The organism is uncultured Psychroserpens sp. (assembly GCF_947500255.1).
Classification (GTDB): domain Bacteria; phylum Bacteroidota; class Bacteroidia; order Flavobacteriales; family Flavobacteriaceae; genus Psychroserpens.
The window spans coordinates 173,015-230,685 of record NZ_CANMRL010000004.1 but is presented as its reverse complement, the minus strand read 5'-3'; the positions used below and the strand labels follow the sequence as shown (position 1 = coordinate 230,685).

Sequence of the window (57,671 nt, the reverse complement as noted above, 5' to 3'; positions counted from 1 at the left end):
ATGATCCTGCACTAGGCATACCATTTGGATCCATTTTTGATCTATGAAGATTGTTTATTATAATGTGAGCATAGCCACCGGTTTGTGCATATAGTTCGTCTTGAATTCGACGTATTAACACATCTGTATTGACATCCCTATCATTGTTGCCACAAGTTCTGTCTGGTAAATTAGAGTCATCGTCAGGATAGAATACGCCACCAATGGTTTCTCCAGATTGTAGTATGCCTCCATGAGGAACAGCGATTATAATCGGTAGATTTCCTGGGATATATTCTATGTATTGATTTGGATTTGAATACATTGGTACACCAGGAGTTTGAGCATAGACTACACAAGAGAGTAATGCAAAACATAGTAGGTAAGTAATTTTTTTCATCGTAAAAGTATTTTGAGATTTGGGGTAATCTTTAAATTACTGAGTCGTCAAAATACATTTTATATCGACAAAAATCCAAATTTAATCGACGAAATACACTAATGTTCAGATTTTTCTTTCAAAACTTCTGGCATTTTTGCTTTAAATCTATTTAATCTTGGAATAGATACATTTCTAATATAGCTTTGATTAGGATGTAATTTTTCATAGTTCTGGTGGTAATCTTCTCCCACCCAAAACTTTTGAAATGGATACACTTCAGCTGCGATTTTGGCATTTAATTGTTTTGCTAAAGCAGTTTTTTTATCTTCTATTATTTTCTTTTGAGCGTCATTTTGATAAAAAATAATGGAGCGGTATTGTGACCCTCTATCTGGTCCTTGTCCATTAACTTGAGTTGGATTTTGAGACGCAAAGTATACATCGACTAAGGTTTCAAAACTAACTATTTTTGGATCGTATATAATTTCTACGGCTTCTGCATGACCAGTTCTTCCTGTATTACTGAGCTCATAGGTTGGGTTTTCGGTAAAACCTCCAGAGTACCCGCTAATAGATTCTTCAACACCTTTTACGCTCTCATAAATGGCTTCGACACACCAAAAACATCCACTGGCAAAGTATGCTCTGGCTTTTCCATCTTTTATAGGAACCTCAATGGGTTTGGCATCGATAACTGCTTGTTGTTTTTTACTAACTTGAGCATTATTTTGACAGCTAAATAATACTACAACGGCTAAGGTACTTAATAGTCTTTTCATAATGGTTTCTTTCTTTTTCAATAGGTCGAATAAATATAAGAAACCTTAAAATTTAGTTTGTGAAAGTTTTATTAAAATGACAAAGCCTTTATCTTGATAGATAAAGGCTTTGTTTTAAAGTATTGTTAGGATTAAAGTTTAGCAAACATTTTCTCCATTTTTTCTTTTTCTTCTTGAGCCAATTGCGCATCAACTAGAATTCTACCACTATGTTCATCTGTAATTACTTTTTTACGAGATGCAATTTCTACTTGAATTTGTGGTGGAATAGTAAAGAAAGATCCTCCAGAAGCTCCTCTTTCGATTGGTACAACTGCTAATCCGTTCTTCACATTGTTTCTTATACGTAAGTAAGCATTGACTAAACGCTCATCTAATTTCTTTTGGAAATCAGCAGATTTTTTAATTAATGCTTCTTCTTCTTTTTGAGTTTCTGCTAGGATAGCATCTAACTCACCACGCTTATGCTTTAAGTGTGTTTTACGATCTTTAAGACGGTCTTTTGTCTCATCGATCACTTCTTTTTTCTGCTCTATTTGAACTTTAAATTCTTTGATGTGCTTTTCAGCTAGTTGAATTTCTAATTCTTGAAATTCTACTTCTTTAGTTAAAGAATTGTATTCTCTATTATTTCTAACGTTCTTTTGTTGCTCTGTGTACTTTTTGATAAGCGCTTTGGCTTCTTCAATTAAGTTCTTTTTTGATTTAATTTGATCGTCAATTAAATCAAGATTCGTCGCTAACTTTTCAAGTCTCGTATTTAAACCTTCAACTTCATCTTCTAGGTCTTGAACCTCAAGAGGTAGCTCACCTCTAACGTTTCTTATTTCATCTACTCTAGAATCGATTAATTGTAAATCATAGAGTGCTCTTAATCTATCTTCAACAGATGCTTCAGCTTTTTTTGCCATAATTATAAATACTTTACCGGATTTGTATTCGTCGTTGATAAAACGACTGCAAAATTAGTAATTTTTTTCGAGAGATAGTCTACTAAAAAGTTTTTTGTGAACTGTTCACTCTCATAATGTCCAATATCTGCCAAAATAATGTCACTTTCGGCCGAAAAGAAATCATGGTATTTTAGATCGGCTGTAATTAAAATATCTGCTCCAGCACGTTTAGCAGCAGAGATGGCAAAGCTTCCTGAGCCACCTAAAACAGCAATCTTTTTAACTGTATCTTTTGTGATTTCAGAATGCCTAATACAGGACACATTCATTTTTTCTTTTAGAAATTCAAAAAACGAAGTTGTCGATTGTGCATTTTTGAGCTCTCCAACCATTCCCATACCAATATTTTGGTCATAATTATCTAGAGTTGCTACTTCAAAGGCAACCTCTTCATAAGGATGCTGTTCAAATAGCGTCTGTAGTAGCTTTGATTCTATGTGTTTATTAAATGTTACTGAAATTTGAATTTCCTCTTCTTCATGTAATTCACCTTTTTTTCCTAATGTAGGATTTGAAGCTTCATTTCCTCGATATGTTCCTGTGCCTTGTGCATTAAAACTACAATTGTCATAATTGCCAATATTTCCAGCACCTGCTTTAAATAGTTGAGCTCTTAAATCATTTGCATTTCCGAGAGGAACGTAGGTAGTCAATTTTTTAATTGTTCCCTTTTGCGGAATTAATATTTGCTTGTTTTCTAATCCGAGTGTATTACAAATAATGTCATTAACACCTTTGAGAGCATTATCTAGTGCAGTATGGATGGCATAAATTGCGATATCATGTTTAATGGCTTTTAAGACTGTTCGCTCAACATAGGTTTTTCCGGTAAGTGATTTCAAACCTTTAAAAATAATAGGGTGAAAGCTCACAATAAGATTACAATTGTTTTCAATAGCCTCATCTACAACAGCTTCTAAGGTGTCTAAGGTGACCAAAACTCCTGAGACTTTAGCTTTTTTGTTGCCTACTAGGAGTCCGACATTATCAAAATCTTCTGCATAAGCTAAAGGTGCTAAATTTTCTAGATAGGTTATCACATCTTGAACAATCATATTATTTATGGTGTTAAGTTTAAAAACAAATATAAAATATTAACTTCGTTCTAATGAAGCTACTCAGAAAAATACTTTTTCCTTTTATTCCTATTTATTATTTGGTGACTTGGTTACGAAACAAGTTTTATGATTTAGGCTGGTTCTCTTCAAGATCTTATGATATCCCTGTAATTTGTGTAGGTAATTTAAGTACAGGAGGTACGGGAAAAACACCAACAACAGAATATATTATTGGTTTACTAAAAGAAAAGCAATATCAATTAGCCATTTTAAGCAGAGGTTATGGGCGTAAAACTAAAGGGTTTATTTTGGCAGGTAAAAAAGCCTCTGCCGAAACTATAGGAGATGAGCCTTTTCAGTTTTATAATAAATTTAAAGGTCATGTGTCTGTTGCTGTAGATGAAAATAGACAACATGGAATTGAGGCCTTACAATCGATGGAATCACCTGAAGTAATTGTATTGGATGATGCTTTTCAACACCGCAAAGTCAAGGCAGGTTTTTATGTATTGCTGACTGCCTATGGTAATTTATACAGTGATGATATTGTGTTGCCAACGGGTAATTTAAGAGAGTCTAGGGCAGGAGCTAAGCGAGCCAATTGTATTGTGGTGACCAAATGCCCTACGTCGCTATCATTTTCGGAGAAAGAACACATCACACAGCAGTTAAGACCACTATCGCATCAGAGCGTTTATTTTAGTACGATATCTTATTCAGAATATATTTATAACGGGTCTGATCGTTTTTCACTTCAAGATTTAGTAGGAAAGACTATTACATTAGTAACAGGAATAGCACATCCTCAACCATTATTAGATTACCTTAGGTCTAAATCAATAGATTTTGAGCATTTAAAATTTAAGGATCATCATATGTTTTCTACTTCAGAAATTGAAGTGTTGAGGCAAAAGGAAATTGTTTTAACCACCGAAAAGGATTATATGAGGCTTCAAGATAGTTTTGATGCTAATACCTCACAGTTGTATTATTTGCCTATCAGTTTTCAGATAGATAAAAGTGATGCGTTTGATACGGAAATCATATCATTTATAAACTCTTTTTAGAACGAAGAGGCCGTATTTTGATTGGCTGCAAGTACTTCATAAAGTTTCTTTTCAAAATCTTCTTGCTTGAATGGTTTAGAGATAATATCATCAAACCCTGCTTCGTCAAACTCATGCATTTTGTCTTCTAGTGTTACAGCAGTTAAGGCAAAAATGGTTAACTCTTTATCAAAAGTTCTAATGATTTTGGTGGCTTCTAACCCACTAATGCCAGGCATATGGATATCCATCAAGACCACGTTATAAGTGTTTTCCTTGACTTTTTCTACAGCTGCCTCTCCATTATCTACGATATCACATTCTAGATTCATTTTATTAAGAATCTTTTTTGTGATCATTTGGTTGATCTTATTGTCTTCAACAATCAAGATTTTAATGTTACTAATGTCCAATTTGCTAATGTTTTTAGAATAGTCTTCTTTTTCGATTTTAACAGTTTCTGGAGCGTAGGTTAATGGAATCTCGAAGAAGAATGTTGTTCCTTTTCCAAGTTCACTTTTTAAGTAGATTTTTCCTTTTAATATTTCAATAAGACCTTTTACGATTGACAAACCTAGACCTGTTCCACCATATTTCCTATTGATCTGTATTGAGCCTTGGGAGAAGCTCTCAAACATATTGTCTTGTTTTTCTTTAGAGATACCAATACCATTATCTTCGATTTCAAATCGTAAGGTATAATCGTTTCCTTTATTGGCAATACTATAAACTCTAACCCAAATATCTCCATCTTTTGTGAATTTGATGGAGTTACCAATAAGGTTTATTAGAATTTGAGAAATTTTAAGGTTATCACCAATAAACGTTTCTGGTAAGTCTTTTTGGTAATCATAATGCATGATTACGTTATTATCTAATGCCGAATTATTAAGAGCAGAGCATACGTTTTCAACTTTAGTTTTAAGATTGAATAATACCGGGTCTAGCTCTACTTTATTGGCTTCGATTTTATTAATTTGGAGGATGTCATTGATAAAAGTCAATAGATAATCTCCTGAGAATTTTAACGATTTTAAATGCGGAATTTGCTTTTCACTTGGTTCCTCCTCTAACAACATGTTTGTTAAGCCTGTAACAGCATAAAGTGGAGTTCTTAACTCGTGTGTTACAGTAGACAAGAAATTAGCTTTAGTTTTTGAAGCAAGCTCGGCTTTTTTCATGGCTTCAATTAAATCATCATTTTTTTCTTGAAGCATATTGTTTGACTTCAATCTAATATTATTGTTCTTATATAAGGACAATGTCAATAGCGATAGAATAGTAATTAAAGCAATACTTAAAATGGTTGTAATCTTAGCTAAGTTACTATCAGATTCTTGATCTTCGACTTGCTTTTTTAGTTTCTGAAATTCGGCTGCGTTGTATGTGCTTATGCGTTCTGCTCTTTTTTCAGGAGATAAATTTGCACGTTCTATATTTAAGATAGAATCTGAAAATCGTACATGTTTTTGAAGGTAATTATGCGCTTGTTCGAAGTTCTTATCATTTTCATAGATAGCGCTTAAAGTAAGATAACCTTCATTAATATTCTCTACTGATTTTTCGGCTTTAGCAATTTGTAAACCTTCATCAGCAAGGGCGATACCTTGTTTGTTGTTTCCTAATTTATCTAATGCTTTTCCATTGTATATTAAAGCATTGGAGAGAATAGTATTTTGATTGTTTTTCTTTGCAGAAACAATCGTATTCTCAAATAATGACTTTGCTGTTTTATAATCTTTTAAGCTTAAATGAATTTTAGCTTGAGTAAGAGTTACTTCTGGAATTTTATTTTCTAGATCTTCTTCTTCAAAAAGTGTTTTGGCAGATTTTAAATACTCTAAAGCATCTTTATATTCTTTCTTACTGGCATGAAGCGTACCTCTAATACTGTATGTAATGGCTAGATTGACATCATCATTTAATTCTCTTTGTATTCCAGCTGCCTTAGTAAGAGATACTAATGCTTTATTGTATTCGTTGACAGTGAATTGGAGTTTTCCAATTTTAGTGTGTATAATACCCTGGCTCTTTTTATCGTCTATACTAACGGCAATATCTAATGCGCTTTCTAGATTATCTTTGGCATTAAAATAATCGCCACGTTCTCTATCTAAATCTGATTGAGTAATGGTGTTTTTAATACGCATTTTTAACACATCAATATCCTCAATATCATTAGATTGAGCAAATAGTGCGCATGAAAAACTTATTAAAAAAGCAACTATGTAATACTTAGCTTGGGACATATTTGGCCACTTTCATTTGGACAAATATAAATATTTATTCGATAAAAGACACTATTTCATCGATAAATTGCAAATTAAATCTAAAATTCTACTTGAATACCCAGTTTCATTGTCATACCAGCCAACAATTTTTATCATATTTCCTATAACAGAAGTCATTTGGGCATCAAATATACAGGAGTGCGAATTACCAACAATATCAATTGATACAATTGGGTCCTCAGTATATTGAAGAATATGTTTCAGATATGTTTTAGATGCATTTTCAAAAGCCTTATTTATGTCTTCAATAGTCACTGTTTTTTCAACGTTAAAAGTGATATCTGTTAAAGAACCATTGGCTACAGGAACTCTAATTCCGCAACCACCAATTACATCAGATAAATCAGGAAAGATCTTAGTTAGCGCTTTAGCGGCTCCAGTTGTTGTGGGAACAATTGATTGGCCAGCGGCTCTTGCTCGACGTAAATCTTTATGCGGTTGATCGTGTAAACTTTGATCTGTAGTATAGGAGTGAACCGTTGTAATATAAGCTTGCTTTACACCACAAAGTTCATGTATTACAGAAATCATTGGCGCGGCATTGTTTGTCGTGCAAGAAGCATTAGAAAGGATGAGTTCATTACCATCTACTTCATTATCATTAACACCCAAAACAACTGTTTTAATATCATCTTCAATAGGAGGAACAGATAAAATCACTCGTTTAGCACCATTATTAATATGATGCATCAAGTCAGTAGAAGTTTTAAACTTTCCTGTGGATTCAATCACAAAATCAACATCAAAAGGAGACCAATTAATAAGTTTAGGATGATTACAGTTGAGTAGTTGGATGGATCTATCATTTAAGGTAATATGATTTTGAGTATAAGAAATGTCATGAGTTGAGACCCCATGAATACTATCATATTTTAATAAGTGACTAAGTGTTCGGGCATCTGCAAGATCATTGATAGCTACAACTTGAATGTCGTCTCTGTTTTCAATAAGTCTGAACACTCTACGACCAATGCGGCCAAATCCATTAATAGCGACACGAATCATTAATTAATATGTTTTTGAGCTTTGTAAGACGATCGAACTAAGGCACTACTTTCTACATGACGAAATCCTAATTTTAAACCAATGTCTTTGTATTCGTCAAATTGATCTGGTTGAATAAATTGTTTTACAGGCAAATGTTTTTTGCTTGGCTGTAAGTACTGTCCAATAGTCACAACATCCACATCGTTTTCTCTCAAATCGTGGAGTGTTTCAATTACCTCTTCACGTGTTTCTCCTAGACCTAACATGATGCCAGATTTAGTGCGACGTTGTCCTTGTTGTTTTAAATATTTGAGCACATGCATACTTCTATCGTATTTAGCCTGTATACGAACTTCTCTTGTAAGTCGTCTTACCGTTTCAATATTATGAGATACGACTTCGGGAGCAACGTCAATAATTCTGTCGATATGTTGTTCAATACCTTGGAAATCTGGGATTAGTGTTTCAAGTGTTGTTTCTGGGTTCATACGCCTTACAGCTTTTACCGTTTCACTCCACATGATACTTCCCATATCTTTGAGGTCATCTCTATCAACACTTGTTAAAACCGCATGCTTAATACCCATAATTTTGATTGAGCGTGCTACTTTTTCAGGTTCATCCCAATCCACAGTTTCTGGTCTACCGGTTTTCACACCACAAAACCCACAAGAACGTGTACATACGTTTCCTAAGATCATAAAAGTGGCAGTGCCTTCTCCCCAACATTCACCCATATTTGGACAGCTCCCAGAGGTGCAAATTGTATTGAGTTTGTACTTGTCTACCAGTCCTCTTAACTCGGTATATTTTTTTCCAGTTGGAAGTTTAACACGAAGCCATTTCGGTTTTGGTTGATGTGTTACTACTGGTTTTGATTCGGTATTTGTATCCATCTACATTAATTAGAGACAGCAAAGATACGAAGTATTCTATTAATTTTTCCCTTAAAGTAATTGAGTTAGCCAATCATAAAATTGAATAAACATATCTTTATTTAATGCGATATACCAAACGCTAAATCCCACCAAAAATAAAAGTCCTAACCAACTTAAAATATGGATACCTGTTGATGGTCGCCATTCTTTGGGTGTATGACGACTTGAGATTAACACGTAATTTGCAATAGCGTATAAAGGAGCAGTAATAAACGATAAAACCGTGGCAATAGTTATTAGCAACGCCATATCAGATTTGAATTTGAAGAAAATAAGAATGGTTCCAGAAATCAAAATCAAAATCCATACTAAGTAAGATCGCTTCATTTGATTACCAAATAACAGTTGAGTTGTTTTAGCCATAGCTCTTGGTGATGCATCTAGTGTTGTAAGGGTTGTGCTGAACATGGTCGTAAAAGCTGCAATGCCAATAATGAGATACGACCAATTTCCTAAGCTTTTAGTATACATTGAAATGAGCTGATTTGAAAATACATCAGCTTTTCCGCTAAAGTTTTCTCCACTATTAAACATGACCAAGGCGCCTAAAGCCAAAAAACCTAATCCAAGTATAATCGTAGCAAAATAACCAACGTTGAAATCAAAAAGTGATGATTTTACACTAAAATCAGTGTCTTCTTTTTTCTTTTCTATAGCCCAAAGTGAATGCCAGACGGAAATGTCTAAAGGTGCTGGCATCCAACCCATAAATGCAATTAGAAAGCCAAATTGCATAGCATTTGGAAACACTTGTGTTAGTGCTGTTGGTTGGGTAGAATTTTTAAATGCAAAACAGACAGCCACTATGGTACTTAGAGTTAGTGTAATAATGATAAACTTCATGAGTTTATCGAGAAAACTATATTTACCGATAATCAAGATAACAAAGCAAATACTAAGAATAATAACGGTCCATATTTTTGTAGAAATAAAATCTCCAAAAATTGATTCAGCTAAGCCAGCTGTGACTATAGTTACAGCAGTTTGAATAGTGAACATTGTAGCAATAGTCAAAATGAAATAGGCTATAAGTACACCTTTTCCCAATTTTTTGTAACCATCTAAAAGCGTTTCTCCTGTAGCCATTGCGTAGCGTGGACCAAATTGAAAAAACGGATATTTAAAAATATTGACTAGTAATAGAGCCCAAATTAATCCAAAACCAAAATCAGCACCAGCTCTTGTAGATTGTACAAGATGGGAGACACCAATTGCTGCGCCTGCAAATAATAATCCTGGACCTATTTTTTTAAGACTGAAAGACATTATTTTTTCTTAATAATTTCGGCAAGGAGCTTTTTAGCTCTTAACAATTTTACTTTTACATTGTTGATAGGTTCATCTAAATATTTTGAGATTTCTTTATAGGTCAACTCTTGAAAATATCTCAGATTAATGATCTCTTGATAATGCGGTTTTAGCTTCTTAATATCTCGTAGTAGCTTTGCTAAATTTTGTTCTGTTATTAGTTTATCTTCAGGTGTAGGAGATTCGTCAATAATTGTATAATAGTCATCGTCTTCATTAGCGTTTGATCGACTAGATATTGTAGATTTTTGCTTTCGTACCAAATCGATATGAATGTTCTTAGAAATGGTTACAAGCCATGTTTTAAATTCATATTTATCATTATAGGTATGAATTTTATCAAAAGCCTTAGAGAATGTTTGTATGGTAATATCTTCAGCATCGTTTTCATTTTCGGTACGCTTTAATTGAAATCCATAAATAGTGTTCCAAAAGGTGTCTAATAGAAAATTAAAAGCGATTTGATCATTTTCTTTAGCCTTTTCTATCGCGTCTTTTACTTCCAATGTTGAGGTTTTGATGAGAGATTTTTTATAAATATAAAGAATTGAAAAGTAATTAGAAATAATTCGAGAAAGGGAACGAATAAGATCAAATCTTTTTCTTTGAGTTTAGCAGCTGCAGAATAGAGTGTTGTATATTGAACAATAAATCTTAAAGAAATGAGTCCCACAACAATTTGCCATTGATGTAGCACAATTAATAATATAATGGAAAGGCCCCAAAATAGAAATTGCGAACAATAAAATAAGGCTAAAAGCACTTTGTGTTTTAGTTTATAATGAGAAGCCGTACTCACGTGTCTACGTTTTTGAAGAAACCATTCTGAAAATGTATGCTTTGGAACCGATTCTGTAAAACTTTGTTTGGCAATACAAATGGCAGTGTTTTTTTTGCTTGCTACCTGATTTACAAATAAATCATCATCGCCAGACAGTACTTTCATGTGGTCCATAAAACCATTGGCTTCAAAAAACAGTTCTTTCCTATAGGCTAGGTTTCTGCCAACTGCCATATATGTTTGTCCTAATAAGGCATAAGAAAAATATTGAACAGCGGTCATAAAGGTTTCAAACCTAATAAGTAAATTGAGTAATGACCCTTTGATTTTTTGATAAGGACCATAACCTAAAACAAGTGTTTTTTGGGAATCAAAGCGTTCACTCATTTTGCTAATCCAATGCTTAGATGTTGGCCTGCAATCGGCATCAGTAAATAAAAGAGTATTGTATTTTGCAGCTTTTATGCCTAGTGTTAATGCGTATTTTTTATTTCCCCAAAATGCTTCTATGGGTTTTACATTAACTATTTTAATGTTCTCATGATCTTTACTAAATGCTTGCATCACTTGTAATGTGTCATCTGAAGAATTATCATTGATGAGAACTACTTCAAAACTTGTATAAGCTTGAGATAATATTGATGGTAAATTGGTTTTTAGGTTTTCAGCTTCATTCTTCGCACAAATAATGACTGAAACAGGTTGATTTTTAATTGAAGTCTTTTTTTGTTTTACTGAAGCAAATTTTCCGAAGATAAGTCCGTAATAAATAATTTGAATAGCTACAATAGCAATAAAAACGTAAAAGAGTACGTCAAAAAGAAGCAACAATGGTTAGGAGTGTTGAGGTTCGTTACAATTTTCGAACTGGTCTGGTGTTTTTCCGCAGAAGCCACAAGCTTCACCTTCTTGGTTAAGCATTGGGTTTTGACTAGCACAAGTGCCAGCAAATTTGCCGTCTTTTTTTGCCCATATTTTAATTGCAATTCCAGCAACGCTTAAACCTAAGAGTACTAAAGTTATTAGAATGAGTTTCATCTACTTCTGGTTATTTTTTGTTTGTGCAAAGATAAAAATTTTGAATGTTTTTAGTCATTATTATGACTACTAATTATAGGAAGCAAAGACAAATATGTGACTTTGTTAATTGTTTAAGTGTCTTATAATTAATAAATTAATCTTTTTACTAACTAATATTAATTATTATGAAAAAATTATTAGCAGAGTTCTTTGGAACATTTTGGCTTGTTTTTGGAGGTTGTGGTAGTGCAGTTTTTGCTGCTGCTTATCCAGAATTAGGAATTGGTTTTGCTGGCGTGGCATTGGCTTTTGGTTTAACAGTGTTAACAATGGCTTATGCTGTTGGACATATATCTGGAGGACATTTTAATCCTGCAGTCTCTTTAGGACTATGGTCGGCAGGAAAATTTCCAGCAAAAGACCTTATAGGTTATATTATTGTTCAAGTTATTGGAGCTATAGCTGCAGCTGGAGCTCTATACCTTATTTTAACTGGTAAATCTGATTTTGTTGATATTGGTAGTTTTGCCTCTAATGGTTATGGTGAACAATCACCAGATGGTTATAGTATGATGTCTGTGTTAGTTGCTGAATTTTTATTGACATTATTCTTTTTGTTAATTATTTTGGGGAGTACTAATGTAAGAGCACCTAAAGGTTTTGCTCCAATTGCTATTGGTCTTGGATTAACTTTAATTCATTTAATAAGTATTCCTATTTCTAATACTTCTGTCAATCCTGCGCGTTCAACAAGTCAGGCTATTTTTGCAGGTGGAGAATTTACGTCACAATTATGGTTGTTTTGGCTGGCTCCTATTGCTGGTGCTATAGTGGCTGGATTTATTCACAAGGCATTTTTTGATAAAGAATAAATAACAATCCATAAAAAAAAAGCCACTTTAGTAATCCTAAGGTGGCTTTTATATTTGTTTAAATAACTGTTAGTTATTTCGATTCTTTAATTCTATTTCTGCAACAGCTTCATCTGTTTTATCAGCATTTTCTTTTGGTCCAATTGTAATACTTAACCCTAAAGCATTTTCCATATAAGGTACAGATTGCATGTTTTTTTGTGAAGGGTCAAGAATACCAAGGCTTACAAAATGATCTTCCATTTCAGCCCAAAGGTGAATAAATTGATCTTCAGATAATTGAGGTAAAGAAACAACATCAATCATGGACGTTTTTTCAATAGCATTGATGTATGCCACTGTTTTTAAATCTTTAGCGCGAGCATTTCCTCTTAACACATATTTTTCAGTTTCAGGATTATTTAGCTTCATGAACTGACGCATTAAGTTGTCAAGCTTTTTGTTATTGTCTTCAATATCACTTCTCAAATCAAAAATTTCGTCAACAACAACTTGGTTTTCTTTGATTAATTCTTGATTTTGTTGGTACTTCATATAGTAACCACCTGCAAAAAGAAGGGCAACAATACTAGCAGCAATGCTATACCAAGGTGTTCTTCGTCTTGGTCTTTCAAGTGTAATTACAGGAGTGGCTTTTTCCTCTAATTCATTTTTGATGTTATCTAAAACAAATTTAGGAGCTTCTACAGCATCAACTTTAGCTAAAATCTCAAGATTATCTTGTAATCTCAGATATTCGCTTTCCACTTCTGGATAGGTCTCAATAAATTGCTCTACTTTCAGACGTTCTGAAGCAGATATTTCATCTAGTATATACTTGTCAAGTAAACCAGATTGAAAAAAAGTATGTAATTTTTTTTCCATTTCTTAATTTATTTCTGGATCGTAAACCTTTTTTAGTTCTCTCAATCCAATTTTTAATCTAGACTTTATAGTACCTAATGGTATATCAAGCTCTTCACTTGCTTCTTGTTGGGTCATTCCCTCAAAAAACAAGGCTTTAAGGACTATTTGATACTTCTCGTCTAGCCGTGCAACATGCTCCTTTAAATCCAAGACATCTTGGTTTAAACTTGCTGTTGGTAAGATATATACGTTTGATTTATCGATTTGGACTTCTTTTTCAAATCTATTGTTGAAACTTCTTAATTTATCTATAGCTGTATTTTTCGCAATTCTGAAGAGCCAAGTAAATAATTTGGCCTTTTTAGAATCGTATTTTTTTGAATTTTTCCAAACCTTCACAAATGTTTCTTGAAGGGCATCTTGAGCTAGTTCTTCATTAGTTGTAACTTTTAAGATGACACCATAGAGGCTATCTGCATAATTTTCGTAAAGAAGATTGAGTGCTTTTTTATCGCCTTTAGCGAGTAATTCTACAATTTGTTGTTCTATTGAAGTGCTCAAAAACTAGAGATTAAAATTTTATTAAAAAAAATGAATTTTAAAACGTCCAAAAATAAATTTCATCCGTATATAGATTAAGTTGGTAAAATTAGTAAAATAATACCAAAACGGAATTTAATCCATTTAACATATAATTTCTGTGGAATAGAATTTTTTCTTCCTAAAGGAAAATTGATTAATAGCATTTTCAAAAAACTATTCTGTAGTGAACAATAGCCTCATTTATTTGAGGCTTTTTGCTTATATGATATTAACTTCTGCTTCTATATTAATATCAAAAATACGAGCAACTGTCTCTTGAATTAATTGTGATAACTTTAAAATATCATTTCCATTTGCACCACCATAATTTACCAAAACTAAAGCCTGTTTTTTATGTACTCCATAATTATCAAAAGTTTTGCCTTTAAAACCAGCATGTTCAATAAGCCAACCTGCTGGAACTTTTACTTCTTCATCTGAAACGATATAATGTGGCGCATCAGGAAAATTCTTCTTAAATTTTAAAAACTCTGATTTTGAAATGATAGGATTCTTAAAAAAACTACCCGAATTCCCTATCTCTTTTGGGTTAGGGAGTTTACTCTCTCTAATAGCAATTACTGCTTTAGACACATCCTGAATTGTTGGCTCAGTAACCATCATAGCTTGCAGTTCTGAAGTGATAGCGCCATAGTTAGTGTGTAATGTATGTTCTTTGACACTTAGATTAAACATAACGCTAGTAATAATATACTTCCCTTTAGCATGTTGTTTAAAAATAGAATTTCGATAATCAAATTCACAGCTATCTTTAGTAAAAGTTTCGATCTCTAAAGTTTCTAAGTTTAAAGCACTACATGAGTGAAAAACATCTTTTAACTCAACTCCATATGCACCTATGTTTTGAATTGGACTTGTACCAACGTTTCCAGGAATAAGAGATAAGTTCTCTAATCCGCCAAAATCATTTTCAAGTGTCCATAATACAAATTCATGCCAATTTTCACCAGCTAGACTTTGTACTAGAACCTTATTATCAGATTGAGAAATAATCTGTTTTCCTTTTAAATTTAAATGAATAACTAGAGCATCAATATCCTTTGTAAGCAACATATTACTACCACCTCCCAAAATAAATTTTTGCGGATAAGCACTCGAGCTATAGATATCCTTTAATTCTTCAATAGATGATACCGAAACAAATTGCTTTGCTTTAACATCAATTCCGAAGGTATTGTATGGTTTTAGAGATATGTTGTGTTGTATATGCACTAATCTTGGTATACTTTAAGGGCTTTTTTTAAAATGTTTACAGCCTTTACAAGGCTCTCAGTATTAAGAACGTATGCGATACGTATTTGATTTAAACCAACACCAGGCGTGCTGTAAAAACCTGCTGCAGGAGCTACCATTACAGTTTCATTATCGACATCAAAAGATTCTAACAGCCATTGTGCAAAGGCATCTGAGTTTTTTATAGGTAATTGCGCAATGCAATAAAAAGCGCCTTTAGGATTGGCAACTTGAACGCCTTCTATTTTACTTAACTCTTCAATTAGAATATTTCGACGCTCTACATACTCAGCAATTACATCATCAAAATAACTTTGTGGTGTATCTAATGCAGCTTCACTAGCAATTTGAGCAAGAGTTGGCGGACTTAAACGCGCTTGAGCAAACTTTAAAGCTGTTTTTATAACGTCTTTATTCTTCGAGACTAAACACCCAATTCGAGCTCCACACATGCTATAGCGTTTTGAAACAGAATCTATAACAATAGCATAATTTTCGAGACCTTCTTCTTGTAAAATAGAGTAATGTGTAGCGCCATCGTAGGCAAACTCTCTGTAAACTTCGTCAGCAATTAAAAATAAATCATGTTTTTTTACAATATTGGCTAATTTTTTTATTTCCTCTTTTGAGTATAGGTATCCTGTTGGATTTCCAGGGTTGCAAATAAGTATTGCTTTGGTTTTTGGAGTGATTAGTTTTTCAAACTCTTCAATTGGTGGTAATGCAAAATTATTTTCAATTTTAGAGATTACTGGAACCACGTTTACTCCAGAAGCTGTTGAGAATCCATTATAATTAGCATAAAAAGGCTCTGGGATAATTACTTCATCATCTACATCCATAATACTTCCAAAAGCAAATAATAAAGCTTCACTTCCTCCAGTTGTAACAATAATATCATCATGTTTAACATGAATGTCATTATTCGCATAATAGTTGGCGATTTTTTGGCGGTAAGCCTCAGATCCTTCAGAACGGCTGTAAGCTAATATGTCTATTGTACTTTCTCTGATAGCATCAACCGCAACTTTAGGGGTTTTAATATCTGGTTGACCAATGTTTAAATAATAGATATTTTTACCTGCTTTTTCAGCTTTTTCAGCAAAAGGAACTAATTTACGTATTGGAGATTCTGGCATAGAAACTCCTTTTTTGGAAATCGTTGGCATGTTTATTTATTTTGATGGTAAAGTTCTGAAAATTATCTTAAATTTTATTTAAAAAATTGATGTAAAAACTAAACATATATTAAAGATTTGTAACTTGTTATTAATACTTATGATTTTTTCCAAAAGAACATACGCACTTATTCTGTTATTCGTAATGAGTTTTAGCTTTTCATTTGGGCAAGGTGATTTTAACTTGCCAAAACGAAAAACTGATAAGATACGATTTCAACTTATTAATAATCTGATTATTATACCCGTTGAAATCAATGGCGTTAAATTGTCTTTTTTACTTGATACAGGTGTTAGTAAACCACTTTTATTTAACATTACCAATACAGACTCTCTGCAAATTAATAATGTGGAGACTATTTTTATTAGAGGTCTTGGAGATGGAGAATCTGTTAAAGCACTTAAATCAAATAATAATTTCTTTAAAATTGGAAATGCGGTTAATATAAATCAAGATGTATATGTGGTTTTTGACCAAAATATAAATTTCACACCAAGACTAGGTGTTCCTGTTCATGGAATTATTGGTTATGATTTGTTTAAAAACTTTGTTGTTGAAATAAATTATAGATCTAAATATTTAAAACTTCATAGAAAGGATGCTTACCAGTATAAACCCTGTAAAAAGTGTGAGACTTTTAACCTGTCCTTTTATAATAATAAGCCTTATATGGATTTGAAAGCCAAATTTGGTGATCAAAATGTACCTATAAAATTGCTCATTGATACAGGTAGTAGTGATGCATTATGGTTATTTGAAGATGAGTCTAAAGGCATATCTACAACTCACCACAACTATTTTCATGATTTTTTAGGAAGAGGATTGAGCGGAAACGTCTATGGACTACGATCTATTGTAAAGTCATTAAATCTCAAGGATTTTAAACTAAATAACGTTAATGTCGCTTTTCCAGATTCGTCTGCAATAACCTATGCAAGACGCCATAAAGAAAGAAATGGTAGTCTTGGAGCTGAAATGCTTAGGCGTTTTAATCTAATAATCGATTATGGTAATTCCAAAATAACTTTAAAAAAGAACTCAAATTTTAAAGCAGGATTCCAGTATAATAGAAGTGGTATTGTATTGGAACAAACGGGAGTTAGAGTGGTTAGAGAACGTTCTAATAATAATATACTAGATTCTTATGGACAAAATAGAGATAAAGTAAACATTGATATTGTTAGATCGTATCAATTTAAACTAAAACCTGCATTTACTATTGTTGATATAAGGAAAGGTTCTCCAGCTGAGCGTGCTGGATTAAAAATAGATGATGTCGTTCTAAGTATCAATGGAAAAGAAGCGCACCTACTAAAGTTGCAACAAGTTATAGGTTATTTTAGAGAGCGTCCGGGAAAGTCTGTAAGACTTAAAATAGAGCGAAATAAAGAAATCATGAATTTTGATTTTAAACTCGAAGATGTCTTTAAAAAAAAGAACTCTCTAGATAAATAGAGAGTTCAGTTAATTTATATATAATGTAGCTTCTTATTGCTCCATTACACTTTTATTTTTCTTTTCTAATACACTTGTTTTACTTGGATCAACAACTAAACCCTTAATTTTTAAGGCTACTGTAGGAGTGTCAGCATTAGAAGTTACAGTAATTGTTTTTCTAATAGGATTAACTCTATTAGTATCATACTTTACTTCGATTTCTCCAGTCTCTCCTGGTAGAATAGGACCTTTTGGTTTCTTAGGTACTGTGCAACCACAAGTTGACTTTACATTAGTTATTATAAGTGGTGCATTTCCTGTATTAGTAAATTCAAATACTCTAACACCATCCGAACCTTTTTCTATGGTTCCATAATCAATAACATCTGTTTTAAATTCAATTTTAGCTACCTTTTCTTGGGCATAAGCTCCAATGCTTAAGAATGCTACACATAAAATTATTACTAAATTTTTCATCATTTTAATTTTAAATTGATACTATCAAAACTACTTACTTTTTGTGATTCCGCAAAATAAATTAGCCGTATGACCATATAATTAACATTAATTACAGTTTAGTTGGTCATTATTTCTTTTAATCATTTCGCAAAAAAAGAAATATAAGTACTTTTGTCAGTTATAAAGCAAAAACAATACCAAACGCATGGGCATTCCATCAAAATATTCAGCAGAATCAGTAGAAACTAAGTGGTACGACTACTGGATGACACATAATTACTTTCATTCTACACCAGATGAAAGAGAACCATATACCATTGTTATTCCTCCTCCAAATGTAACAGGAGTACTTCATATGGGACATATGCTGAATAATACCATTCAGGATGTACTTATCCGTCGTGCACGTTTAAAAGGAAAGAATGCATGTTGGGTTCCAGGAACAGATCATGCGTCTATTGCTACTGAGGCAAAGGTTGTGGCTAAGTTAAAAGCCCAAGGTATTGACAAAAATGACCTATCTCGTGAAGAATTTTTAAAACACGCTTGGGAGTGGACCGAAGAGTATGGAGGCGTAATTCTTGACCAACTAAAAAAACTTGGATGCTCTTGTGATTGGGATCGTACAAAATTTACCATGGATGATGACATGAGTGAGGCTGTAATCAAAGTATTTGTTGATTTATATAACAAAGGACTGATATACAGAGGATATCGTATGGTTAATTGGGATCCTGAAGCTAAAACAACATTGTCTGATGAGGAGGTAATTCATGTTGAAAAGCAAGGTTTTCTCTATTACATTAAATACCAAGTTGAAGGAAGTGATGATACGCTAGTTATTGCTACTACTAGACCTGAGACTATTTTTGGTGATACAGCCATTTGTATAAACCCAAATGATGAGCGCTTCGTACATCTAAAAGGTAAAAATGCTATTGTACCTATTTGTGGAAGGGTGATTCCTATTATTGAAGATGAGTATGTGGATGTTGAGTTTGGTACAGGTTGTTTAAAAGTGACACCTGCGCATGATGAAAATGACAAAGTTTTAGGGGATAAACATCATTTAGAAGTCGTAGATATATTTAATGAAGATGCCTCACTTAATAGCTTCGGAATGCATTATGAAGGACAGGATCGTTTTGTAGTAAGGAAAGCAATAGTAAAGGAGCTCAAGGAGGCAAATAAATTAGTTAAAACCGAAAATTATACCAATAAAGTAGGAACTTCAGAACGAACTAAAGCCATAATAGAACCGCGTTTAAGCGATCAATGGTTTTTAAAAATGGAAGATCTGGCAAAGCCAGCTTTAGATGCTGTGCTAACTAATGGAGACGTAAAACTGTTTCCAAAGAAATTTGAGAACACGTATCGTCATTGGATGGAAAATATTCGCGATTGGAATATTTCACGTCAATTACTTTGGGGACAACAGATTCCTGCTTATTACTATGGTGATGGCAAAGAGGATTTTGTTGTAGCCGAAACTATAGATGATGCACACACTTTAATTAAAGAGAAAGGGATTAGTATTGAACGAGATGATATTCGCCAAGATTCTGATGCCTTAGATACATGGTTTAGTTCATGGTTATGGCCAATGAGTGTTTTTGATGGTATTCGAAACCCTGAAAATGAGGAAATCAAGTACTATTATCCTACAAATGATTTAGTTACAGGACCAGATATATTATTTTTCTGGGTGGCGAGAATGATTATTGCAGGATATGAATATAAAGATCAAAGACCTTTTGAAAATGTATATCTCACTGGATTGGTTAGAGATAAGCAGCGTCGAAAAATGTCTAAGTCTTTAGGGAATTCGCCAGATGCTTTAAAATTGATTGAAGATTACGGCGCAGATGGCGTTAGAGTAGGACTGTTGTTAAGTTCGGCAGCCGGAAATGATTTAATGTTTGATGAAGATTTATGTCAGCAAGGAAAGCAGTTTGCTAATAAAATTTGGAATGCCTTTAGATTAGTTAAAGGCTGGGATGTAGATGATACGATTGTTCAGCCCAATTCAAGTAAAATAGCGATAGAATGGTTCGAGTCTAAATTTCAAAAGACCATTGCAGATATTGAAGATCATTTCAGTAAATACCGATTAAGTGATGCGCTAATGGCAACTTATAAGCTCATTTGGGACGATTTTGCATCATGGTTATTAGAAATTATAAAACCGGCATATCAGCAACCTATTGATGCGAAAACTTTAGAACAAGTCATTGTGTTATTTGAAGATATTTTGAAAATACTACATCCATTTATGCCATTCTTAACCGAAGAGATCTGGCAATATATTGAGGAACGCTCACCTGAAGAAGCTTTAATTATTGCTGAATGGCCAGAAACTAAAACGATTAATGAGAACTTAATTTCTGAATTTGACTTTGCTTCTGAGGTGATTTCTGGTATTAGAAATATTAGAAAACAGAAGAATATTGCTTTTAAGGATGCGATTGCATTTTCGGCTGTAAATAACGAAAATGTTTCGACTAGCTTTGATGAGGTGATTTCTAAACTAGGTAACCTAGAAAGTTTTGAGTATATCAATGAATCTGTTGAAGGTGCTTTAACTTTTAGAGTAAAATCTAATGAATATTTTATACCTATGGAGGGTAGTATTGATGTTGAGGCTGAAGTAAAGAAACTTACTGAGGAATTAAATTATACTGAAGGCTTCTTAACCTCGGTACAAAAGAAATTATCTAATGAACGTTTTGTTAATAATGCGCCTGAGCAAGTAGTTGCTTCAGAAAAGAAAAAAGAGGCTGATGCTTTGGCTAAGATAGAAACTTTAAAGTCAAGTTTGGCCAGTTTACAATAGTTAGACGATCATTAAAAAACATAAAGGAGCCATAAAGGCTCCTTTTTTATTATAAATTTTGTTTATGCTTATTATAAAAAACATAAATAAAAATATATGAAATTATCTTCGCACCTTTACTGTATAAATTAGAGATTGTCAAATTGTTGATGTGAGGTGTCTAAATTGTCAATGGTCGAATTAGTCTCACAATTTCAGAGAATTCTAGAATCTCACATCTAATGCTCGAATTTGAATTTAAGTTTTTAGAGTCTTAATTTTCAGACAAAAGCAGTTACAAGACACTAGGTATTACCATTAACTGATTGATTGATATAGTTAGGTTGTAAGCAAAACAGTTTTTTAGTGGTATTAAAGCTATACCTAGTGTCTTTCTTCCTATAAAGAAAAAGAAAAGTTAAGTTGTATTAAAAAGGCTGTCCAACTTTTATTGAGGCAGCTTTTTTAATTACCACTCGTTAATTTTATTACTATCCAATTTTATAAAAATAAATAGTAATATAGTAAAGCCCCAAAGACCAGATCCTCCATAGCTAAAGAAAGGTAAAGGAATCCCTACTGTTGGAATTAAGCCCATAACCATACCAGTATTGATGGTAAAATGAATAAAGAAAACTGAAGCTACGCCATAGCCATAAACACGGCTAAACTGGGATTTTTGGGATTCAGCTAGATATAATATTCGTATAATTAATGCCATAAATAAAATCACAACTAATGTGCTGCCAAGAAATCCCCATTCTTCACCAACAGTACTAAAAATATAGTCAGTTTCCTGTTCTGGTACAAACTTACCAGTGGTTCTCGTACCCTGTAAAAAACCTTTACCAAATAGTCCACCAGAGCTTATAGCCTGTTCAGACTGAATAAGATTATAGGCTTCTTCTTTTTTCATTTTTTCTAGTAGAACAGGGTCTTTTTCTAGACGCAACCATAGGCTTATTCTATTTTGTTGATGTGGTTGTAGCACATGCTTATAAAATAATTTCACACCTGCTGAAAAGGCTATGCATACTAAAAGAAGAACTATAGATTGTATAATAGAGTTACGCTTTTTCCTTCTGAAGAAATAAACGATGATGAGAACAATAGCGGCAACAATAGCAACTGCTATGAGTCCAAATTTTAATGCCAAAACGGCGAGCACAATGGTTGATAGGCCAATGATTAAATAGACTTGCTGTAAGCCTTCTCTGTAGAATACAAAAAAGAAAGAAGTGTAAACTAAAGTGCTTCCTGCATCATTTTGAAGTAAGATTAAAATAGCTGGAACCATGATTATTGCTACCGCTCTCAGTTGATCCTTTAATGAATTCATATTGGTTTGCAAGTCACTCATGTACTTTGCTAGCGCCAGAGCAGTGGCAGATTTTGCAAATTCACTAGGTTGTATGGTCATACTACCTATACCATACCATGAACGTGCACCATTTACATCTTTACCAAAGATAAAGAGTCCAACAAGGGCTAGCATGGCTGCTATATAAATAATACTGGCAAACCGTTCATAAAATTTAGCTTCTAATGAGAGTATAAGAACAATTAAAACAAAGGTAAGTCCTATAAAAACCAGATGTTTTCCATAGAGTTGACTCATATCAAAATAGCTAGTAATTTCACCTTCATGAGATGCCGACAAAATATTTAACCAGCCAAAACCTACCAACAGTAAAAACAAAACAATAGTAATCCAATCAAATCTAAAACCTCTATGATTTTCTCTGTACATTACTACTTTTGGTTAGATTGGTTTGCATTTATTCTAATAGAATTACTGAGATCGTCATTCTTTAGTTTTTCAACTTTATCTGCAACAACTTTATCTACAACTTGAAGTGTTGTTTCTCCATTGATTTTAAAAGGCTCGCCAGAATAGGGTTTTGCATACTCATTTTCTAAGCTATGTGTTAAAATCCAATGTTCCATATCTGTTCTAGTAATCTCGCCTTTAATATATTTTTCAATCATCAAACTGGCCATTCGTCCAGCAAAACGGCTTCCCCAATATCCGTTTTCAACAAAAACTGCGATAGCTATTTTTGGATTGTCTTTAGGGGCAAAGGCCACAAAAATGGAATGGTCGGTTAGTTGTGTTTTTACACTATCAATTTTGATAAAATTCTCAGCAGTCCCAGTTTTTCCACAAATATCAATACCAGGAATGCGAAGGGTTGCTGCAGTTCCTTTGTTATATACATCAAACATTCCTTGTATCACAGGTTCAAAATGTCTTTTGTCTATAGTTGTATATTTTGGCGTTGTATATTTCGTGTCAATGGTTTCGCCTTCAATGTCTTTAATAATATGTGGTGTGTAGTAATAACCACGATTTCCAATAGCAGCAGCCATATTAGCAAGTTGAATTGGTGTCGCTTCAACTTCACCTTGACCTATAGCATTTGAAACAATATAAGTTGATCCCCAACGATTATCACCATAAGCTTTATCATAGTAATCTCCATCAGGTATTCTACCTTTTTGTCCAACAGGTAAATCATAGCCTAGGTAATTTCCTAGTCCAAAACTTTTGGCATGTTTGGCCCATGTATTCATAGCGTTCCCTGCATCATCGTATTTGTCGACTATTTTACGATAGGCATTTACAAAATAGGCATTACAGGATTGCGCAATACCATTATTCATATCTACCGGACTTTTATGATGGTGGCAACCTGTAAGTCTTCGACTTCCATAATAATATCCCATTCTACAAGTCACTTTGTCGCTTGTATTGATAACTCCTTCTTGTAAACCAATTAATGCATTAATCACTTTAAAAGGGGATCCAGGAGGATATTGGGCTTGAAGACCTCTATCCCATGTTGGTCTTGTTATAGTATCTAAGAACAATCTTGAAAAGTGTTTATTTCGCTCTCGGCCAACAAGTAAATTAGGATTATAACTCGGCCCTGTCACTAGTGCGAGAATTTCACCATTACTAGGATCGATAGCAACAATACCACCTCTTTTATTGGTCATTAATAATTCGCCATACTGCTGTAAGTCAGAATCAATTGTAATTTTAATATCTTTTCCTGGTTGAGGTAAAGTGTCATAACGTCCCTCTTTATAAGGGCCAATATTTTTATTGAATCGATCTTTTTGAATAAACTTGATGCCTTTGACACCTCGAAGAATTTTTTCATAAGATAATTCTACCCCTTGCTTACCAATGAGGTCTCCCATTTTATAGTAAGGTTGTCTTTCTATAATTCGCTGGTTAACTTCTCCGATGTCACCTAAAACATTAGCACCAATAGATGTTCTATAGTCACGCAGAAAACGTTTTTGAATATAGAACCCTTTAAATTTTCGCATCTTTTCTTGAAGCACCGCATAATCAGTTTTGGATAGCTGCGGTACAAACACTGAAGGTAATCGTGGTGAGTAATTTTTTGCTCTGTCGTATGTTTTTTTAAAGTCGTCTTTGGAAATTTTTAATAGCCTACAAAATTCTAAAGTGTCTAATGGTTCAACTTCTCTAGGGATAACCATGACATCATAAGAAGGTTGATTAGCAACTAGTAGTTTGCCATTTCTATCATAGACATAACCACGTTTAGGGTAATCATATACTTTTTTAATCGCACTATCCTCAAAAAGATTATAGGCTTGCTTATTGTACACTTGTAAATAGAACAAGCGAGCAATAAATACAAGTCCAACAGTAACTACGGTTAATAAAAGTAGAAGTTTCCTCATCGTTGTTTGTTACTAAAAAGTACTGAAATTAATACGCAAAGTATAATCGTAAAGATACTTGAAAATAACGTTTTCTGTAATATTAAAATTATGTTCGAAATGTTAAAAATTTCCATGGTGAACATAATAAAATGATGAATCGCTATTAAAATTGAAAAGTAGATCAATCTGTTACCAAATTCGGTGTTATTGAACTTCATGTTTTGATGCTCATATACCATACCAAATGCAAACTTCAATACAGCTGGTCTTATAAATGCAATGGAGACACAAGATGCAGCATGAACACCACCAGAATCAGAAAAAATATCTACAAATAACCCTAACATAAAGCTCATAAAAATGAAAAGAGAACGGTTATTATTTACCGGAAATAATAAAATGAATAGTATGTATGGATAAGGATTGATATTCCCTAAAAAGTTAATATTATTAAATAGTAATGCCTGCGCTAACACAAGTACAATAAACCTAATGATGCTATTGAGATTTAAACTATTCATCAACAGGGTTTTCTAAGAGTTTTATTTCATCGGCATCTAAATTCTCTATGATATAGACATGAGATAGATTGGTCATATCATTAAATAATTTAACGTTAACGATATAGGTGTCACCGCTAATGTCCAGTTCAAAATTATCTACAGCACCTATGGGAATACCTTTAGGAAATATAGAAGATTTTCCACCAGTTACGATAGTGTCTCCTTCTCTTACAGGTGCAAATTTTGAAATATCTGTTAGTTGAACAATTGAAGATGACTTACCATTCCATTCTAATGATCCAAATTGATCTGAAGTTTTTAGTTGAGCGTTAATTTTACTTTTTGTGTTTAAGATAGAAAGCACGCGAGCATAACCATTAGATGTATTGTCAATGATACCTACAATGCCTTTAGATGTCATAACACCAAAATCTTCTTTAATACCATTTTTTTCTCCTCTATTAATGGTTAAGTAATTTTTTGATGACGCATAATTATTATTGATAATTCGAGCTGATTGTATTTTATAACGCCCACTGTAGGATATACTATCTATGGATATTATACTGGTAGAATCTGAAGCATTAAAAACTTGAGATCGCAATCTGTTGTTTTCTTCAATGAGGATATCATTTTGTGTTTTCAAATCAAAATAATTAGAGATCCCACTGGCTTTGTCATAAATACCACCAGTTATAAAATTAGCAGAATTAATAAACTTGCTTTTGTGATAAGAATGTGATTGTATGGTTAGTGCTAAAGAAATACCAAACAGCAACAGAAACAAAAGGGACGTTTTGTTTCTAATGACAAAGTTGATAATTTGTTGCATGCGATGTAGGTGTTCTCAGTTATTTAATCAATACACTTTTAAATTTAGCAAGGTTTTTAAGTGTAATTCCAGTACCACGAACAACAGCTCTTAAGGGATCTTCAGCAATATAAACAGGTAAATCTGTTTTTTGAGATAGACGTTTGTCTAATCCTCTAAGCATCGAACCACCACCTGCTAAATAGATACCTGTATTGTAAATATCGGCAGCTAATTCTGGAGGCGTTTGTGATAAGGTTTCCATCACAGAATCTTCAATTCTTAAAATGGATTTATCTAATGCTTTTGCAATCTCTCTAAAAGAAATCTGAACTTGTTTTGGTTTTCCAGTTAATAGATCACGACCTTGTACACTCATTTCTTCTGGTGGAAGATCAAGGTCTTCGGTCGCGGCTCCAATTTGGATTTTTATCTTTTCAGCAGTACGATCACCTACATAGAGGTTGTGCTGTGTACGCATGTAGTATATAATATCATTAGTGAATACGTCACCTGCTACTTTTACAGATTTGTCACAAACAATTCCTCCAAGGGCAATTACCGCAATTTCAGTAGTACCACCTCCAATATCAACAATCATGTTTCCTTTAGGTTGCATGATATCGATACCAATACCAATAGCAGCAGCCATTGGCTCATGAATTAAGTATACTTCTTTACCATTAACACGTTCACAAGATTCTTTTACTGCTCGCATTTCTACTTCTGTAATTCCTGATGGAATACAAACGACCATTCGAAGTGCAGGTGTAAATAATTTCTTTTTCAAAGCAGGAATATTTTTAATAAACATGCTTATCATTTGTTCTGAGGCATCAAAATCGGCAATTACACCATCTTTCAAAGGTCTAATCGTTTTAATGTTCTCGTGTGTTTTACCTTGCATCATGTTGGCTTCTTTACCAACGGCAATGATTTTGCCTGAAATTCGGTCTCTGGCAACTATAGACGGACTATCAACAACAACTTTGTCATTGTGGATAATAAGTGTATTTGCAGTTCCTAAATCTATGGCTATTTCTTCGGTTAAGAAATCAAAAAATCCCATTCGCTATTCTAATATTATGAGGTCGTTATTGTTTTAATTTTTTGGTGTGTTGTAAATGTAATAAAATTAATGCTTAAAATGGCGTGTTCCTGTCATTACCATAGCTAAATTATTTTCATTACAATAATCAACGGTTAATTGGTCTTTAATTGAGCCTCCTGGTTGAATCACAGCAGTGATTCCTGCTTTATCTGCAATTTCTACACAATCTGGAAACGGGAAGAATGCATCACTAGCCATAACAGCACCTTGTAAGTCGAAGTTGAACGACTGTGCTTTATGAATCGCTTGGTTAAGTGCATCTACACGACTTGTTTGTCCTGTACCGCTGGCACACAATTGTTTATTTTTTGCTAAAACAATCGTATTAGATTTGGTATGCTTGCAAATTTTTGAGGCAAATATCAAATCTTCTAACTCGTTTTCTGTAGGTTTATTGTCGGTTGCATGCGTTAAATCTGCAATGCTATCGGTTTTGTTATCTCTATCTTGGACTAAAACACCATTAAGACATGTTCTTACAGTAGTTTTTGGAAATTCTATATCATGTAAAATTAAAAGTATTCGATTCTTTTTTCCTTTTAAAATCTCTAGCGCTTCTTCAGAAAATGAAGGAGCAATAACAACTTCACAAAATAAAGAATGTATTTTTTCGGCGGTTGCTTTATCAATTTCAGTGTTGGCAATCAAGATACCACCAAATGCAGAAACAGGATCACCTGCTAGTGCGTCTACATAAGCTTGATGAATCGTGTCACGCTGTGCAAAACCACAAGCATTGTTGTGTTTCAAGATAGCAAAAGTTGGTGCTTCACCTTTAAACTCGTTCATTAGGTTAACAGCTGCATCAACATCTAAAAGGTTGTTGTAGCTTAATGCTTTTCCGTGAAGTTTAGTAAACAAGTCGTCAAAGTTTCCGAAGAAAAATCCGCGTTGATGTGGATTCTCACCATAACGTAATACTTGTCCATTTGTTTCACTAATTTTGAGTGAAGCAATCTCATGATCTGCATTGAAATAATTAAAAATTGCAGAATCGTAATGCGATGATACATTAAAAGCTTTAGCTGCAAATCGTTTTCTGTCGGCTTCAGAAGTTTCTCCGTTTTGAGATTTCAAAAGGTCTAGAAATTCAGAATAATCATCTACAGAAGATACACAAATCACATCTGCATAATTTTTGGCAGCAGCCCTAATCAATGAAATACCACCAATATCAATTTTTTCAATAATATCTTGGTTGGAAGCGCCTGAAGCTACTGTTTTTTCAAAAGGATACAAATCAACAATAACTAAATCGATTTGAGGAATATCAAAGTCAACTAATTCTGCAACATCACTTTCGTTATTTTGTCGGTTTAGAATGCCTCCAAATACTTTTGGGTGCAATGTTTTTACGCGTCCGCCCAAAATAGAAGGATAGGAAGTAACATCTTCAACAGGCACGACATTTATGCCTAAGTCTTTAATGAATTTTTCTGTACCACCTGTAGAATAAATGGTTACATTTTGCTGATCAAGTTGTTTAACAATTGGTTCTAATCCGTCTTTGCTAAAAACTGAAATTAAAGCAGATTTAATGGTTTTGTTGTTGCTCATTGTTGTGTTGTTGTCGTTGTGTTTCGGTTATGAATCGAAGTTGTGAAAAATTAAAGCCCAAAAATACGCAATATCAATAGTTAATGTAAATGGAAATAGTAGTTTATTTAAGTTTTTTGTAACAATAAATTGTTGAAAACCTAGTATCTTACAATTTCATAAAACCAATCCCATAGAATGCTCGTTTATTTAAGGTTATTTAAGGAAAGTTTTTCTTTTGCCATCAATGCATTACGTAATAATAAGCTTCGTACATTTTTGTCGCTTTTGGGGATCACTATTGGTATTTTTTCAATCATTGCAGTGTTGGCTGCAGTAGATTCTTTAGATAGAGATATAAAAGAGCAGTTGAGTGGTTTGGACAGTAACACGATGTATTTAGCAAAGTTTTCGTTTGGGCCTAGTAATGTACCACGATGGAAACGTTTACAATTTCCTGAAGTCTCCTACAATGAATATAAGTATTTAAAATCATCGCTTTCAGATGCCGAGCATGTTGCCTATCAGTTATTTGTAAGACGAGAAACGGTTAGGTATGAATCAAACACCGTAAGTAGTATTAATACAGTTGTGGTAAGCGATGAATTTGATGATATTCAAGCACTACAGTTTTCTAAGGGTCGTTTTTATAGTGAATCAGAATCAAATACTGGTAAACCTGTTATTGTTATAGGAGATGAAATTGCGAATTCACTTTTTGGCGAATTAGAACCTATTGGTAAAAAAGTAAGGCTATATGGTCAAAAATTTACTGTAATAGGAGTTGTTAAGAAGCAAGGGTCTGGATTGTTTGGTGATAGTAATGATATTTCTATTTTTCTGCCAGCAAATTATGTAAGAAATCGTTATGGCGATAACAATAAAAATATGAACCATATTGTGATTATAAAGCCTAAAGGTAATGCTGATATTGATGAGTTGAAAGCAGATGTGGTTCAAAAAATGAGAGCCAGACGCGGTTTGAAACCAGATGAAATAGATTCATTTTTCATTAGTGTAATCTCAGGATTGCAAGATGCTATAGATGGTATTATTTCAACATTGAATATCATTGGTTGGATTATAAGTGGATTTTCTCTATTAGTTGGTGGTTTTGGAATCGCTAATATTATGTTTGTGAGTGTAAGAGAACGTACAAACCTAATTGGTATTCAAAAATCCTTAGGTGCTAAGAATAGATTTATTTTATTTCAGTTTTTATTTGAAGCTGTGATTTTGTCTCTCCTTGGCGGTTTGATTGGTGTAATTATGGTATGGCTTGGCTCATTAATAGCCAATGCTGCTATTCAAGATTTTTCTTTTGTACTGTCATTCACTAATATATTTTTAGGATTCGGATTGTCTTCATTGATAGGCTTAATATCTGGTGTTATTCCTGCAATATCGGCATCTCGATTAGATCCAGTAGAGGCTATTAGAACAGGAATGTAATGTTCTTATAAAAATAAGAGGCGTTTGATGTAACAATATAGGTTAGACCACGTCTTACAATTATAGTCTTATAAATTTAAACTAATTCTTATGCTCGTTTATTTAAGGTTATTTAAAGAAAGTTTTTCGTTTGCAATCAATGCTTTACGAAACAATAAGTTGCGTACTTTTTTATCTCTATTGGGAATTACTATAGGGATTTTTTCAATTATAGCAGTGCTTGCAGCAGTAGATTCTCTCGATAAAAGTATCAAGGATCAATTAAGTGGTTTGGACAAAAACACAATGTATCTTACTAAATACTCTTTTGGACCAACAGAAGTACCGAGATGGCAGCGCGAAAATTTTCCTCAAGCGGAGCATGACGATTACCAATTTATAGAGCGAAATGTACCAGAGATAGCTGCAATTGCTTATGTGATATTTGGTAGTTCTGAAAACATTAAATACGAAGGTACAACAGTTACAGGAGTAGATATTACGCCTATTTCTGATGGTATTTACGAAATTGAAAATTTAAAAATAGCCGAAGGTCGTTTTTATACGGAAGCCGAATCTAACTCTGGTTCAAATGTAATGGTAGTTGGAAGTGCTACTGCCGAGAATTTATTTGGAACTGTAAATCCCATAGGTAAAACTGTTCGAGCCTACGGACGTAAAATGACTGTGATTGGTGTATTGAAAAAAGTAGGAACAGGGTTAGGTGATTCTCCTGATGAAAAAGCATATGTCCCAGCCAATTTTGTGCGACAATTTAAAAATGGAGGTGCAGATGGTTTGCCAGGAGCTGTGATTATTAAACCAGAAAAAGGTGTTGACATAGGTGCTTTTGAATCGGTTTTAAAACAAAAATATCGTGCATACAGAGGCTTGAAAGCTGATGAGCCTGATAATTTTTTCATCAATAAAATTTCAGGATTTACAGCATTTATAGATGGTATAATAGCGACACTTAATATGATAGGTTGGATTATTAGCGGCTTTTCACTTCTTGTTGGTGGTTTTGGTATCGCTAATATTATGTTTGTAAGTGTACGTGAACGTACAAATCTTATAGGTATTCAAAAATCTTTAGGCGCAAAAAATAAATTTATCATGTTCCAATTTTTATTTGAAGCAGTAATTTTATCTGTGTTAGGAGGTTTAATAGGAATTATATTAGTGTGGCTTATATCTTTTATAGCTACAGCTGCTTTAGATTTTGAATTTGTATTATCTTTCTACAATATATTTTTAGGATTTTCATTATCCACATTTATTGGCTTAATCTCTGGAGTGATTCCTGCATTAACAGCATCACGTCTTGACCCTGTGGAAGCCATTAGAACTGGAATGTAAATAAAACGCAATCATATGTCTGATACAAATTCTCGAAAAAGTTTTTGGTGGTATTTTATAAGAGTAACCATATTAACTATAGTGTTTTTTGCTGCAGTTTTGTTATTAAGTGACTTTAATCATACGGCAAGTAAAAGATTTTCTTGGGATGTTAATGATACAAGGTTTTGGTTAGGTGCATTACTTTATTTTGGTATTGCCTTTGGCTTTTTGTCTTTGATAACAGCTCTTGTGATGAAAATATCTAAGCTTACTCAATAACATGGGTGTTAAACCTAAAAGAACATTTGGTTGGTTTCTAGAGCATGGTATGGTCTATCTGCTTTTGATCTATGTCATTTTCTTTTTTTCTGTAGGCGGTTTGTACCCTTTTAATACATTTGGATTAAATAGAACAGTAGGGTGGTTATGGGATATAAGTAACGTAAGATTCTATTTTCCGTTCTTTCTTTTGATTTACCTTTTAGGAAGTATAATGTTGACATTGCTTAAAAGAAAAACAAATAAGATAATAGCATTGTTGTTTCTTCTGGTTATTGTAATGAGCACAATAATGAATAGTTTTGGATATTATGAGGCCGAAGCTGTTTTGAGTTTGCTTTCTATGGTTGTATTCGTTATACTGTTTTTTAAATCGCTTCTTGCAAAAAAGGAAACAGTTTAAAGTAGTCCTGCTACTTGCTCACAAACAAATTCTAAAAAACGTTCATCTGCTTCAGAAAAAGGATCAGGCGTGTTTGAGTCGATATCGATCTGACCAATATTTTCGCCATTTACAAAAATAGGAATCACAATTTCAGCTTTTACAGTAATACTGCAAGCAATATAATTATCTTGAGCAGCGACGTCGGGAACGACAAAATTTTCATTTGAAACTGCAACTTGACCACAAATCCCTTTTCCGAAGGGAATAATAGTATGATCGGTAGGTTCACCAACATAAGGCCCTAATTTGAGTTCGTCCTTATCTCCGTTTTTAAAATAAAACCCTACCCAATTATAATAATCTACATGATTTTCAAGAAGTTCACATATCGCTAACAAGCGCTCATTTAAGGTTTGAGTGGTTTGCGATACAATAGTTTCAACTTGAGGTTTAAGGGTCTCGAATGTCATAGGTTTCAAAAATTTTGGTAAAAGTATTTAAAAAGTACTATTTCTAGATTCATTTTGTATAATTTTAACTCGCATGAAAGCACTTCTTATAAAATATAAGTCTGTCGTAAAGTTCATATTGACCTTTCTCACTGTTTATTTTGTATTAACGTTAGCGTATAAATTTTACTTAGATTTCTCAGATGGGTCAAAGTACTATCCCGATTATATGACAAATTTGGTTGCTAAACAAAGTGAGTCGCTTCTAGAAACCTTTGGATATGACACAGCAATCGTACCTCATGAGGATCAACCTTCAATGAAATTAATAGTTAAAGGGAAATATGTAGCTCGAGTCGTAGAGGGCTGTAATTCGATTAGTGTTATCATTTTATTTCTTTCGTTTATTATTGCTTTTGCTGGTAAATTTAAAACGACATTTATGTATATATTGGCCGGAAGTGTGCTTATCTATTCGGTGAATGTATTCCGAATCGCTATTTTATCTATTGGCTTATATAATTACCCTTGGCGAAAAGCTATTTTGCACAATGCTATTTTTCCATTAATCATCTATGGAATGGTTTTTTTATTATGGATGTTTTGGGTGAATCGATTTTCAAAATTAAAAAAGAAAGATGCGTAATCCTATAACTTACATAGTGCTGATGGTGCTTTTTGCATTGCTGGTTTTGATTCGAGTTTTTGAAAACGAATTGTTTTACGACCCATACCTATTATTCTTTAAAAATGACTATTTGCATATGGATTATCCAAGGCGAGAGATTTTGAAATTATCATTATTTACAACACTTCGCTATATTTTGAATTCGGCAATTTCCGTTGGAATCATTTATATATTATTTAGAGATAAATCGATAGCGAAGTTTTCTACATTGGTGTACATTGTAGCTTATGTTATCTTGATGGCATTCTTTCTTTATTTTGTGATTAATCCAAGGCAGGAAGATTATTATCTGTTTTTTAACTTCAGACGCTTCTTGATTCAACCGGTACTTTTACTGTTGCTGGTACCGGCGTTTTATTATTACAAGCTTAAGCAATGATGTGTTAATCATTACTTAAACAAGAAGCAGTTTGTACTTTTTTTATAACTTTGCATCATGTTAAAACAGGTTTTTCATAAGATAGGTTCTACGGTAATGGCACTGCTGTTATTGTTTTCTACGGTTTCTTTTACTGTAGAAAAGCATTTTTGTGGAGATGTTTTAATAGATGTTGCCGTATTTAGTGATGTCGAAAAATGCGCAATGGAAGCTTTTGAGATCGAGCAAGAAGAAGTCACAAAAATGTCGTGTTGTAAGGATACGATTGATATTGTTGAAGGTGTTGATCAATTAACATTGAAAACTATAGATGATTTAGATACCGATCAACAACTATTTTTGACATCGTTTATATATGGTTACAACGCTTTGTTTGAGGTATTCCCTAAGCAAAATGTTCCTCATAAACAGTATTCTCCTCCAAACTTGATTGAAGACATACAGGTTCTCGATCAAGTGTTTCTAATTTGATACCATACAGTATTATAGCTTTATAAAAGACTGAAACTTTCAGTCTATAATTGTATGATATCAAAACAAAATAATGAAACATTTTATATATATAATATTGTTGTTTCCTCTACTCTCACTTTCTCAAGATAAGATTGAAGGTGTGATTTTGGAAGCAAATACAAATAATGAGACCATACCATTGGCAGGTGCTAATGTGTTTTGGCTCGATACATCTGTTGGAGCAGTAACAGATATTGATGGAAAGTTTAGTTTGGCTTACCAATCTAGTTATACCAAGTTGGTGATTAGTTATGTTGGTTATACAACCGATACATTAACTGTTACATCACCTAAATATATTAAACACTATTTGAATCCCTCAAGTGAATTGGGAGAGATTACCGTTACTGGTAGAAAGCAAACAAGTGCAAAGTCGTACTTGAATGCGCAAAATATTACAACGGTAAGTAGTGCCGAGTTACTCAAGGCAGCCTGCTGTAACCTATCTGAAAGTTTTGAAACAAACCCTTCTATAGATGTTAATTTTTCTGATGCTGTTACTGGCACGCGTCAAATTAAAATGCTAGGCCTAACAAGTAAGTATATTTTAATTACGACTGAAAATATTCCATCAATACGAGGCGCTTCTCAGGCTTACGGATTGAGTTTTATCCCTGGAACATGGGTGGAAAGTATTCAAATCACTAAAGGTGCTGGGAGTGTCGTTAATGGTTTTGAAAGTATTGCAGGACAAATTAATGCCGAACTTCAAAAACCATCATCTGATGATAAGCTTTTTGTGAATCTTTATGGTTCTGTTAATGGTAGACTTGAGTTAAATACTCATATAAATACAAAGGTTAGTGATAAATGGAGCACAGGCTTATATCTACATGGTAATTTAAGAGATAAAACGTTTGATAAAAATGATGATGGGTTTTTGGATGTGCCACTTAAAAAGCAAATCAATGTGATGAATCGTTGGCAATATACCAATCCTGAAAAAGGGTTAGTGAGTTTTATCAATGTTCGCTATTTAAATGATAATAATCAAGCGGGACAAGTCAATTTTGATCCAGATACCGATCAATTGACTACTAATGCTTGGGGAAGTGAAATTGATACTGAACGCTTTGAGATCTCAACTAAGTTTGGTTATGTCAACCCAGAAGTACCTTGGCAAAGCCTTGGTGTACAATTAGCTTATAGTCATCATAGCCAAAACTCTTATTTTGGATTAAACACATATGATATTAATCATAATAGTGTCTATTCTAATGTGATTTACAATTCTATTATTAGTGATTCTAGACACAAAATAAAAACAGGTCTTGGGTTCACCTATGATCATTATGACGAGTTTGCTTTAAATACCGAGTTTGAACGCAGTGAGCGTTCAGCAGGTGCTTTCTTTGAGTATGCTTACGATGACTTAGATAAACTAACGTTAACTGCAGGTTTGCGGTTTGATACACATAACTTATTAGGTGAATTTATCACACCGCGTTTGCATGTGCGTTTTACACCTTGGGAGAAATCTGCCTTGAGAGCATCGATAGGTAGAGGGAAACGTAGCGCCAATATTTTTGCTGAAAATCAAAACATTTTTGCAACATCTCGTGCGATTAGTATTTTGAATACCGACGGAAATATTTACGGATTAGATCCTGAAATCGCATGGAATTATGGCATATCATATCTTCAAGGTTTTAATCTCTTCGGAAGAAAAGCAGATGTGATTTTAGATTTTTATAGAACCGATTTTAAAAATCAAGTCGTTGTTGATTGGGAAAATCCGCAACAAGTAAATTTCTATAATCTGGAAGGAGATAGTTATGCGAATAGTTTTCAAATTGAATTGAACTATAACGTATTTGAGCGTTTCGATTTTAGAACTGCTTACAAGTACTATGATGTTAAAACAGACTACGTAACTGGAAAATTGTCAAAACCATTAATTCCGAAGCATCGACTTTTTGCCAATGCATCGTATGAAACACATACAGAAGAAGATGAGTTTGCTAAATGGAAGTTTGATGTGACCTACAATTGGTTAAGTGAACAGCGTTTTGCATCAACGACATCAAATCCCGTTGAATTTCAGTTGCCAAGCGAATCACCAACCGTAGGGACATTAAACGCTCAAGTAACCAAAGTGTTTTCTCCCAAATTTGAAGTATATTTAGGTGGTGAAAATATCACTAATGTAAGACAAAGCAACCCAATTTTAGGTGCAGACGACCCTTTTGGACCAAATTTTGATACAACCTTTGTATATGGTCCAATTTTTGGAAGTATGTATTATGCAGGATTGCGATTTAAAATTAAATAACAATTAAAATGAAAAAAATAATAGTAGTACTAGCTATACTAGTCACAACAGTAACATTTGCACAAAATAAGAATGCTAAAGCTTCTCTAGAAGTAGATGGCGTATGTATGATGTGTAAAGAACGTATTGAAAAAGCAGCCATTAGAACCAAAGGTGTAAAATCTGCAATTTGGAATGTAAAAACACATGAGCTCAAATTAATTTTTGACGAGCGTAAAACCAATTTGGAAACGATAAGTAAGAAAGTTGCTTCTGTTGGTCACGATACTAAAACTATAAAAGCTACAGATGAAGCTTATAATTCGGTACACCCTTGTTGTAAGTATAGAGATAAAACTGTGGTCGATGATCATGACAATTAATAGTAAAAAGCCTGGATTTAATCTAGGCTTTTTTTATTTCAAAACTTTCAAAATACTATCACAGCTATTTATACCTCGTTGTGTAGCATCTCTTTTTATCATAAAAGAACCACGTACGCTCTGCATAATATTTTTTAGAAGTTTCTCATCAGTAAAAGGTGATTTGCCTTCTCGCATCAAATCGTAATCGGTATTGTATATAAAATAGCGTCCTAAATAGTCTTTATTAATGGCTTCTTGACGTTGATACGCTTTTTGGATGTCTTTGTATATAGAGTAGTGCTTTAATATATCTGATTTCAGTTTAAAATCATTCATTAGTTTTAAATCTCCCGAATTCACTAAGGTCTGATGTGTATAGTCTTTAGGGGTAAAGTTTGTCAGATTCGCTACATTGTATACACCTCTTAATTTGGTTGGTTTTTCAGAATCATTAGAACCAAGAACAGGAATAAGCGCGCCACAAAGTTCAATTTTCTCGTTAATTTTGATAAGATTGGCTTCTAATTGTATTTTATCGGCTTCTATATCTTGCTTAAGATTGTTGATGTATTGTGCTTTTTGAGCATTATTGGCATTATTCTCACCCCATTTACTCATTGCAAAAGCCAATGATATTCCAATAATTACAATGAGTATTTCGCCAAAGGCATAGATAAGCTTTTTTTTCATGATGGATTGGTTTTTCTTAAAGCTATGAAAATTTATTCAAAATAATAGCCCTTGATTCTCATCAAGGGCTATTTCTGTGTATAACTACCTATTTCAACAGTTACTTATTAAACTCACTTGGTAACTACATTTTGTACATGTGAGTAAGTTGTCTGCTCGACTACATCATACCTGGCATTCCGCCTCCCATTGGTGGCATTCCACCTCCAGCAGGAGCTTCTTCTTTAATATCTACTAAAGCACATTCAGTAGTTAAGATCATTCCAGAAACAGATGCCGCATTTTCTAATGCAATACGTGTTACTTTCTTAGGATCTATAATTCCAGCTTTAAGCATATCTACATACGTTTCAGTTTTTGCATCAAAACCAAAGTCTTTTTTACCTTCTAAAACTTTATTGATAACAACAGAGCCTTCACCTCCAGCATTTTCAACAATAGTTCTTAATGGAGATTCGATAGCCCTTGCAACAATTTGAATACCTGTAGTTTCATCAAGGTTTTCAGTAGTGATTTTTTCTAATACTTTTATAGCTCTTACCAAAGCAACACCACCACCAGCAACAATACCTTCTTCAACGGCAGCTCTTGTTGCATGTAATGCATCATCAACTCTGTCTTTCTTCTCTTTCATTTCTACTTCAGAAGCAGCTCCAACATATAAAACAGCAACACCTCCAGCCAGTTTAGCTAAACGTTCTTGTAATTTTTCTTTGTCGTAATCACTTGTAGTAGTTTCGATTTGAGCCTTAATTTGGTTCACTCTAGCTTTGATATCAGAAGACTTCCCAGAACCATTAACAATGGTTGTATTATCTTTATCTATCATTACAGATTCAGCAGTACCTAACATACTTAAATCGGCATTTTCAAGAGAGAAACCACGTTCTTCAGAAATCACTGTTCCTCCAGTTAATATAGCAATGTCTTCAAGCATAGCTTTACGACGATCACCAAATCCTGGTGCTTTTACAGCAGCAATTTTTAATCCGCCACGTAATTTATTCACTACTAATGTCGCTAAGGCCTGACCTTCTACATCTTCGGCAATAATCAATAGTGGACGACCAGATTGTGCAACAGGTTCTAGTATTGGCAAGATTTCCTGTAAGTTTGAAATTTTCTTATCAAATAATAAGATATATGGATTCTCTAGATCGGCAATCATTTTATCAGAATCTGTTACAAAGTAAGGTGAAAGGTAACCTCTATCAAACTGCATTCCTTCAACGACATCTACATAAGTATCTGTTCCTTTTGCTTCTTCTACAGTAATTACTCCTTCTTTACCAACTTTGTCAAACGCTTTAGCTATTAAATCACCAATAGTGTTATCGTTATTTGCAGAAATAGAAGCTACTTGTTTAATCATTTCTGAAGAGTTGCCAACTTTTTTAGATTGCTTGTCCAAGTCGTTTACAATAGCTTCAACCGCTTTATCTATACCACGTTTTAAATCCATTGGATTGGCGCCAGCAGCTACATTTTTCAATCCTTCTTTCACGATTGCTTGTGCTAGAACAGTGGCTGTTGTTGTACCGTCACCTGCAAGATCGTTGGTTTTAGAAGCGACTTCCTTTACCATTTGAGCTCCCATATTTTCAAGCTCATTCTCTAGTTCAATTTCTTTAGCTACAGAAACACCATCTTTTGTTACCTGTGGTGCTCCAAATGATCTACTAATAATCACATTACGACCTTTTGGTCCTAAAGTTACTTTTACTGCATTTGCTAATGCATCGACACCACGTTTCAATCCGTCACGTGCTTCAATATCAAATTTTATGTCTTTTGCCATTTTATTTTTAGTTTTTAAGTCTTAATTAAACAATTGCTAGGATATCACTTTCACGCATGATGATGTAATCTTTACCTTCTAACTTTAACTCTGTTCCAGCATACTTTCCGTAGAGAACAGTGTCACCAGATTTTACTGTCATAGGCTCATCTTTTGTACCTTTACCTACTGCGACAACCTTTCCTTTTTGTGGCTTTTCTTTAGCGTTGTCTGGAATAATAATCCCTGAAGCGGTTTTAGTTTCAGCCTGCATAGGCTCAATAAGAACTCTATCTGCTAATGGTTTAATGTTTATGCTCATGTTATGTAAGTTTTTTTAATTATTTGATTGTGATTAACGCTAAAGCGTTATGCGAAAAATGTGCCAATGAAATTTTACTGACAAAGTTGCAGAAATAAAAAATGCCAACTGTAATAGCTGGCATTTTATATATATGGTTTCTTTCTAATTAGCTTCCAGTAGAATCTGCCGGATTAGCAATATCGTCAGATGATGTACTAGGTGTTGATACAGGAGTTGTTGACTCAGTACCATTTTCAGTATTTATTTTAGAGTCTTCAGAACCGCCAGCACCAGGAATAGCAAAATTTGATGCTAGGATAAGTGCTAACAATAAGGTTGCTAAAGCCCAAGTACTCTTATCTAGAAAGTCTGTTGTTTTTTTAACACCTCCTAATTGTTGAGTACCACCTCCACCAAATGATGAAGATAATCCACCACCTTTTGGGTTTTGTACCATAACTACTACTACGAGTAAAAATGAAACTATAACGATTAGGATTAAAAATATAGTAAACGTATTCATTAGTTCTATGTATTATTTTCTTGTAATTCTTTTACTGCTTTAATTTGGTCTGCAAAGAAACCACTTTTTTCTGGATATTTCAAACTTAAAATTTTATAAGATTGAATCGCCTTTTCATAATTGTGTTGTTCAAGGTAAATTCGAGCTAAAGTCTCAGTCATAAGACCATCATGAGCGACTTTGTCACTAGTGTCAATATTGATTTTAGGTGTGTCTTTAGAAGGTACAATTTTAGGGTTGCTTTCTAGGAATTTATCTATAAGCTCAAATTTCTTGCTTACTATAACAGATTTGTCGTCTTTAGATTCTTGCTCTTTGTCTTCTGAAATTGGCTCATCTTCAGTGCGTTCTATAGGTTTGAAGCTCGTGATTTTTAACCACTCGGCAAACGAATGTGTTTCAGTTTTATCAAACTCTAAAGGTTTTCCTATTTGAAGTTTTTCTTTAGCCGTTTCTTCTATACGTTTGGCGTCAATATCGATAATCACTTGTTCAGGTGTATTATCTGGTAATGATAAAAAATGTGCCACCTCTTCAGGTTTTACCTTTTGTTCAAAAAGGTGAGGATCTAGAACGCCTTCAGTATTTTTAATATGTTCTTTTAAGGCATCATCGATAGTCACACTTTTATCTACCGAAATATCATCTATGTCATTTACGGTAATCTCTTTTAGATGCTCAGAATTTTGCTTGATGATCTGCGAGATCTCATTTTGGTTAAAGGCTTCAGAGGTGATATAATCAAACAAGATACTTCTGTCTGTGGTGTAGGCTGCAGTCGTTTTTAATTCTTGATTGTATTTGTAGCTTTCCTTACTTTTAAGTCCTTTCAAATATAAAGCTCTTGCAGATTGAAAGTAAGGATAAGTATTGGTAAGTGTATGCAATGCATCGGTTTGCGCAGTGGTAATATGTTGCGGATTTTGAAGTATGTATGTGAAATCTTTAATATTCATTTACCATTTAGCTAGTGTTGCATTAAAAATGTCTTGAGTTAAACGTTCAAAAATTTCTTCATGAGCCGTGTCTTTAAGGGTGCCTTGTAACAGTGAACTTCCATCATAATCGAAGAAGAATGAAAAGCGTTGTTCAAATTCTTCGTCTGGTTCGTTTTTATCAAATAGTCTAACATTTACTGTTACGGTTAATCTGTTCTGAGCAGCTGTACTATTGGCTTGAGCCGTTGTAGGAGAGATTCTATACTCAACAATTTCACCTTCGTATACTAAGTCGCCATTTGTAGTTGTTAAGTTTAAATTTGTTTGATTGACGATTAAATCCTGCAAAGCTAAGGTAAAGTCGCGATCAAAACCTGGTTCAATTTGATTGGCATTATTAATAAAATAATTGACTTGAAATGTTTCGGCTTTCAAGTCTTGAATACCTGTAAATGAATAAGGTCCGCAACTAAAAAGTAGCAGAGAGCATACTAAGGTTATATATTTAATGTGTTTCATTAATTAATACGTATTAGGACGCTTCATGGTTATAAAAGCGTAAATATAACCTGCGTTATCTGCAACATCAAAGTCTACGTTTATTAATCGGTAACCTTGATAGTGTTTCTCATTCACGAGATCTTCAGCTTCTTTTCTAATCGCTTCAGAACTGTTTCGTGCAAACGATTTTCGAATCATAAATATTTCTACTGCCTTCATTTGTGTTGTATCGTTTTCTTTTGTCAAATGTAAGCAACCACAATTAAAAAGAACAGGAGCTTTTATATTTTATTATGGTTGATGTCATAAACTTTTCTTAAAGATCGTATTGTTTTATTTTTCTATACAATGTGCGTTCACTTATACCAAGTTCGGCCGCTGCTAATTTGCGTTTACCTTGATGGCGTTCAAGTGACTTTTTGATAAGTTCTAACTCTTTGTCTTGTAAAGATAAGGTTTCTTCTTCTTCGATTTCCTCGGCAAAATGATATTTGTCTTGGTTTTTGTCTTCGGGATCAAAATGATCTTCAGTCTGTTCAGGAATGGCTAAAATCTCCATGTCCTCGAACTCCTCAGGACTTGTGTCTTTTTGAGGCTCGCCATATATCTTTTGAATCAATCCTTCGTTATCCTTTTGAACGTCTGAAGCATTGCCACTTTTCATAAGCTCCATGGTGAGTTTCTTAAGGTCGTTAAGATCACTTTTCATATCGAAAAGTACCTTGTAAAGAATTTCACGTTCGTTACTAAAATCACTTTCAGCTTTGGAGGTATTGATCACGGCTGGAAGGTTACTACTTCCACTAGGTAAATACCCTTGTAGAGTAGAAGCGCTAATCGTTCTGTTTTGTTCTAGTACCGAAATTTGTTCAGCTACATTTCGCAACTGACGAATATTCCCATTCCAGCGATGTTTTTGTAAAATACTCACAGCATCATCGGTTAATTTGATGGTTGGCATTTTATATTTTAAGGCAAAATCACTGGCGAACTTTCTAAAGAGTAAATGAATATCTTCCTTACGTTCACGAAGTGGCGGAATATTAATATCAACAGTACTTAGCCTGTAATACAAGTCTTCACGGAACTTCTCTTTTTTAATAGCCTCAAACATATTGACGTTTGTTGCTGCGACAATTCTGACATTGGTTTTTTGAACCTTACTAGAGCCTACTTTTATAAATTCTCCATTTTCAAGTACACGTAATAAACGCACTTGTGTGGTCAATGGTAACTCACCTACTTCATCTAAAAAAATAGTCCCGCCATCTGCTACTTCAAAGTAACCAGATCGTGTTGAGGTTGCTCCGGTAAAGGCACCTTTTTCGTGTCCAAATAATTCACTGTCTATAGTGCCTTCGGGAATAGCACCACAGTTTACTGCGATGTATTTACCATGTTTGCGATGAGACAATTGGTGTATGATCTTCGGAATACTTTCTTTTCCAACACCACTTTCACCAGTCACTAATACTGAAATATCAGTGGGTGCAACCTGTATCGCTTTTTCGATAGCTCGGTTAAGTTTTGGATCGTTTCCAATAATTCCGAAACGTTGTTTTATGGCTTGAATGGATTCCATTAATTTGTCTTATTTTTAATTCTCGATGGCTACACCTATTAGTGTTGCACTTGTACAATCTGTGACCTTCACTTTTACCAGATCTCCTATGTTATAGTGTTCTTTTGGAAAAACAGCGACAATATTTTGAGAGGTGCGTCCAGACCATTGCGCATCTGATTTTTTCGATTGACGCTCAATTAAAACCTCTACAATGCTATCTAGATATTCTTTAGTTCTAACTTCGCTATGTTCCCTTTGGCGTTGTACAATTTCTGCTAATCGACGTTTTTTTGTGTCTTCTGGAACATCATCTTCCATTTTGCGTTCGGCAAGTGTTCCTGGTCGTTCAGAATAGGTGAACATATAACCAAAATTATACTTCACATAGTCCATGAGACTTAAGGTGTCTTGATGGTCTTGTTCAGTTTCCGTAGGAAAACCAGCAATGAGGTCTTGACTAATTGCACAATTAGGGATAATACGTCTAATATTGTCAATGAGTTCAAAATATTCTTCGCGTGTATGCAAACGATTCATTTCTTTTAAAATACGATTGCTTCCGCTTTGAACAGGTAAGTGAATATGCTTACAAATATTATCAAACTTCGCCATGGTTTCAATTACGTCAAGTGTCAAATCTTGTGGATTAGACGTGGAAAAGCGAATACGCATTTTAGGTTGGGCTTTGGCACATAACTCTAATAATTGTGCAAAATTTACTGCTGTGGCCTTTTGTATATCACTCGCTTTGATAAAGTCTTTTTTGAGTCCACCGCCATACCATAAATAGCTATCTACATTTTGACCTAGAAGTGTAATTTCTTTGTAGCCTTTGTTCCATAAATCGTTCACTTCTTCAATAATACTTTGTGGGTCACGACTACGTTCACGACCACGTGTAAAAGGAACAACACAAAAGGTACACATGTTATCACAACCACGCGTAATAGAAACAAAAGCTGTCACGCCATTGGTATTGAGTCTTACTGGAGCAATGTCACCATAGGTCTCTTCCTTAGATAAAATAACATTAATTGCATCTCTACCTTCGTCTACTTCGGCTAAAAGATTCGGTAAGTCTTTATAGGCATCAGGACCAACAACAAGGTCTACAATTTTTTCTTCCTCTAAGAATTTTGTTTTGAGACGCTCTGCCATGCAACCTAAAACACCAACTTTCATTTTTGGATTAATGCGCTTTACAGCATTGTATTTTTCAAGACGTTTTCTTACCGTTTGCTCAGCCTTATCTCTAATAGAGCATGTATTGACTAGTACTAAATCAGCGTCTTCTAGGCTTTGTGTAGTGTTAAACCCTTGTTCGGAAAGTATAGAAGCTACAATTTCACTATCACTAAAATTCATAGCACAGCCATAACTTTCAATAAAAAGTTTACGTGTATTATTTACTTTAGGCTCTAAAATTAAGCGTTCTCCTTGTTTGCTTTCGTCTATTGTTTTCTCCATAAATCTCTGAAAGTATTGTACAGTCAATAAGCATGCAAAGATAGTATAAAATTAAGTAATATGACAAAGTGTCATAATCGAATTTCTTTTGTAGATGTGTTTTATTTCACGTAATTTGAAGCGTAATTTAAATCAACCAATAATGCGTTTATCTGAAATTCAACAACGAATATTAAGTGCTAAAGAGCTCGACTTTGGCCAAATTTTTAACGACAGTATAGAACTATTCAAAAAAGTATGGGTTCAAGGGCTTTTAATGTTTCTTATCCTGTTTGCTTTTATGATCCCTTTTATTTTTATCGTATATATCCCGTTAATAGTTTTAGGGATATCAGATTTTTCAAATCCGGGAGGCTATAATACTTTGGCGCCAATTGCTTTCTTAATTATGATTGTCGCTTATTTATTATTCGTATTCGCTATGATGGTTATTACCTTCGGACTAAAAGCTGGACTCTACAGGATCATGCGTCAAAAAGATCAAGGTATCGTTGATAAAGATGATTATTTTTTCTTTTTAAGAAAGCCTCATTTGAGCAAAACAATAACCCTTTCTTTAGCGACCTTTGGAATTAGTTTATTAGCAACTCTTTTATGCTTTTTTCCGGTGATATATGTTATGGTGCCTTTAAACTTATTAGTGGTGATCTATGCATTTAATCCTGAAATGTCAAGCTCTGATTTGATTAGGTTGAGTTTTGATTTGGGAAACAAAAAGTGGTTTATCACTTTTGGTTTAACTATAGTTGCTGGATTGTTAGCACAAATGGTTGGAGCTCTTATGTGTGGTATAGGTGTGCTGTTTACAGCGTCTTTCGCAGCCATACCACTGTATTTTATTTATAAAGAAGTTATAGGTTTTGACGGCTATGAAGAAGGCGGTCTTAAAAGAATTGGAGATAATCCAGAATTTTAACGCAACCTTTTACTGTTTTTTGCATCTAAAAAGAAATGTCTTTTTATGAAAACAGTAAAATGCCTAACTCTATGTATATGCTTTGCATTACTTTTAATGAATACACAATGTGATGAAGACGATTTCGTTCCCGAACCTTGTGATCAAGTTGCTGTAATTGATAATGGATTTTATCAATCTGCAGAATCAAATGTTTATACTTTGAATGGTGTTGAGCTAAATGGAGATTGTTTGACTATTTCTTTATCCGCCAGCGGATGTGATGGGAGTACTTGGAGCATGGTCTTAGTCGATTCTGGAGATGTTTCAGAGTCATTGCCAGAACAGCGATCATTAAAATTTGTGTTTTCTAATACTGAAACTTGCCTAGCTGTATTTGGTCAAGAACGTTCTTTTGATCTTAGACCATTACAAGTTGAAGGCAGTAATGAAATCATTCTAAATATTGAAGACTTTCCCGAACCGATAACCTATGCATATTAATTAATCAAAATATAGATCTAATGAAAAAACTAGTTTTTATTTTAGTTATTATCTTGTGTTGGTCATGTAATAATGATGATACACAATACGAAACAGTAACAATTGCAGTGCCACAAACCATGAGTAAAACAGCGTTTAGAGCATCAGTTGTAGTAGAAGCACCTAAGCCTATTTTAGATGTTGGGAAAATTTATGCTTATCAGAATTATATTTTCATCAATGAAAAGTTTAAAGGTGTTCATGTTATTGATAACAGTAATCCGTCCTCACCTCAAATGGTAGCTTTTATTAACATTCCTGGTAATGAAGATATTTCAATAAAAAATGATTACTTGTTTGCAGATAGTGCTGTAGATCTGGCTGTATTTGATATTTCCAATTTAAATGCAATTTCAGAAATTGAACGCTTGGAGGATGTTTTTAATGCTTATGATTATCAAATCCCGAATGACGTTTTATACGCCGATTATAGCAATTTTAATGAGGAAACTCAAGTGATTGTTGGTTGGGATTTAATTGAAGAGCGTAGAGAGCTTATAGATGAAGATATTATTACATTTGATGGTGCTGAAACATTTAACGACGTAGGTGTTGGTGGTTCATTGGCTCGATTTCAAATCGTTGACGATTACCTTTACACTGTAGAGCAGTTCGAAATGAATGTATTTAATATTGCTAATCTCGCTGAGCCTAACTTAGTACATTCTTATTATGCTGGCTGGAATATAGAAACGATGTTTCACGCTGATGGTTATTTATATTTAGGAGGAACTAATGGTATGTTTATTCATAGTATAGAAAATCCAGCAATTCCAGAGTTTATTTCTGAGTTTATACATTGGGAAGGTTGTGATCCGGTTGTTGTAGACGGTGATTATGCTTATCTCACTTTAAGAGGCGGTAATGCTTGTGGTCTACAAGAGAGTGTGCTAGAAGTTATTGATGTTAGTGATAAATATAACCCGACTTTAGTGGCACAACATATTTTGGATAATCCTTATGGTTTAGGTTTTAAGAATCAAAATTTATTTGTGTGTGATGGCTCATCTGGATTAAAAGTTTTTGATAAGACCAATCCTTTAGACCTGCAAATCGTAAATACGTTTGCCAATGTGCAGGCGACAGATGTTATTCCGTTACAGGATAAATTATTAATGATTTCTGATAATGCGCTCTATCAATATGAGTATGGTACAGAAAACTCTATAGAATTAATTAGCACATTTATTTTAAATTAAAAATGTCAATTGATATCATAAAGAAGCCTGAAAAATTCAGGCTTTTTTTATAGAAGAACAATAGATAAAAACCACTTTTTTTAGATAAAATACAATCGAAGTTCACTAAAATTAGGAAGATAACTTTTTTTTCACATACATTTGTAGCCTCAAAAATTGATATATGCCGAAGAATTTAGTCATTGTAGAGTCACCTGCAAAAGCCAAAACCATAGAGAAATTTCTTGGAAAAGATTTCAAAGTAGAATCTAGTTTTGGTCATATTGCCGATTTACCGTCAAAAGAATTAGGAGTTGACGTTGAAGGGGATTTTAAACCTAAATATCAAGTTTCTAAAGATAAAAAAGACGTTGTCAAAAAACTTAAGGATTTAGCGAAAAAGGCTGAAATGGTCTGGCTAGCAAGTGATGAAGATCGTGAAGGAGAAGCTATTGCTTGGCACTTGGCTGAAACTTTAGGTCTTGATAAAGCAAAGACAAAACGAATCGTTTTTCATGAAATCACAAAGTCTGCCATAAAAAAAGCTATCGAAAACCCTAGAGGGATTGATTATGATTTGGTAGATGCGCAACAAGCACGTCGTGTTTTAGATAGAATTGTTGGTTACGAATTATCTCCAGTATTATGGAGAAAGGTAAAAGGAGGCTTGTCTGCTGGTCGTGTTCAATCGGTTTCAGTAAGATTAATTGTTGAACGAGAACGTGAGATTACAAATTTCACACCAAAAGCTTCCTATCGAATCGATGCCGAGTTTTCAAACGAAGATGGACAAACATTTAAAGCAAAGCTTCCTAAGAATTTTTCATCTAAAGAAGAGGCATATACATTTCTAGAATCTAACGCAAACGCAAGTTTTAAGGTTTCAGATTTAGAGAAGAAACCTGCTAAAAAATCACCAGCGGCACCATTTACAACCTCTACATTACAACAAGAAGCATCAAGAAAATTAGGATTTTCTGTAAGCCGAACGATGAGTAATGCTCAGCGTTTGTATGAAGCAGGTTTGATTACTTACATGAGAACAGATAGTGTTAACTTATCTGATGAAGCTCGTAAAGGCGCGCAAGCAGAAATTGAAGATGCGTATGGTTCAAAATTTAGTGAACCTAGAAATTATAAAGGAAAATCTAAAGGTGCTCAAGAAGCTCACGAAGCAATTAGACCAACAGATTTTAAAAGGCATTCGGCAGATGTAGAAAGAGATCAAGCGCGTTTATATGATTTAATATGGAAGCGTGCTATTGCATCTCAAATGAGTGATGCGCAATTAGAACGTACAAATGTGAAAATTGAAGCCTCTACACACAATGAAACATTTACGGCGAATGGAGAAGTTATCATGTTTGAAGGGTTTTTAAAAGTATATCTTGAAGGAACAGATGATGAAGATATCGAGCAAGAAGGAATGTTGCCAGCGATGAAAGTGAATGAGACATTATTAAACAGCTATATTACTGCAACCGAACGTTTCTCTCGTGCTCCATATAGATATACAGAAGCCTCTTTAGTAAAACAACTTGAAGAGTTGGGTATTGGAAGACCATCTACATATGCGCCAACAATTTCTACAATTCAAAATAGAAATTACGTTGAAAAAGGATCTAATGAAGGTGTTGAGCGTGAGTACTCTCAATTATTGCTTCAGCAAGGTGCTGTAAAAGATAAAACACTTACAGAAAAGGTGAACAGTGACAAAGGCAAATTAGTCCCAACAGATATTGGTATGATTGTTACTGATTTTCTAGTCAATCACTTCGGAAGTATTTTAGATTATAACTTCACTGCCAAAGTTGAGGCTGATTTTGATGAAATTGCTGAAGGGAAAGAAGACTGGACTAAAATGATGAAAGAGTTCTATAAGAGTTTTCATCCTAGAGTAGAAGATGTTCAAGAAAATGCCGAACGTGAATCTGGTGAGCGTGTTTTAGGAACAGATCCAAAATCAGGAAAGCAAGTTAGCGTACGTCTAGGTAAGTTTGGACCAATGGTTCAAATAGGAACTGTAGATGATGAAGAGAAACCGCAATTTGCTAGTTTAGCTCCAGATCAACAATTAACGACCATTACCTATGATGAGGCTATGGAGTTGTTTAAGTTGCCAAAAGAACTAGGAACTTACGAAGGCGAAATTGTTGAAGTTAATAATGGTCGATTTGGACCCTATGTTAAGTTTGGTAAAAAGTTTGTCTCACTTCCAAAAGGAATGAATCCTTTAGATGTTGAAATGGATCTAGCTATTGAACTTATAAAAGAAAAACAAAAGGCAGACGCTCCTATATATATGTATCAGGATTTACCAGTTCAAAAAGGTAAAGGTCGTTTTGGTCCATTTATTAAATGGAACAATATGTTTATCAATGTCAATAAAAAGTACGATTGGGATAATTTATCAGATAGTGATATCGTAGAATTGATTGAAGATAAAATTCAAAAAGAAAAAGATAAGTTAATCCATCATTGGGAAGCAGAAGGAATTCGTGTAGAAAAAGCAAGATGGGGAAGACACAATATTATTAAAGGTAAAATAAAAGTAGAGTTACCTAAGACAGTTGATGTTTCAGAAATGACCTTAGAAGAAGCTCAAGCACATATTGAGAAAAAGGCGCCAAAGAAAAAAGCAACAGCTAAAAAGAAAACCACCAAGAAAAAAACAACTACTAAAAAATAGCACAAATGAATTTTAATTTTTTGTCTCCTGTTTCAGATACAGTATTAGCTCATAACGAACTATTGTCTGAACAAGCGCTGGGCAAAAAAATAAAAATTCATTCTTCACAACAAGGTATTCCAGATTTAGATGGCGTCAAATTAGCGATTATTGGCGTTAAAGAAAATCGCAATGATGTAAACTATATGGGCGAAGAATTAAATTTCGATGCCATTAGAACATCTTTATATGCATTGTTTCCAGGTAATTGGCATACTGCGATTGCCGATTTAGGTGATATACCAGCAGGCGCTACCGTTGAAGACACCTATTATGCAGTTCGTACAATTATTTCTGTTTTAATTGAAAACAAAGTGATACCTATTATTATAGGAGGTAGTCAAGATTTGACCTATGCAAACTATCGTGCATACGATACCATGTCTCCAATGATCAACATCGTGAATGTTGATAGTAATTTTGATTTAGGTGATGCTTCCGTTGAAATGAAGAATAATAGTTTTCTTGGTAAAGTTATCTTAGAACAACCATACAATTTATTTAATTACTCAGTTGTAGGATATCAAACCTATTTTAATTCACAGGAGGAAATCGATTTAATGGAGAAACTCTATTTTGAGGCTTATCGATTAGGAGATGTGACGCATAATATAAATATGGTAGAACCTGTAATGCGAGATGCACATATTGTGACTATGGATTTAAAATCGGTAAGAGCAGCTGAAGTAGGGACAAAGCAAAAATTTTCTCCTAATGGTTTCAACGGAAAAGAGATTTGTGCTATAGCAAGATATGCAGGTATAAGTAATAAGGTGTCGTCGTTTGGAATTTATGAATATAAGCCATCGAATGAATTGGAAGCAACACCAATGCTTATGTCGCAAATGATTTGGTATTTCATCGAAGGTGTTAATTGTAGAATAAATGATGACGATTTTGATAACGAAGCTAATCATCAGAAGTACAATGTATTGATTGAAGATGAAGAATTAATTTTCTATAAAAGTATCAAAACGGGTCGTTGGTGGATAGAAATACCTTTTTTGCCAAATGTTAATAATAAATTAAAAAAGCATACGTTATTACCTTGCACACATGAAGATTATATAGAGGCAAGTCACGGTAAAATACCAGAAAGATGGTATAAAGCGTATAAAAAGAACAGTTTTTAGTATATTTACCTTTTGTTAATTAACAAATTTTTAATCGATGAAATGTTAACTTTTCGGGATTAAGTGCAAAAAATATTGAAAAAAAATTGGTTTTTACAAAATATATAAATATGTTTACTGCCTTAAAATAATTAAGAACACTATTTAACACATAATTACAACTAAAATAATTTAACCTCGAGTTTCTATGAATATTAAGAAGTTTGCTTTATTAACTGCCGTTTTAGCCCTAATGGTTAGTAGTTGTAACTCTGGTGACAGAGGACAACTTGTAGGCGTTAAAGGAAAGAAATGGCACCCAGAAAAGCCTTATGGTATGGTACTTGTTCCAGGTGGAGCATTTATAATGGGTAAGTCAGATGACGATTTAGCTGGAGTACAAGACGCTCCTACAAGAACAGTCACAGTGAGAGCCTTTTACATGGACGAAACAGAAATCACAAATAGTGAGTATCGTCAATTTGTAGAATGGGTAAGAGATTCTACTCTTAGAACAAAACTGGCAATACTAGCCGATGAAATTGGTGAGACTCCAGGTAATGGAGGTATTGGTGAATTTGCATTTAAAGATTCAGATCCAGAAAACATGTCAGTTTATGAAAAGTATATGTACAATAACTATAGTGGTTTAGGTCCAACAGGTTATGAAGGTAGAAAATTAAACAGCGATGTTGATTTAATTTTTGATACAGCCGATTATCCAGATGAATACTATGCTGAGGTTATGGATACAATGTACTTACCAATCGAAGAATCATATAATGGTCAACGTACTTGGGATGTGAAAAAATTCAAGTTCCAGTATAAATATATGGACATTGAAAAAGCTGCGAAAAACAGAAATCTTGAACGTAAGGATGTTATCATCACTGAAGAAGTAGAAGTGTATCCAGATACAACTGCTTGGATTAGAGATTTCTCTTATTCATACAATGAACCAATGCACAATGATTATTTCTGGCATGATGCTTATGGAGATTATCCTGTAGTAGGTGTATCTTGGAAACAAGCTAATGCGTTTTGTCAATGGAGAACATTGTACCACAACAGTTATAGAAAATCTAAAGGAAGACATTTCGTAAATAAATATAGATTACCTTCTGAAGCAGAATGGGAATATGCTGCAAGAGGTGGTTTACAAGGAGCTACATTCCCTTGGGGAGGTCCTTATGCTAAAAACGACAGAGGTTGTTTTATGGCTAACTTCAAACCATTGCGAGGTGACTACGCTGCAGATCAAGCATTGTATACTGTAGAAGCAGATGCATACGAGCCAAATGATTTCAACTTATACAACATGGCTGGTAATGTTTCAGAATGGGTACAAGGATCTTATGAGGCATCTTCATATGAATATATGGCATCGTTTAATCCAACTGTAAATGACGCTAGTAACGAACGTAAAGTCGTTCGTGGAGGTTCATGGAAAGATGTGGCTTACTTCTTACAAGTAAGTTCAAGAGATTACGAATATGCAGATTCTGCAAGAAGCTACATTGGATTTAGAACTGTTCAAGATTATATGGGAACAGAAGTAACTAAAAATGCAGCTACCAACTAAAATTTAAAATAATTAACTCAACTAAATATTTATTAATCTACTTAAGTTAACTATCGACTTAAACTAAAAAAAAAACAAAATTATGGCACAGAAAGGAAACATCACACTCACTAACATGGTCTATGGACTAGGAGCAGCAATCGTAATTGTTGGAGCTTTATTTAAAATTCAGCACTGGCCTTTTGGATCTGAAATTTTAACTGTTGGTATGATTGTAGAAGCCTTGGTATTTACATATTCAGCATTCGAAAGACAACAATCAGAATTAGATTGGTCTCTAGTATATCCAGAATTAGCTGGAGGAATGGGATCTGCTAAAAAAGCAAAGAAAGAAGAACCTAAAGATGCTGAAGGATTACTATCTAAAAAATTAGACAACTTATTAAAAGAAGCTAAAATTGATGGTGAATTAATGGCAAGCTTAGGGTCTAGTATAAAGAACTTTGAAGGTGCTGCCAAGGGAATTAGCCCTACGGTTGATGCAATGAATGCACAAAAGAAGTACAGCGAAGAAATGTCTTTAGCTGCTGCTCAAATGGAATCATTAAATAGCCTTTACAAAGTACAAATGGAAAGTGCTAATCGTCAAGCTGCAATTAATGAAGAAGCTGTAGAAAATGCGACTAAATTAAAAGAGCAAATGCAATCTCTAGCATCTAACTTATCATCATTAAATGGTGTTTACGGAGGAATGTTATCTGCGATGAACAAAAACTAATTGGTTTTTTGAACTATAATTAATTAACAACTAAAAACTAATTAAACATGGCAGGAGGAAAATTATCTGCAAGGCAGAAAATGATTAACTTAATGTACTTAGTCTTCATCGCGATGATGGCTATGAACATGTCGAAAGAGGTATTATCTGCTTTCGGTTTGATGGAAGCAAAATTTGCTTCATCTAACTTGGCAACAACAGACAGAAATGAGACGTTATTAGCCGATTTAGAAAGAAAATCTGAAGAAAAACCAGAAGAATTCTTAGTTCCAGCTGCAAAAGCTAAGGAAGTTAGTAATGCATCTGAAAAATTCTATAATTATCTAGAAACTTTAAAGAATGATTTATTAAAGAAGGGAAAGTATACAATCGATCCTGAAACTGGTAAATTACCATTTGAAGCTATGGATAAGACAGATATTTTAGACGAGGCTTGGTTTACTGGAGATCGTTTTACGAAGAAAGGTGACGAAGTAATGGCTAATATAGAAAGCTATAAAGCTGAAATAAGAAGAATCTTAGGTGAAGATATTAAATACAAAAAGGCTCTAGAAAGCTTTAATGATTTATTTAATACTGATAAAGTTCCTAATAAGGATGATAAAAAAATCGAATGGTTAAATTATCATTTCCAAGGATTCCCAGCAATTGCATCTTTTACAAAGTTAACAGCTATGCAAAATGATGTTAAAGTTACTGAAGCTGGAATGATGAACCTTTTCTTAGGTAATGTATTAACAGATGCCGTTTCACTTAACAAATATCAAGCTATTATTTTGGCTGATAAATCAGCATTCTTTGCTGGTGAAAAATTCCAAGGTAGAGTAGTAATTGGTAAATATGCTAAAGTACCTCCAACAGGTTTAAGTATAGGAGGCCAAGCAATAGATTTAGAAAAAGCAATCGATTCAACAGGAGCTGCACGTCTTGACTTTAGTGTTGGTGGCGTTGGTGAACATGAAATCGATGGTAAATTTACTTTCTTAGAAGATGGTAAACCATTAGAAATCCCAATTAAAGGAAACTATGTGGTTGTACCACGTCCAAATTCTGCAACAATTTCTGCAGATAAGATGAATGTTGTTTATCGTGGTGTAACTAACCCGATGACTATTTCGTTTGCTGGTGTACCAGATAATAAAGTTCAAGCAAATGGAGCTGGTTTATCAAGAGGTTCTGGAATGGGTAAATATAATATGGTACCAACATCTGGTAGAGAAGTAACGATTAATGTTACAGCTACATTAGATGACGGTTCTAAAGTAAGTGATAAAGCGGTATTTAGAATTAAAGATATTCCAAAACCAACTGGTAAAATCGTTGGAACAAGTCAAGGTAAACTACCTAGAAACAATGTTGAAATTGGTAAAGTTTCTGCAGAGTTAGAAGACTTTGATTTCGATTTACCTTTAACAGTAACTAGCTTTAAATTTAAAGTACCTGGTCAACCATCTGTAACATGTTCTGGTAACAGACTTAATGGTGCAGCTAAGTCGGCCTTACGTAAAGCTAAGCGTGGTGCAACAGTTCAAATTTTTGATATCAAATCAAGAAGTACTGGACCAGTAATTAAGCCTGCAACACCAGCTGTTATTGAATTAGCAAACTAATCAACCTTTTGTATTGATTAACCCAAATTAAAATTAAAAAAGATGAATTATAAATTTATATTATCAATAGTTGCCGCAGTGGGATTCACATCTAGTGTGTGTGCTCAGGCAAATCTGTTAAATGCTAAAACACCCCAAGAAATTGGTGTTAAAACTGAAGCACAGTTAGCATTAGATAATGACAAGCCTTTAGAATATGGTTATGTTGATGATAGAGACATTCTGTTTTCTAAAATGACTTGGGAAAAAGTTGTTTTAGATGAACGTGTCAACTTTCCAATGTATTTCCCTGTTGATACCAATAATATTGGTAAAGAGCGTAGATCTTTATATCATACGTTAATTGCAGCAGTTAAAGAAGGAAAAATTAAGAACGTTTATAATGATTCTTATTTTACTGAAAAGAGATCAATGAAGGAACTAGGTGACATCACAACTAAAGTAGATACTTTAGATATTGGTTATGACCAATTAAATGCTGATGGATATGTAGATCCTGAATATATCAGAACCAGAAATATTGAAGCATTCGATATTAGTGCATATTTAATCAAAGGACTTTGGTATTTTGATAAGCGTCATGGAGAGTTAAAGTATAGAGTTCTTGGTATTGCTCCTGCAGCACCAGACATTAACTTTATCGATTCTGAAGACGAATCTAATAAAGTGCCTAATGCATTGTTTTGGGTATTTTTCCCAGAAGCTAGAGAAATATTACACGAAGGAAAAGCGTTTAATAATAGAAATAGCGCAATGCCTATCACTTTTGACCATTTACTAAACTCGAGACGTTTTAATGGCTATATGTACAAAGAAGAAAATGTATATGGTGATAGAGAAGTTAAAGATTATATTGCAGATAATGCATTGATGCAATTGTTAGAATCTGATCGTATCAAAGACAAGATTCGTAACTTCGAACAAGATATGTGGTCTTACTAAGTAAAGACATAAATTATATGAAAACGCTCACTAAATTTTAGTGAGCGTTTTTTATTTGACTTACTTTTGTAGAAATGAAGACAATCGATTATATCATTGTAGGTTGCGGGTTGGCAGGAATTGCATTTTCTGAACAATTAAGAGCTGCAAATAAAACGTTTTTGGTATTTGATAATAACTCTCAACACTCGTCCAGAGTTGCAGCTGGGTTATATAATCCAGTCGTATTAAAACGGTTTACTAAAGTATGGAAAGCCAAAACTCAATTAGAGTTGGCTTTACCTAAATACAAAATCTTAGAACAATTGTTAGATATTAAATTAGATTTTGAAATCCCTGTCTATAGAAAGTTGGCCTCTATTGAAGAACAAAACGAATGGTTTGTCGCTTCTGATAAGCCTGTTTTAAGCGATTTCTTATCCACCAAATTAGTCAATAATACCAACGCCGCTATCAGTGCTAAATATGGTTTTGGTGAGGTATTACATTCTGGACGAATTAATACAACACGATTAGTAGAATTTTATAGAGCCTATCTTAAAAGTAATCATCAACTTTCCGAAGATGAATTTCACTATGATTCACTGGATATTCAATCAGACTTTATTCAATATGAAACTATAAAAGCAAAGCATATCATTTTTGCCGAAGGTTATGGTTTATCTAAAAACCCGTTCTTTAATTTTTTACCATTAAACGGAACTAAAGGGGAAATGCTCACCATAAAAGCACCTGACTTGAATATGGATTTTATCTTAAAGTCTTCAGTGTTTATAGTGCCGTTAGAAGATGATTTATATTGGGTTGGCGGTACATATGAATGGGAAGATAAAACCTATGAGATTACCAATAATGCTAAAGAGGAGCTCTTGAAAAAGGTAAAACAGGTTATTAGTTGCGATTTTGAAGTGGTACATCAAGTCGCTGGAATACGTCCAACAACAAAAGATCGTCGTCCTTTAGTAGGTACACATTCGCGCAATAATCGGTTGCATGTTCTTAATGGATTAGGAACACGAGGTGTTATGATGTCTCCATATGTTGCAGAGCAACTATTTAATCATATTGAAAAAGGAAGTGATCTAGACCTAGAAATTGATATCAAAAGATTTGATACTTAGTTATTTTTTTGTTGCTTTTTTGTCATAACTCACAAATAAATTAATCCAAATATTTCGAGATAGCCTCATAATGATTGGTCCCAAGATTATAAGTGTGCCAACAATAGCTAAAAAGGCAGTAAATAAACTGGTTTCTAAAAACAGATAACTAATTAAGAAAGCCGCTACAGCAAAAGCAATTCCAACGCCATAGCTGACATACATGGAGCCATAAAAAAACGAAGGTTCTAATCGGTATTTTATACCACAATGCGAGCAATTATCATTAATTTTCAAAACATCATTCAGTATATAAGGATTTTTTCTTTGGTACATAGACTCACTATGACATTTAGGGCAAGATCCCGTGAAAATACTATATATTTTTGTGCCTTTTAACATGACTTAAATTTGTTTACTTTTGTTGTCTTTACTGGTTACAAAATTAATTTATTTACTGGTATTAAGTCTAACAATTATAATGTTTATTGTAATTGTATTATTTGAAAAAACTATGCTCAATATTCATAATCTATCTATCTCTTTTCAAGGCGAGTATTTATTCGAAGATATCACCTTTAAGCTTAGTCCTGGTGACCGAATTGGTCTTATCGGAAAGAATGGTGCTGGTAAATCGACCATGCTAAAAATCTTATCTAAAGAATTAGAACCAGATTCAGGGCAAATTGCAGCCGATAAAAATTTGAGTTTTGGGTTTCTTAAACAAGACATCGATTTTGTCTTCGGAAGGACTGTCTTAGAAGAGTCCTATGAGGCTTTTGAAGAGAT

Annotated in this window: 57 protein-coding genes (2 of these 57 running past the window's edge); 24 read left to right on the top strand and 33 right to left on the bottom strand. The window is 33.7% G+C overall.

The annotated features are described in order from the left end of the window. From Q0783_RS13175 to Q0783_RS13160, 4 genes are all read right to left on the bottom strand, one after another. Window positions 1–379 carry the 5' portion of a T9SS type A sorting domain-containing protein gene (locus Q0783_RS13175; protein WP_298895848.1) on the bottom strand. It extends 1,202 nt beyond the left edge of the window, so only the first 379 of its 1,581 coding nucleotides appear in the window; its start codon is at window positions 377–379; its stop codon lies off the left edge, out of view. Window positions 380–477: 98 nt separating this feature from the next. Continuing rightward, complete coding sequence (gene msrA, locus Q0783_RS13170) at window positions 478–1,140, bottom strand: peptide-methionine (S)-S-oxide reductase MsrA (RefSeq protein ID WP_298895846.1); 663 nt, start codon at window positions 1,138–1,140, stop codon at window positions 478–480. 131 nt (window positions 1,141–1,271) lie between these two features. Beyond that, on the bottom strand, window positions 1,272–2,051 hold the full coding sequence (locus tag Q0783_RS13165) for a C4-type zinc ribbon domain-containing protein (protein ID WP_230936611.1): 780 nt from the start codon (window positions 2,049–2,051) through the stop codon (window positions 1,272–1,274). A gap of 2 nt (window positions 2,052–2,053) precedes the next feature. Beyond that, window positions 2,054–3,148, bottom strand: coding sequence for a Nif3-like dinuclear metal center hexameric protein (locus Q0783_RS13160; protein WP_298895844.1), 1,095 nt, complete (start codon window positions 3,146–3,148; stop codon window positions 2,054–2,056). Window positions 3,149–3,201: 53 nt separating this feature from the next. Here Q0783_RS13160 and lpxK point away from each other — a divergent pair, with 53 nt between their 5' ends. Beyond that, complete coding sequence (lpxK, locus tag Q0783_RS13155) at window positions 3,202–4,218, top strand: tetraacyldisaccharide 4'-kinase (RefSeq protein WP_298895842.1); 1,017 nt, start codon at window positions 3,202–3,204, stop codon at window positions 4,216–4,218. On the opposite strand, the gene Q0783_RS13150 is transcribed toward lpxK, so the two are convergent. The 7 genes from Q0783_RS13150 to Q0783_RS13120 are packed head-to-tail and all read right to left on the bottom strand — an operon-like array spanning window position 4,215 to window position 11,540. Continuing rightward, window positions 4,215–6,446 carry an ATP-binding protein gene (locus Q0783_RS13150; protein WP_298895840.1) on the bottom strand — a complete coding sequence of 744 codons (2,232 nt, stop codon included), beginning with the start codon at window positions 6,444–6,446 and terminating at the stop codon, window positions 4,215–4,217. The two genes, lpxK and Q0783_RS13150, sit on opposite strands and share 4 nt — an antisense overlap. Before the next feature lie 51 nt (window positions 6,447–6,497). Then, on the bottom strand, window positions 6,498–7,493 hold the full coding sequence (gap, locus tag Q0783_RS13145; protein ID WP_298895838.1) for a type I glyceraldehyde-3-phosphate dehydrogenase: 996 nt from the start codon (window positions 7,491–7,493) through the stop codon (window positions 6,498–6,500). Continuing rightward, window positions 7,493–8,371: a lipoyl synthase gene (gene lipA, locus Q0783_RS13140; protein WP_298895836.1), complete on the bottom strand. Its 879-nt coding sequence runs from the start codon at window positions 8,369–8,371 to the stop codon at window positions 7,493–7,495. Before lipA ends, gap begins: the two co-directional genes overlap by 1 nt. A gap of 51 nt (window positions 8,372–8,422) precedes the next feature. Continuing rightward, entirely contained in the window at window positions 8,423–9,679 is a 1,257-nt protein-coding gene (locus Q0783_RS13135) for an Nramp family divalent metal transporter (protein ID WP_298895834.1), read from the bottom strand. Continuing rightward, complete coding sequence (locus Q0783_RS13130) at window positions 9,679–10,227, bottom strand: sigma-70 family RNA polymerase sigma factor (RefSeq protein WP_298895832.1); 549 nt, start codon at window positions 10,225–10,227, stop codon at window positions 9,679–9,681. The genes Q0783_RS13135 and Q0783_RS13130 overlap by 1 nt, the downstream gene beginning before the upstream one ends. Next, window positions 10,218–11,330: a glycosyltransferase gene (locus Q0783_RS13125; RefSeq protein ID WP_298895996.1), complete on the bottom strand. Its 1,113-nt coding sequence runs from the start codon at window positions 11,328–11,330 to the stop codon at window positions 10,218–10,220. The genes Q0783_RS13130 and Q0783_RS13125 overlap by 10 nt, the downstream gene beginning before the upstream one ends. Window positions 11,331–11,336: 6 nt before the next feature. Further along, window positions 11,337–11,540, bottom strand: a complete 204-nt coding sequence (locus tag Q0783_RS13120) for a membrane or secreted protein (protein WP_230936603.1) — start codon at window positions 11,538–11,540, stop codon at window positions 11,337–11,339. Between the two features lie 167 nt (window positions 11,541–11,707). Here Q0783_RS13120 and aqpZ point away from each other — a divergent pair, with 167 nt between their 5' ends. After that, window positions 11,708–12,394 carry an aquaporin Z gene (gene aqpZ / locus Q0783_RS13115; protein ID WP_298895830.1) on the top strand — a complete coding sequence of 229 codons (687 nt, stop codon included), beginning with the start codon at window positions 11,708–11,710 and terminating at the stop codon, window positions 12,392–12,394. Window positions 12,395–12,463: 69 nt separating this feature from the next. On the opposite strand, the gene Q0783_RS13110 is transcribed toward aqpZ, so the two are convergent. From Q0783_RS13110 to Q0783_RS13095, 4 genes are all read right to left on the bottom strand, one after another. Next, on the bottom strand, window positions 12,464–13,258 hold the full coding sequence (locus Q0783_RS13110) for an RNA polymerase subunit sigma-70 (RefSeq protein WP_298895828.1): 795 nt from the start codon (window positions 13,256–13,258) through the stop codon (window positions 12,464–12,466). Between the two features lie 3 nt (window positions 13,259–13,261). Next, the gene (locus Q0783_RS13105) at window positions 13,262–13,801 is read right to left on the bottom strand and encodes an RNA polymerase sigma factor (RefSeq protein ID WP_230936600.1); all 540 of its coding nucleotides are present in this window, start codon (window positions 13,799–13,801) and stop codon (window positions 13,262–13,264) included. A gap of 240 nt (window positions 13,802–14,041) precedes the next feature. Continuing rightward, complete coding sequence (murB, locus tag Q0783_RS13100) at window positions 14,042–15,055, bottom strand: UDP-N-acetylmuramate dehydrogenase (protein WP_298895826.1); 1,014 nt, start codon at window positions 15,053–15,055, stop codon at window positions 14,042–14,044. Further along, complete coding sequence (locus tag Q0783_RS13095) at window positions 15,055–16,245, bottom strand: pyridoxal phosphate-dependent aminotransferase (protein WP_298895824.1); 1,191 nt, start codon at window positions 16,243–16,245, stop codon at window positions 15,055–15,057. The genes murB and Q0783_RS13095 overlap by 1 nt, the downstream gene beginning before the upstream one ends. A 109-nt stretch (window positions 16,246–16,354) precedes the next feature. Here Q0783_RS13095 and Q0783_RS13090 point away from each other — a divergent pair, with 109 nt between their 5' ends. Then, window positions 16,355–17,710, top strand: a complete 1,356-nt coding sequence (locus Q0783_RS13090; protein ID WP_298895822.1) for an aspartyl protease family protein — start codon at window positions 16,355–16,357, stop codon at window positions 17,708–17,710. 33 nt (window positions 17,711–17,743) lie between these two features. On the opposite strand, the gene Q0783_RS13085 is transcribed toward Q0783_RS13090, so the two are convergent. Continuing rightward, complete coding sequence (locus tag Q0783_RS13085) at window positions 17,744–18,169, bottom strand: DUF1573 domain-containing protein (RefSeq protein ID WP_230936596.1); 426 nt, start codon at window positions 18,167–18,169, stop codon at window positions 17,744–17,746. Window positions 18,170–18,356: 187 nt separating this feature from the next. On the opposite strand from Q0783_RS13085, the gene Q0783_RS13080 reads away from it, so the two are divergent. After that, window positions 18,357–20,984, top strand: coding sequence for a valine--tRNA ligase (locus tag Q0783_RS13080; RefSeq protein WP_298895820.1), 2,628 nt, complete (start codon window positions 18,357–18,359; stop codon window positions 20,982–20,984). Window positions 20,985–21,432: 448 nt separating this feature from the next. On the opposite strand, the gene rodA is transcribed toward Q0783_RS13080, so the two are convergent. The 6 genes from rodA to purH form a co-directional block, all read right to left on the bottom strand. Next, a complete protein-coding gene (gene rodA / locus Q0783_RS13075; RefSeq protein WP_298895818.1) occupies window positions 21,433–22,713 on the bottom strand; it encodes a rod shape-determining protein RodA in 1,281 nt (426 codons plus the stop codon). A 2-nt stretch (window positions 22,714–22,715) separates the two neighbouring features. Then, window positions 22,716–24,686: a penicillin-binding protein 2 gene (gene mrdA, locus Q0783_RS13070; protein ID WP_298895816.1), complete on the bottom strand. Its 1,971-nt coding sequence runs from the start codon at window positions 24,684–24,686 to the stop codon at window positions 22,716–22,718. Further along, window positions 24,683–25,189: a rod shape-determining protein MreD gene (locus Q0783_RS13065; protein WP_298895813.1), complete on the bottom strand. Its 507-nt coding sequence runs from the start codon at window positions 25,187–25,189 to the stop codon at window positions 24,683–24,685. The genes mrdA and Q0783_RS13065 overlap by 4 nt, the downstream gene beginning before the upstream one ends. Then, window positions 25,182–26,003: a rod shape-determining protein MreC gene (gene mreC / locus Q0783_RS13060; RefSeq protein ID WP_298895811.1), complete on the bottom strand. Its 822-nt coding sequence runs from the start codon at window positions 26,001–26,003 to the stop codon at window positions 25,182–25,184. Before mreC ends, Q0783_RS13065 begins: the two co-directional genes overlap by 8 nt. A gap of 19 nt (window positions 26,004–26,022) precedes the next feature. Then, window positions 26,023–27,051: a rod shape-determining protein gene (locus tag Q0783_RS13055; protein ID WP_230936590.1), complete on the bottom strand. Its 1,029-nt coding sequence runs from the start codon at window positions 27,049–27,051 to the stop codon at window positions 26,023–26,025. Between the two features lie 66 nt (window positions 27,052–27,117). Beyond that, the gene (purH, locus tag Q0783_RS13050; protein ID WP_298895809.1) at window positions 27,118–28,650 is read right to left on the bottom strand and encodes a bifunctional phosphoribosylaminoimidazolecarboxamide formyltransferase/IMP cyclohydrolase; all 1,533 of its coding nucleotides are present in this window, start codon (window positions 28,648–28,650) and stop codon (window positions 27,118–27,120) included. A 177-nt stretch (window positions 28,651–28,827) separates the two neighbouring features. Between purH and Q0783_RS13045 the strand changes: the two genes are divergently transcribed. From Q0783_RS13045 to Q0783_RS13030, 4 genes are all read left to right on the top strand, one after another. Continuing rightward, window positions 28,828–30,081 (top strand): ABC transporter permease, encoded by a 1,254-nt coding sequence (locus tag Q0783_RS13045; RefSeq protein WP_298895807.1) that lies wholly within the window; start codon window positions 28,828–28,830, stop codon window positions 30,079–30,081. Window positions 30,082–30,171: 90 nt separating this feature from the next. Continuing rightward, window positions 30,172–31,419, top strand: a complete 1,248-nt coding sequence (locus tag Q0783_RS13040; protein ID WP_298895804.1) for an ABC transporter permease — start codon at window positions 30,172–30,174, stop codon at window positions 31,417–31,419. 15 nt (window positions 31,420–31,434) lie between these two features. Beyond that, the gene (locus Q0783_RS13035; protein WP_298895802.1) at window positions 31,435–31,680 is read left to right on the top strand and encodes a hypothetical protein; all 246 of its coding nucleotides are present in this window, start codon (window positions 31,435–31,437) and stop codon (window positions 31,678–31,680) included. A gap of 1 nt (window position 31,681) precedes the next feature. Continuing rightward, a complete protein-coding gene (locus tag Q0783_RS13030; protein ID WP_298895800.1) occupies window positions 31,682–32,083 on the top strand; it encodes a hypothetical protein in 402 nt (133 codons plus the stop codon). Here the strand turns inward: Q0783_RS13030 and Q0783_RS13025 are convergent. Beyond that, on the bottom strand, window positions 32,080–32,535 hold the full coding sequence (locus Q0783_RS13025) for a GAF domain-containing protein (RefSeq protein WP_298760713.1): 456 nt from the start codon (window positions 32,533–32,535) through the stop codon (window positions 32,080–32,082). The genes Q0783_RS13030 and Q0783_RS13025 overlap by 4 nt on opposite strands. 73 nt (window positions 32,536–32,608) lie before the next feature. On the opposite strand from Q0783_RS13025, the gene xrtF reads away from it, so the two are divergent. The 5 genes from xrtF (at window position 32,609) to Q0783_RS13000 (ending at window position 36,728) form a co-directional block, all read left to right on the top strand. After that, on the top strand, window positions 32,609–33,160 hold the full coding sequence (gene xrtF, locus Q0783_RS13020) for an exosortase family protein XrtF (RefSeq protein ID WP_366915444.1): 552 nt from the start codon (window positions 32,609–32,611) through the stop codon (window positions 33,158–33,160). Continuing rightward, window positions 33,153–33,581: an exosortase F system-associated protein gene (locus Q0783_RS13015; protein WP_366915443.1), complete on the top strand. Its 429-nt coding sequence runs from the start codon at window positions 33,153–33,155 to the stop codon at window positions 33,579–33,581. Before xrtF ends, Q0783_RS13015 begins: the two co-directional genes overlap by 8 nt. A gap of 57 nt (window positions 33,582–33,638) precedes the next feature. Then, entirely contained in the window at window positions 33,639–34,052 is a 414-nt protein-coding gene (locus Q0783_RS13010; RefSeq protein ID WP_298895798.1) for a hypothetical protein, read from the top strand. Between the two features lie 73 nt (window positions 34,053–34,125). Then, the gene (locus tag Q0783_RS13005; protein ID WP_298895795.1) at window positions 34,126–36,366 is read left to right on the top strand and encodes a TonB-dependent receptor; all 2,241 of its coding nucleotides are present in this window, start codon (window positions 34,126–34,128) and stop codon (window positions 36,364–36,366) included. Between the two features lie 8 nt (window positions 36,367–36,374). Continuing rightward, window positions 36,375–36,728 (top strand): cation transporter, encoded by a 354-nt coding sequence (locus Q0783_RS13000; protein WP_298760704.1) that lies wholly within the window; start codon window positions 36,375–36,377, stop codon window positions 36,726–36,728. A gap of 33 nt (window positions 36,729–36,761) precedes the next feature. Here Q0783_RS13000 and Q0783_RS12995 read toward each other — a convergent pair whose 3' ends face one another. From Q0783_RS12995 to miaB, 9 genes are all read right to left on the bottom strand, one after another. After that, window positions 36,762–37,400 (bottom strand): DUF6090 family protein, encoded by a 639-nt coding sequence (locus Q0783_RS12995; protein WP_298760702.1) that lies wholly within the window; start codon window positions 37,398–37,400, stop codon window positions 36,762–36,764. Window positions 37,401–37,560: 160 nt separating this feature from the next. After that, window positions 37,561–39,198 carry a chaperonin GroEL gene (groL, locus tag Q0783_RS12990; protein ID WP_298760701.1) on the bottom strand — a complete coding sequence of 546 codons (1,638 nt, stop codon included), beginning with the start codon at window positions 39,196–39,198 and terminating at the stop codon, window positions 37,561–37,563. A gap of 25 nt (window positions 39,199–39,223) precedes the next feature. Continuing rightward, window positions 39,224–39,499 carry a co-chaperone GroES gene (gene groES / locus Q0783_RS12985; protein WP_230936576.1) on the bottom strand — a complete coding sequence of 92 codons (276 nt, stop codon included), beginning with the start codon at window positions 39,497–39,499 and terminating at the stop codon, window positions 39,224–39,226. Window positions 39,500–39,647: 148 nt separating this feature from the next. Further along, window positions 39,648–40,004, bottom strand: a complete 357-nt coding sequence (secG, locus tag Q0783_RS12980) for a preprotein translocase subunit SecG (RefSeq protein WP_230936575.1) — start codon at window positions 40,002–40,004, stop codon at window positions 39,648–39,650. A gap of 5 nt (window positions 40,005–40,009) precedes the next feature. Continuing rightward, a complete protein-coding gene (locus Q0783_RS12975) occupies window positions 40,010–40,960 on the bottom strand; it encodes a hypothetical protein (protein ID WP_298895793.1) in 951 nt (316 codons plus the stop codon). Beyond that, window positions 40,961–41,461, bottom strand: a complete 501-nt coding sequence (locus Q0783_RS12970; protein WP_298895791.1) for an LptE family protein — start codon at window positions 41,459–41,461, stop codon at window positions 40,961–40,963. A gap of 3 nt (window positions 41,462–41,464) precedes the next feature. Next, window positions 41,465–41,662, bottom strand: a complete 198-nt coding sequence (locus Q0783_RS12965) for a hypothetical protein (RefSeq protein ID WP_298895789.1) — start codon at window positions 41,660–41,662, stop codon at window positions 41,465–41,467. A gap of 97 nt (window positions 41,663–41,759) precedes the next feature. Further along, complete coding sequence (locus tag Q0783_RS12960) at window positions 41,760–43,025, bottom strand: sigma-54 dependent transcriptional regulator (protein ID WP_298895787.1); 1,266 nt, start codon at window positions 43,023–43,025, stop codon at window positions 41,760–41,762. Between the two features lie 15 nt (window positions 43,026–43,040). Beyond that, on the bottom strand, window positions 43,041–44,474 hold the full coding sequence (gene miaB, locus Q0783_RS12955) for a tRNA (N6-isopentenyl adenosine(37)-C2)-methylthiotransferase MiaB (RefSeq protein ID WP_298895785.1): 1,434 nt from the start codon (window positions 44,472–44,474) through the stop codon (window positions 43,041–43,043). A gap of 142 nt (window positions 44,475–44,616) precedes the next feature. Between miaB and Q0783_RS12950 the strand changes: the two genes are divergently transcribed. From Q0783_RS12950 to Q0783_RS12905, 10 genes are all read left to right on the top strand, one after another. After that, window positions 44,617–45,390, top strand: a complete 774-nt coding sequence (locus Q0783_RS12950; RefSeq protein ID WP_298895783.1) for a hypothetical protein — start codon at window positions 44,617–44,619, stop codon at window positions 45,388–45,390. Between the two features lie 45 nt (window positions 45,391–45,435). Continuing rightward, on the top strand, window positions 45,436–45,873 hold the full coding sequence (locus Q0783_RS12945; protein ID WP_298760688.1) for a hypothetical protein: 438 nt from the start codon (window positions 45,436–45,438) through the stop codon (window positions 45,871–45,873). A 20-nt stretch (window positions 45,874–45,893) separates the two neighbouring features. Next, on the top strand, window positions 45,894–47,111 hold the full coding sequence (locus Q0783_RS12940) for a hypothetical protein (protein ID WP_298895779.1): 1,218 nt from the start codon (window positions 45,894–45,896) through the stop codon (window positions 47,109–47,111). A gap of 163 nt (window positions 47,112–47,274) precedes the next feature. Further along, a complete protein-coding gene (topA, locus tag Q0783_RS12935) occupies window positions 47,275–49,779 on the top strand; it encodes a type I DNA topoisomerase (RefSeq protein WP_298895776.1) in 2,505 nt (834 codons plus the stop codon). A gap of 5 nt (window positions 49,780–49,784) precedes the next feature. Further along, window positions 49,785–50,951, top strand: a complete 1,167-nt coding sequence (locus Q0783_RS12930) for a formimidoylglutamase (protein WP_298895774.1) — start codon at window positions 49,785–49,787, stop codon at window positions 50,949–50,951. Window positions 50,952–51,138: 187 nt separating this feature from the next. Then, the gene (gene gldK, locus Q0783_RS12925; RefSeq protein WP_298760680.1) at window positions 51,139–52,512 is read left to right on the top strand and encodes a gliding motility lipoprotein GldK; all 1,374 of its coding nucleotides are present in this window, start codon (window positions 51,139–51,141) and stop codon (window positions 52,510–52,512) included. Between the two features lie 82 nt (window positions 52,513–52,594). Beyond that, entirely contained in the window at window positions 52,595–53,230 is a 636-nt protein-coding gene (gene gldL, locus Q0783_RS12920; protein ID WP_230936562.1) for a gliding motility protein GldL, read from the top strand. Window positions 53,231–53,277: 47 nt separating this feature from the next. Beyond that, a complete protein-coding gene (gldM, locus tag Q0783_RS12915) occupies window positions 53,278–54,840 on the top strand; it encodes a gliding motility protein GldM (protein ID WP_298895769.1) in 1,563 nt (520 codons plus the stop codon). A gap of 42 nt (window positions 54,841–54,882) precedes the next feature. Next, entirely contained in the window at window positions 54,883–55,782 is a 900-nt protein-coding gene (gldN, locus tag Q0783_RS12910; protein WP_298895766.1) for a gliding motility protein GldN, read from the top strand. 74 nt (window positions 55,783–55,856) lie between these two features. Continuing rightward, the gene (locus Q0783_RS12905) at window positions 55,857–56,903 is read left to right on the top strand and encodes an FAD-dependent oxidoreductase (protein WP_298895764.1); all 1,047 of its coding nucleotides are present in this window, start codon (window positions 55,857–55,859) and stop codon (window positions 56,901–56,903) included. Here the strand turns inward: Q0783_RS12905 and Q0783_RS12900 are convergent, their stop codons facing one another. After that, on the bottom strand, window positions 56,904–57,284 hold the full coding sequence (locus Q0783_RS12900; RefSeq protein ID WP_298895762.1) for a DUF983 domain-containing protein: 381 nt from the start codon (window positions 57,282–57,284) through the stop codon (window positions 56,904–56,906). 112 nt (window positions 57,285–57,396) lie between these two features. Between Q0783_RS12900 and Q0783_RS12895 the strand changes: the two genes are divergently transcribed. Then, window positions 57,397–57,671, top strand: partial view of an ABC-F family ATP-binding cassette domain-containing protein gene (locus tag Q0783_RS12895; RefSeq protein ID WP_298895760.1) — the beginning only. 1,633 nt of this gene lie beyond the right edge of the window; only the first 275 of its 1,908 coding nucleotides appear in the window; its start codon is at window positions 57,397–57,399; its stop codon lies beyond the right edge, outside the window.

What these genes read in the sequence shown, in the direction of transcription:
- msrA (WP_298895846.1), bottom strand. Translation starts at nt 1,140, where the DNA reads ATGAAAAGACTATTAAGTACCTTAGCCGTTGTAGTATTATTTAGCTGT.
- Q0783_RS13165 (WP_230936611.1), bottom strand. Translation starts at nt 2,051, where the DNA reads ATGGCAAAAAAAGCTGAAGCATCTGTTGAAGATAGATTAAGAGCACTC.
- Q0783_RS13160 (WP_298895844.1), bottom strand. Translation starts at nt 3,148, where the DNA reads ATGATTGTTCAAGATGTGATAACCTATCTAGAAAATTTAGCACCTTTA.
- lpxK (WP_298895842.1), top strand. Translation starts at nt 3,202, where the DNA reads ATGAAGCTACTCAGAAAAATACTTTTTCCTTTTATTCCTATTTATTAT.
- Q0783_RS13150 (WP_298895840.1), bottom strand. Translation starts at nt 6,446, where the DNA reads ATGTCCCAAGCTAAGTATTACATAGTTGCTTTTTTAATAAGTTTTTCA.
- gap (WP_298895838.1), bottom strand. Translation starts at nt 7,493, where the DNA reads ATGATTCGTGTCGCTATTAATGGATTTGGCCGCATTGGTCGTAGAGTG.
- lipA (WP_298895836.1), bottom strand. Translation starts at nt 8,371, where the DNA reads ATGGATACAAATACCGAATCAAAACCAGTAGTAACACATCAACCAAAA.
- Q0783_RS13135 (WP_298895834.1), bottom strand. Translation starts at nt 9,679, where the DNA reads ATGTCTTTCAGTCTTAAAAAAATAGGTCCAGGATTATTATTTGCAGGC.
- Q0783_RS13120 (WP_230936603.1), bottom strand. Translation starts at nt 11,540, where the DNA reads ATGAAACTCATTCTAATAACTTTAGTACTCTTAGGTTTAAGCGTTGCT.
- aqpZ (WP_298895830.1), top strand. Translation starts at nt 11,708, where the DNA reads ATGAAAAAATTATTAGCAGAGTTCTTTGGAACATTTTGGCTTGTTTTT.
- Q0783_RS13110 (WP_298895828.1), bottom strand. Translation starts at nt 13,258, where the DNA reads ATGGAAAAAAAATTACATACTTTTTTTCAATCTGGTTTACTTGACAAG.
- Q0783_RS13095 (WP_298895824.1), bottom strand. Translation starts at nt 16,245, where the DNA reads ATGCCAACGATTTCCAAAAAAGGAGTTTCTATGCCAGAATCTCCAATA.
- Q0783_RS13090 (WP_298895822.1), top strand. Translation starts at nt 16,355, where the DNA reads ATGATTTTTTCCAAAAGAACATACGCACTTATTCTGTTATTCGTAATG.
- Q0783_RS13085 (WP_230936596.1), bottom strand. Translation starts at nt 18,169, where the DNA reads ATGAAAAATTTAGTAATAATTTTATGTGTAGCATTCTTAAGCATTGGA.
- Q0783_RS13080 (WP_298895820.1), top strand. Translation starts at nt 18,357, where the DNA reads ATGGGCATTCCATCAAAATATTCAGCAGAATCAGTAGAAACTAAGTGG.
- rodA (WP_298895818.1), bottom strand. Translation starts at nt 22,713, where the DNA reads ATGTACAGAGAAAATCATAGAGGTTTTAGATTTGATTGGATTACTATT.
- mrdA (WP_298895816.1), bottom strand. Translation starts at nt 24,686, where the DNA reads ATGAGGAAACTTCTACTTTTATTAACCGTAGTTACTGTTGGACTTGTA.
- Q0783_RS13065 (WP_298895813.1), bottom strand. Translation starts at nt 25,189, where the DNA reads ATGAATAGTTTAAATCTCAATAGCATCATTAGGTTTATTGTACTTGTG.
- mreC (WP_298895811.1), bottom strand. Translation starts at nt 26,003, where the DNA reads ATGCAACAAATTATCAACTTTGTCATTAGAAACAAAACGTCCCTTTTG.
- Q0783_RS13055 (WP_230936590.1), bottom strand. Translation starts at nt 27,051, where the DNA reads ATGGGATTTTTTGATTTCTTAACCGAAGAAATAGCCATAGATTTAGGA.
- purH (WP_298895809.1), bottom strand. Translation starts at nt 28,650, where the DNA reads ATGAGCAACAACAAAACCATTAAATCTGCTTTAATTTCAGTTTTTAGC.
- Q0783_RS13045 (WP_298895807.1), top strand. Translation starts at nt 28,828, where the DNA reads ATGCTCGTTTATTTAAGGTTATTTAAGGAAAGTTTTTCTTTTGCCATC.
- Q0783_RS13040 (WP_298895804.1), top strand. Translation starts at nt 30,172, where the DNA reads ATGCTCGTTTATTTAAGGTTATTTAAAGAAAGTTTTTCGTTTGCAATC.
- Q0783_RS13035 (WP_298895802.1), top strand. Translation starts at nt 31,435, where the DNA reads ATGTCTGATACAAATTCTCGAAAAAGTTTTTGGTGGTATTTTATAAGA.
- Q0783_RS13030 (WP_298895800.1), top strand. Translation starts at nt 31,682, where the DNA reads ATGGGTGTTAAACCTAAAAGAACATTTGGTTGGTTTCTAGAGCATGGT.
- Q0783_RS13025 (WP_298760713.1), bottom strand. Translation starts at nt 32,535, where the DNA reads ATGACATTCGAGACCCTTAAACCTCAAGTTGAAACTATTGTATCGCAA.
- xrtF (WP_366915444.1), top strand. Translation starts at nt 32,609, where the DNA reads ATGAAAGCACTTCTTATAAAATATAAGTCTGTCGTAAAGTTCATATTG.
- Q0783_RS13015 (WP_366915443.1), top strand. Translation starts at nt 33,153, where the DNA reads ATGCGTAATCCTATAACTTACATAGTGCTGATGGTGCTTTTTGCATTG.
- Q0783_RS13010 (WP_298895798.1), top strand. Translation starts at nt 33,639, where the DNA reads ATGTTAAAACAGGTTTTTCATAAGATAGGTTCTACGGTAATGGCACTG.
- Q0783_RS13005 (WP_298895795.1), top strand. Translation starts at nt 34,126, where the DNA reads ATGAAACATTTTATATATATAATATTGTTGTTTCCTCTACTCTCACTT.
- Q0783_RS13000 (WP_298760704.1), top strand. Translation starts at nt 36,375, where the DNA reads ATGAAAAAAATAATAGTAGTACTAGCTATACTAGTCACAACAGTAACA.
- Q0783_RS12995 (WP_298760702.1), bottom strand. Translation starts at nt 37,400, where the DNA reads ATGAAAAAAAAGCTTATCTATGCCTTTGGCGAAATACTCATTGTAATT.
- groL (WP_298760701.1), bottom strand. Translation starts at nt 39,198, where the DNA reads ATGGCAAAAGACATAAAATTTGATATTGAAGCACGTGACGGATTGAAA.
- groES (WP_230936576.1), bottom strand. Translation starts at nt 39,499, where the DNA reads ATGAGCATAAACATTAAACCATTAGCAGATAGAGTTCTTATTGAGCCT.
- secG (WP_230936575.1), bottom strand. Translation starts at nt 40,004, where the DNA reads ATGAATACGTTTACTATATTTTTAATCCTAATCGTTATAGTTTCATTT.
- Q0783_RS12975 (WP_298895793.1), bottom strand. Translation starts at nt 40,960, where the DNA reads ATGAATATTAAAGATTTCACATACATACTTCAAAATCCGCAACATATT.
- Q0783_RS12970 (WP_298895791.1), bottom strand. Translation starts at nt 41,461, where the DNA reads ATGAAACACATTAAATATATAACCTTAGTATGCTCTCTGCTACTTTTT.
- Q0783_RS12965 (WP_298895789.1), bottom strand. Translation starts at nt 41,662, where the DNA reads ATGAAGGCAGTAGAAATATTTATGATTCGAAAATCGTTTGCACGAAAC.
- Q0783_RS12960 (WP_298895787.1), bottom strand. Translation starts at nt 43,025, where the DNA reads ATGGAATCCATTCAAGCCATAAAACAACGTTTCGGAATTATTGGAAAC.
- miaB (WP_298895785.1), bottom strand. Translation starts at nt 44,474, where the DNA reads ATGGAGAAAACAATAGACGAAAGCAAACAAGGAGAACGCTTAATTTTA.
- Q0783_RS12950 (WP_298895783.1), top strand. Translation starts at nt 44,617, where the DNA reads ATGCGTTTATCTGAAATTCAACAACGAATATTAAGTGCTAAAGAGCTC.
- Q0783_RS12945 (WP_298760688.1), top strand. Translation starts at nt 45,436, where the DNA reads ATGAAAACAGTAAAATGCCTAACTCTATGTATATGCTTTGCATTACTT.
- Q0783_RS12940 (WP_298895779.1), top strand. Translation starts at nt 45,894, where the DNA reads ATGAAAAAACTAGTTTTTATTTTAGTTATTATCTTGTGTTGGTCATGT.
- topA (WP_298895776.1), top strand. Translation starts at nt 47,275, where the DNA reads ATGCCGAAGAATTTAGTCATTGTAGAGTCACCTGCAAAAGCCAAAACC.
- Q0783_RS12930 (WP_298895774.1), top strand. Translation starts at nt 49,785, where the DNA reads ATGAATTTTAATTTTTTGTCTCCTGTTTCAGATACAGTATTAGCTCAT.
- gldK (WP_298760680.1), top strand. Translation starts at nt 51,139, where the DNA reads ATGAATATTAAGAAGTTTGCTTTATTAACTGCCGTTTTAGCCCTAATG.
- gldL (WP_230936562.1), top strand. Translation starts at nt 52,595, where the DNA reads ATGGCACAGAAAGGAAACATCACACTCACTAACATGGTCTATGGACTA.
- gldM (WP_298895769.1), top strand. Translation starts at nt 53,278, where the DNA reads ATGGCAGGAGGAAAATTATCTGCAAGGCAGAAAATGATTAACTTAATG.
- gldN (WP_298895766.1), top strand. Translation starts at nt 54,883, where the DNA reads ATGAATTATAAATTTATATTATCAATAGTTGCCGCAGTGGGATTCACA.
- Q0783_RS12905 (WP_298895764.1), top strand. Translation starts at nt 55,857, where the DNA reads ATGAAGACAATCGATTATATCATTGTAGGTTGCGGGTTGGCAGGAATT.
- Q0783_RS12900 (WP_298895762.1), bottom strand. Translation starts at nt 57,284, where the DNA reads ATGTTAAAAGGCACAAAAATATATAGTATTTTCACGGGATCTTGCCCT.